This is a genomic window from Paraburkholderia sp. BR10872 (assembly GCF_040965835.1).
GTDB classification, from domain to species: Bacteria; Pseudomonadota; Gammaproteobacteria; order Burkholderiales; family Burkholderiaceae; genus Paraburkholderia; species Paraburkholderia nodosa_A.
Genome location: NZ_JBFRCN010000037.1, coordinates 1 through 55,089 on the forward strand (window position 1 = coordinate 1; position 55,089 = coordinate 55,089).

The following is a 55,089-nucleotide window of genomic DNA, read 5'->3' on the forward strand; positions in this document are numbered from 1 at the left end:
GCCCACGCACGGACCCAGGCGGGTGTCGGCGGGAACGAGCGGCAAGGCGGCGAGATCGTGTCCGGCGAGCTGGCGCAGCGCGGCCGCGCCGAGGCCGTTACCGGCGACGTCCGGCGTGATGCCGGAGAGATCGCGCACGCGCCCCTCGTTATCGATCACACCCGGCTTTTCAGCCCCCTTACTGCCCCAGCGGACCAGCTTCATGCGGCGTCTCCTGATATTGGAATGGATCGTTGACAGCCAATATAGGGGTGCCGCGATAGCCGAACAATCCGAAAGCCGCATGAGGCGATAGCGAAAGCGGATCGCGCCCCTTGTCGCGTTATGTGTCGTGGGTACGCAGAAAAACAGAAGCCCGCGAACGCCGTGGCGTACGCGGGCTTTGTGCACTGCAACGCGCCTGGCTCGCAGGCGCGGCATGAGTCACAGCATGGTCAGTGCATCGCGTGCAGGTAGTGATAGAGACCGGCCGCCGCGGCACCGCCGGCAAGCGGCCCGAACACCGGAATCCACGCATAGCGCCAGTCGCTGTCGCGCTTGCCCGGGATCGGCAGCAGCGCGTGCATGATGCGCGGCGAGAGATCGCGCGCCGGGCTCATCGCGTAGCCGGTCGGCCCGCCGAGCGAAATGCCGATGCCGAGCACGAGCAGGCCCACGGGCAGCGCGTCGAGCGCGCCGAGACCCACCTGCGGCGAGGCCAGATACAGCACGCCGAGGATCAGCACGAAGGTGCAGATCGCTTCCGTCAACACGTTGTGCCGCTTGCTGCGAATAGCGGGCGCCGTGCAGAACACCGCGAGCTTGATATCCGGATCGGCTTCGTTCGCGAAGTGCTGTCGATAGGCAAGCCATACGAGCAGCGCGCCCGCCATGCCGCCGAGCATCTGCGCCGCGATATAACCGCCGACCTTCGACCACGCGAACTTGCCCGCGAGCGCCAGGCTGATCGTGACGATCGGGTTGAGGTGCGCGCCGCTGAAGGAGGCAGTCACGTAGACCGCCACGAACACGGCCATGGCCCAGCCCATCACAATGACGATGAGGTCGGCGCCCTTGCCCTTCGTTTTTGCCAGCAGCACGTTTGCAACGGCGCCGTTACCGAGCAGCACGAGAATGGCCGTGCCGATGAATTCCGCAATATAGGGTGACATGATTGTCGTAGTCTCTCTCTGCCCGCGCGGTGCATGCGCACGAAGCGCATGCGATCCCGCTGCGGGTTATGTTAATTAGTTATGCTTGTATGTTGTAAAGCTGACTCGCGGCTCAGTGCGAGTCGTCCGCCCAGGCCTTGGCCGCGCGCACCGCACGCTGCCAGCCTGCGCGACAGGCGTCCACCTGTGCGCCCTGCATCGACGGCGAGAAACGACGGTCGAGCTTCCACTGGCTCTGCAGTTCGCCCACGTTTTGCCAGTAGCCGGTTGCGAGGCCTGCAAGGTAGGCCGCGCCGAGCGCCGTGGTTTCGGTGATCTTCGGGCGCACCGCATCCACGCCGAGCAGATCGGCCTGGAACTGCATGAGCAGGTTGTTCGCGCTCGCGCCGCCGTCCACGCGCAGTTCGCCCACGCTGATGCCCGAATCCGCTTCCATGGCCGCCAGCACGTCGAGCGACTGGTACGCGATCGAATCGAGCGCCGCGCGCGCGAGATGCGCCGAGGTCGTGCCGCGCGTCACGCCGAACAGCGTGCCGCGTGCGTGCGCGTTCCAGTGCGGCGCGCCGAGGCCCGCGAACGCCGGCACGAGGTACACGCCGTCCGTATGCGGCACGCTTGCGGCGAGCGCTTCGATTTCCGGCGCGCTCTTGATGATGCCCATACCGTCGCGCAGCCACTGCACCACCGCGCCCGCGATGAAGATGCTGCCTTCGAGCGCATAGTTGACTTCGTCGCCGATCTGCCACGCGATCGTCGTAACGAGGTTGTTCTTCGACTCGATGGGCTTCGTGCCCGTGTTCATCATCAGGAAGCAGCCCGTGCCGTAGGTGTTCTTCACCATGCCCGTGCTCGTGCACATCTGGCCGAACATCGCGGCCTGCTGGTCGCCCGCGATGCCGGCCAGCGGAATCTTCGAGGCGAACACCGTGGTCTTGGTCGGACCATATACTTCGGATGACGAACGGACTTCGGGCAGCATGCTGCGCGGAATTTCGAGCGCGTCGAGCAGCTCGTCGTCCCATTGGCGCGTGTGAATATTGAAGAGCATGGTGCGCGACGCATTCGTCACGTCGGTCACGTGCAGTTCGTGCTTCGTGAAGTTCCACACGAGCCAGCTGTCCACAGTGCCGAACGCGAGCTTGCCTTGACGCGCTTTTTCGCGTGCGCCGGGCACGTTGTCGAGAATCCAGCGAATCTTGGTTGCCGAAAAGTACGAATCGATCGGCAGACCCGTTTTCGCGCGCACTTTCTCTTCGAGGCCGCGCGCCTTCAGCGAGTCGCAGAAGTCGGCCGTGCGGCGGTCCTGCCAAACGATGGCGTTATAGACGGGATGGCCCGTCTCCCGATCCCAGACGATCGTCGTCTCGCGCTGGTTCGTAATGCCGATCGCGGCGATGTTGGTGCCGTTCATGCCGGCGCGCGTCACGGCCTCGGCGGCGACGCCAGCCTGGGTCGACCAGATTTCCTGCGGATCGTGCTCGACCCAGCCCGGTTGCGGATAAATCTGTTCGAACTCTTTCTGGGCAACCGAAACGATGTTGCCCTGGCGGTCGAAAAGCATGGCGCGCGAACTCGTGGTGCCCTGGTCGAGCGCAAGAATGTACTGTTCCTGCATGTCTCTCATCTCCGTCTGTACTAGTTGTGATGACGCACCGCGGGGACAGTGCGTGGGGGGTACGTGACCTACCTTGCGTGATGCCGGCGAACTTCAGTGCTGCGCGGTCGCCGTCGCGCTTGTTGCGGCAAACCAGTGATCGATTGCGGCGGCCACGCCGTTGAGCGTGCCCGGCGCGACATGCAGGCCCAGCTTCGAGCGGCGCCACAACACGTCTTCGGCGCGCGTGGCCCATTCGGCGTTGCGCAGGTAGCGCAATTCGGCCTCGAAGATGCCCGGCGCGACTTCGCAGCCGAGGCCCGCGAGCGATTGCGCGTTGTCGAGCAGCCGCTCGGCGCGCGTGCCGTATGCGCGTGCGTAGCGGCGCGCAAGCGGTGCAGGCAGCCACGCATGGCGTCTCGCGAAGTCCTGCGCAAAGGGCTCGAAACGTGCGTTCGCGATATCGCCGCCGGGCAGCGGCGCGCCGGCCGTCCACGAAGGCGCGGCGTGGCCGAGCACGCGGCACAGCATGTCGGAAGCTTCTTCCGCGAGCTTGCGGAAGGTCGTGATCTTGCCGCCGAACACCGAAAGCAGCGGCGCGCCGGCGGTTTCGTCGAGTTCGAGCTTGTAGTCGCGCGTGACGGCGGACGCATTCTCCGCGCCCTCTTCCTCGAGCAGCGGACGCACGCCCGAGTAGGTCCATCGCACGTCGGCCGGCGAGATCTTGCGCTTGAAATAACGGTTGATCGACTCGCACAGGTAGCGCGTTTCGTCGCCGTCGATCGAGACCTTCGCGGGGTCGTGGTGATACTCCACGTCGGTCGTGCCGATGAGCGTGAAGTCGTGCTCGTACGGAATCGCGAAGATGATGCGCTTGTCCGGGTTCTGGAAGATGTACGCGTGGTCGTGCTCGAACAGGCGCTTCGTGACGATATGACTGCCCTTCACGAGCCGCACGCTGTGCTGCGCGCCGCGCCCGAGCGCACCGTGGAGCACCTCGCCCACCCACGGCCCGGCCGCGTTGGCGATGGCGCGGGCGCGCACGTCGAAGGTGCTGCCGTCCGGGCGGCGCAGGAGCGCCTGCCATTCGCTTTGCGCGCCGTTCGTGGCGTTCGTGCGCACGGCGGATACGAGCTTCGTGCGCGTGAGGATTTGCGCGTCGCGCTCCTGCGCGTCGAGCGCGTTGAGCACGACGAGGCGCGCGTCGTCGACCCAGCCGTCCGAATACACGAAGCCGCGCTGGATCGAGTCGATGAGCGGCTCACCCGCCGCATGGCGGCGCATGTCGATGCCGCGCGAACCCGGCAGCAATTCGCGCTTCGCAAGATGGTCGTAGAGAAAGAGGCCCATGCGAATGAGCCAGGCGGGACGCAGATTCGGCATGTGCGGCATGACGAAACGCAGCGGCCACATGATGTGGGGCGCCGCGCGCAGCAGCGTTTCGCGCTCCTGCAGCGCCTTGCGCACGAGCCCGAATTCCCTGTACTCGAGATAGCGCAGCCCGCCGTGAATCAGCTTGGTGCTGCACGACGAGGTATGCGAGGCGAGATCGTCCTGCTCGCAAAGGAGCACCGACAACCCGCGGCCGGCCGCGTCGCGCGCGATGCCCGCGCCGTTGATCCCGCCGCCCACGACGAGCAGATCGTACCGGTTCTGTTGAGTCACCCTGCTGTGTCCCTGAAAGAAAAACGAACCTCTAAATGTTCGAATTCGAAATTTATCGAACATTAACGAAAAAGTAAAGGTTCGGTTTTCGGGCTTTTGACCGAAAGCAGTGCGTAAACGAACATACATCGGACATTATCGAACGTTCGTCGGGCGCGAATGAAAACGGGGCCTTGCGCGCCCGATGGGCAGCACCCCGCCCGCTCGCGAAGCGCGTTGGATGGCAGATCGGAAATGGAGAAGACGCACAGACGACGCGCCCGGAAAAAGCGCGTACGAAAACCCCGCGGCTTATGCGGCGACGTGAACCTGCGTGCCCGCGGCGAGCACCGCCTCGTTCATTTCCTCGGGCAGCGGCTGGTCGGTGAAGAGCGCGTGGATCTGGCTCAGGTGCCCCTGGCGCACGAGCGCCGGGCGGCCGACCTTCGAATGGTCGGCCACGAGGTAGACCGTGCGCGCATGTTCGATGATGGCCTGCGCCACGCGGACTTCGCGCGTGTCGAAGTCGCGCAGCGTGCCGTCGGTCTCGATGGCCGAGGTGCCGATGATCGCGTAATCCACCTTGAACTGGCGGATGAAGTCGATGGTGTGCTCGCCGACGATGCCTTTGTCCCAGGGTCGCACGACGCCGCCCGTGATCATCACTTCGCAGTCGGGGTAGCCGCTCATCACGCTCGCCACGTTGAGGTTGTTCGTGACGACGCGCAGTCCCTGATGATGATTGAGCGCGCGCGCGACTTCCTCGGTCGTGGTGCCGAGGTTGATGAAGAGCGAGGCCTGATCGGGAATGTGCTGGGCCGCCAGGGCCGCGATGCGGCGCTTCTCCTCGTGGAACATGTGCTGCCGTGCACTGTACGAGACGTTCTCCGCACTCGTGGGCAGGCTCGCGCCGCCGTGATAGCGGCGCAGCAGATTCATGTCGGCGAGCCAGTTCACGTCGCGGCGAATGGTTTGCGGCGTGACGTCGAAATGCGAGGCGAGATCGTCGACCGTGACGAAGCCGTCGCGTTGCACCCATTCGAGCATTGCCTGCTGGCGCGCGTTCAGGGTGAGGCGAGGATCTCGTGTCATTGGCTCGTTTGGCATGCAAGTGAGGACCGACCTATTGTAAGGGCTTGCCCACCCGAATCAGGAGAAAGCCGATGCATGCCGTACGCAAATGGATAGCAGGCGCCGCCGTGGCCGCCATGCTGGCCCCGCTGTGGGCCCCGCTGCTGAACCCGCTTCCCGCCGCCGCGCAAACGAACCCCGGCGCGACGCCTCCGGCTGCGCCCGCCGCCTCCGCCACGCCAGCCGGCGACGGCACCTTCCTCCTGACGATCTTCCTGAAGCACGACGAGTCGAAGCCGCTGCCGAAGATCAATCAGCAACTCGCGGAACAGGGCTTCTACAAGGCCTTCCCGCCGCCCGGCATCGAAGTGGTCTCGTGGTACGTGATGATGGGGATCGGCCAGGTCGTGACGCTGCGGGTGCCCGCCGACCGCCTGCGCGAGGTGAACCGCGCGATCGAGGAAACCGCATGGGGCGGCTACCACACGGAGTTTTATCCGACCTATGACTACAAGGCGCTCGCCGAGCAGGCGCGGGCGCGCAACGGCAAGTAGCGGGACGCGGGCGCGCCCTGAAGCAGGCGCGCCCAGGGTTGCCCCGAAGCTTCCGTTAAAATGCTGCGCTTTCTCTATTCCCCCGCCGCGCCCGATGCACTCCGCTCCATCGACCTCGCCCGCCGCTGCCCGCGAAGCGAACGACACCGAACTCACCCACGACCTCGTCTACGGCCCCAACGACCGCCCCGCGCCCACCATCACCTTCGTGGCCGCGCTCCAGCATCTGCTCGCGATCCTCGTGCCGATCGTGACGCCAGGGCTCCTGATCTGCCAGGCGCTGGGCGTCTCCAGCCGCGACACCACGCTGATCGTCTCGATGTCGCTGGTGATCTCCGGCATCGCCACGTTCCTGCAATGCAAGCGCGTCGGGCCGCTCGGCGCAGGCCTGCTCATCGTGCAGGGCACGAGCTTCAACTTCGTCGGACCGCTCATCGCGGGCGGCAGCCTGATGGTCAAGCAGGGCACGCCCGTCGAAACCGTGATGGCCGCCATCTTCGGCGTCGTCATTGCGGGCTCGTTCGTCGAAATGGCCGTGTCGCGCATCCTGCCCTTCATCAAGCGGCTCATCACCCCGCTCGTCACCGGCATCGTCGTGCTGCTGATCGGCCTCACGCTCATCAAGGTCGGCCTCATCAGCATGGGCGGCGGCTATGGCGCCATCGCCAAAGGCAACTTCGCGAGCGTCCAGAACCTCACGCTCTCGGGCCTCGTGCTCGGCACCATCATCGTGCTCAACCGCGTGCCCGTCGTTTGGGTGCGCAGCACGGCGCTCGTCATCGCACTCGCCATCGGCTATATCGTTGCGGGCGCAATGGGTCGGCTCGACTTCACCGGCGCGCGCGAAGCCGCGCTGTTCCAGATTCCGACCCCCCTGCATTTCGGCCTGGGCTTCTCGTGGTCGCTCTTCGTGCCGATGCTGATCATCTACCTCGTGACCTCGCTCGAAGCGATCGGCGACGTCACCGCCACCAGCAAGGTGTCGAAGGAGCCGGTGGAAGGCCCAGTGTGGATGCGGCGCATCAAGGGCGGCGTGCTCGTGAACGGCTTCAACTCGCTGCTCGCGGGCTTCTTCAACACGTTTCCCAGCTCCGTGTTCGCGCAGAACAACGGCGTCATCCAGCTCACCGGCATTGCCAGCCGCCACGTTGGCCTCTGGATCGCGGGCATGCTCGTCGTGCTGGGCCTCTTCCCGCCCGTGGCCGGCGTGCTGCAGGCCGTACCCGAACCCGTGCTGGGCGGCGCAGCCATGGTGATGTTCGGCGCGGTGGCCGCTTCGGGCATCAACATCCTCGCGGGCACGCGCCTCGACCGCCGCGCGCTGCTCATCATCGCCGTGTCGCTGGCACTGGGCCTGGGCGTCTCGCAGGTGCCGGAGATTCTGACCAGCCTCCCGCATGCGCTCAAGAACGTGCTGGAGTCGGGCGTCGCAACGGGCGGCATTTGCGCGCTCGTGATGAACTGGTTCCTGCCGGAAAAGGCTTAACGCTCGTCGAGCGTGTGGCCCTGATGCCGGGCCGCACGCTTTTTTATTGACCATAATTTCCAATTTACTGGATAATGACTCCATCATCTTGGAAACGAACCCCATGGATACCCCGACCGACCCCGGCATCAACGAGCGCATTGCCCGCTGCGTGCGCGAGCTGCGCGCCACGCGCGGCCTCACGCTCGACGCGCTGGCGACGCGCAGCGGCGTGAGCCGTTCAATGATCTCGATGATCGAGCGCGGCGCCGCCAGCCCCACGGCCGTAGTGCTCGAAAAGCTCGCGGCGGGGCTGTCGGTCTCGATGGCGAGCCTGTTCGGCGCCAGCGGCGAGAGCACGCCCGCCGAGCCGCTGGTACGCCGTGCGCAGCAGGAACAGTGGCGCGACCCGCAATCGGGCTATATGCGGCGGAGCGTGTCGCCGCCCAACTGGCCTTCGCCGATCCAGCTGGTCGAAGTGGATTTCCCGGCCGGCGCGCGCGTAGCCTACGAAACGGGCAGCCGCGAGACTGTGATCCACCAGCAGGTCTGGGTGATGGAAGGACGGATCGACGTGGAACTGGGCACCGAACGCCATGCGCTTCATGCGGGCGATTGCCTCGCCATGCGGCTCGATCAGCCGCTCATCTTCAGCAATCCCGGTTCGCAGGCCGCGCGCTACGTCGTCGCGATTTGCGACGCGAGCGGACTCTGAACCCGCGTCATTCGCCTCGATCTTCCACCCTATATATTTAAAGAGGATTCCCTATGAATTCGAACTCACGCAGCGCTGGCGTGCGCTTCATCGATTGCAACGAAACGGACCACGCGTCGGCGATTCTCGAGATCCTCAACGACGCGATCGTCAATTCGACCGCGCTCTACGACTACAAGCCGCGTCCGCCCGAGGCCATGGTCACGTGGTTCGGCACCAAGCGCGCGAACGGCTTTCCGGTAGTGGGCGCCGTAGACGAGGCCGGCACGCTGCTCGGCTTCGCGAGCTGGGGCACGTTTCGCGCGTTTCCCGCCAACAAGTACACTGTCGAGCACAGCGTGTACGTGCACCGCGACCAGCGCGGCCGTGGCCTCGGCGAACGCCTGCTGCTCGAGTTGATCCGCCGCGCCCGTGAGGAACAGATTCACGTGATCGTCGGCTGCATCGACGCCACCAATGCCGGCAGCATCGCGCTGCACGACAAGCTGGGCTTCACGCACTCGGGCACGATCAAGGAAGCAGGATTCAAGTTCGGACGCTGGCTCGACGCCGCGTTCTACCAGCTCAATCTGGAGATGCCCGCCCCGCCGGTGGACGGCTGACGCTCGCGCGCCCGGCGCCTCAACGTGCGCTCGAGCGGGCCGCAGCCGCCGTCATGGCGTTGCGGATATGGCGCGCCCGCAGCGGCGCATGGGCCACGCGCTTCGAGGCGCACGCCGCGCGCGTGGCACGCAGCTTCGCCTGACTGCGGCTGCGGGACTCGACCTCGCGCGTGGCGCGCCGCGCCTGCCGGCGCACGACGAGCAGCACGCCGCCTATGGCCGCGACCACGGCCACGCGAAACGGCGACGACTCGAAGGCGCGCTCCGGCACGTGCAGCAGAAGAATGGAAATGAACACGGCGACCTGAATGAGGATCGCCGAAAGCGAAGCGACGAACAGGTAGGCGTGCAGGCGATCGGTCGGCGGCTTCATGGGGCTGCACTCCAGAAAGTTGCGCGGACAACGATATCGAGTCTGGCTGGTTATACCCTACGCCTCGCGAATGTCAGGCGCATGGCAACGCGCGAAGCTGGGCAGCGTGAAGGGATCGTGCCTGCTCCAGGCTGATGAGAACCTTAAGGAAAGGCGCCTGCGATTACGCTTTTATCGTCGGACGATAATTATTTTTGCACCTTACCGACCAACGCCTTTCAGCGCCTTTCGTCTTGCCTCGATTGATGCGCAGCGCAGAAAGGTCTCTTCCAGTTCATTCAGTGCTTACCTAAGGTTGACTTAAGCTCGCGCGCCGTACCCTTGCAGGTTGTAATCCGCACGGCAATGCAGTCATGAATCGCACTTATGAATATCGCGGCTACGCAATCCGCGTTGGCGTCGAAGCAAATGGCACGCTCCCGCTCGAGCGCCTGGAAATCGAACGGCCTCGCTATGCAGCGGTGGTGAGCATCGCGGCAATCGACGAGCGCGCCGTCCCCTCGCCCCTGAGAATCGACAACGCCGCCGGGCTGCCCTTCCACTCCGATATCGACGCCTTGATGGGCGGCTACAGCGCGGCCTGCCGCCTGATCGACGAACAGCTCGCCGCAACGGCGCCCTGACCTGCCAAAGCAAAAAAACGCGCGACAGCTGGAAGCCATCGCGCGTTTTTCATCGGGACGCACTGTGTGCGTCCTGTGCCTGCGTTTAGTCGCGGTTCGCCTGCAACACGGTCAAAGCGGCCATGTTGATGATGCGTCGCACCGTCGAGCTCGACGTCAGCACGTTCACCGGCGCATTCACGCCCAGCAGGAACGGGCCGACCGCCACGTTGCTGCCCGCACCCGTCTTGAGCAGGTTGTAGGCGATGTTGCCCGAGTCCACGTTCGGGCACACGAGCAGGTTCGCCGCGCCCTTGAGCTTCGAATGCGGCAGGATGCGCAGGCGCAGGGCTTCGTCCAGCGCGCAGTCGCCGTGCATTTCCCCGTCGATTTCCAGGTCGGGATTTTTTTCCGTCACCAGCTTGAGCACTTCGCGCATCTTCGTGCCCGAAGCCGAGCTGCCCGAGCCGAAGTTCGAACGCGAGAGCAGCGCTACCTTCGGCTGCAGGTTCAGCCATTCCATCTGGCGTGCCGCGGCCAGCGTGAATTCGGCGATCTGCTCGGCGTTCGGGTTGTCGTTCACGTGCGTGTCGACGATCGCGACCGTGCGCTTGTCGAGCAGCAGGATGTTCATCGCCGCGTACGTATTCGCGTTGCGCTGCTTGCCGATCACCTCGTCGACGAAGCGCAGGTGGTCGTGATACGCGCCCACCGTGCCGCACACCATGCCGTCCGCGTCGCCCAGGCGCACCATCATCGCGCCGATCAGCGTGAGGCGGCGGCGCATTTCCACGCGCGCCATCTCCTTCGAAATGCCGTCGCGGCAACGCAGTTCCCAATAGGTCGTCCAGTACTGGTGGAAGCGCTCGTCGTACTCGGGGTTCGTGACTTCCACGTCTTCGCCGAGCTTCAGCCGCAGGCCGAACTTCTCGATGCGAGCGAGCAGCACTTCCGGACGGCCGATCAGGATCGGACGCGCAAGCTTCTCGTCGACGATCACCTGCACCGCGCGCAGCACGCGCTCCTCCTCGCCTTCGGCGAACACGATGCGCGACTTGCCGCCATCACGCACGAACTGCTTCGCGGTCGCGAAAATCGGCTTCATGAACGCGCCCGAGTGATACACGAACTGCTGAAGCTCGTTCGTGTAGGCGGCGAAGTCGTCGATCGGGCGCGTGGCCACGCCGTCTTCCATCGCCGCCTTCGCAACGGCCGGCGCAATACGCACGATCAGACGCGAGTCGAACGGCTTCGGAATCAGGTACTTCGGGCCGAAGCGCAGGTCATAGGCGCCGTATGCGGCCGCCACCGAATCGTTCAGCTCTTCTTCCGCGAGCTTGGCGATCGCGTGCACCGCCGCGATTTCCATGTTGCGCGTGATGGTCGTTGCACCGACATCGAGTGCGCCGCGGAAGATGTACGGGAAGCACAGCACGTTGTTGACCTGGTTCGGGAAGTCCGAACGGCCCGTGGCGATCACCGCGTCCGGGCGCGCTTCGAGCGCGACCTCGGGGAAGATTTCCGGCGTGGGGTTGGCAAGCGCGAGAATCAGCGGCTGGTCCGCCATCTTCTTGACCATTTCGGCCTTGAGCACGCCGCCGGCCGACAGGCCGAGGAACACGTCCGCGCCTTCGATCACGTCGGACAGCGAGCGCGCCGAGGTGTCCTGCGCGAAGCGTTCCTTGTCCGGGTCCATGAGCGTCGTGCGGCCCTGGTAGACCACGCCGTCGATGTCGGTCACCCAGATGTTCTTGAGCGGCAGGCCCAGATCCACCATGAGATCCAGACAGGCCAGCGCCGCCGCGCCCGCGCCCGAGGTCACGACCTTGACCTTCGAGATGTCCTTGCCGATCACTTTCAGGCCGTTCATGAACGCCGCCGAAACGGTGATGGCGGTGCCGTGCTGATCGTCGTGGAAGACCGGAATCTTCATGCGCTCGCGCAGCTTGCGCTCGACCGTGAAGCAGTCGGGGGCCTTGATGTCTTCCAGATTGATGCCGCCGAAGGTGGCTTCGAGGCTCGCGATGATGTCCACGAGCTTGTCCGGGTCGCTCTCCGTGATTTCGATGTCGAACACGTCGATGCCGGCGAACTTCTTGAAGAGCACCGCCTTGCCTTCCATAACCGGCTTCGAGGCCAGCGCGCCGATGTTGCCGAGGCCGAGGACGGCCGTGCCGTTCGTGATCACGCCCACCAGATTGCCGCGCGCCGTGTAGCGGAACGAGTTCTGCGGATTGTCGACGATCTCCTCGCAGGCCACGGCCACACCCGGCGTATAGGCGAGCGCGAGGTCGCGCTGGGTGACGAGCGGCTTGCTGGCCGTCACCGAAATCTTGCCCGGGGTGGGGAATTCGTGATATTCGAGGGCGGCCTGACGATCGGTCTTGTTCATGTTCCTCACTCTGATGGTGTGCCGCACGCACGGAAGGCGCGGCGGTCATGTTCGAATGAGGCGATTCTAGAGAGACCTCATAACCTGCTCATTTTGATTTAGTATGGGGCCATCATTTTTTGGTAATACCCTGGGGAATCGTGTCTTTCAGCATTGACGACGTGACGAGGCGGTTGAATACGCGCCTGAAAATGCGCCATCTGGTCCTGCTCCTGCAAATCCGCCAGCACGGCTCGCTCACGCGCGTGGCGGAACACATGGCGACGAGCCAGCCCGCCGTCACCAACGCGCTGGCTGAAATGGAGAGCATGTTCGGCGCGCCGCTCTTCGACCGCACGCCGCGCGGTATGACGCCTACAGCGCTCGGCAATGTGGTGCTCGCACGTGCCCAGGCCATGCTGCACGACCTGGACCACCTCGCGCGCGACATCGAAGCCGTGGTGGCCGGCCACGCCACGCGCGTGCACGTGGGCGTGATTCCGTTCATCTCGGGGCGCACGCTCGCCGCCGCCATTCGCCTCACGCAGTCGCGGCTGCCGCAACGCGTCACCATGACGATTCATGAAGGCACGAGCGACGCACTCCTTCCGCAACTGCGCGACCATACGCTCGATATCGTGATCGGGCGCGCGTCTTCGGCGGTCGACGTCTCGCAGTTGCGCTTCGAGGTGCTGCATCAGCAAAAGCCGCGGCTCATCGCCAGCCGCCGGCTCGCGGCGCGGCTCGCGCGCGGCAAGCTCGACTGGGAAAAGCTTGTCGAACTGGACTGGATCCTGGGCGCGCCGCACACGCCCATCCGCGAGCAGATTTCCGACCTCTTCCTGCACGCGGGCGTGGCGCCGCCCGTGCCGATCGTGGAGAGCTACACGTCGCGGCTGATCGGCGAGATGATCAGCACGAACGAGAACGCCGTGTCGATCGTGCCCGCCGATATCGCCGAGGAACTCGTGCACTTCGCGGGCGTGGCGATCGTGCCGTACACGCTCGACTGGACGCTGCCGCCGGTTGCGATGTTCACGCGCGCGGGCGTGCTGCGCGACGTCGACGCCACCTTCGGGCAGTCGCTGCGCGAGCTGTACCAGGAGGCTGAAAAGGCGCGGGGTTAAGCCGCTTCCTGCAGCTCGCTTTCCAGCTCTTCCAGCTCCAGCCCGTGAGTACGGTCATGGTCGAGCAGTTCACGCACGAGTTCTTCCAGCGTCATGCGCCGGACGCCGTCGCGCAGCCCGCAGCGCAAGCGCTGCTCGGGCGTGAGGCGTTTGAGCGAGGCGCAAAGACGGCGCCGCCCTTCGCTGAATTCACCCATTGCGGCGACGAGATCTTGCTTCAGGTATTCGCGTTCTTCCGCGAGCACCATGCCGTTCACCGATGCGATTTCCGGCAGTTGAGCCTTGCGCACGACACTGAATCGTTCGCCGAATACGGCGTCGAGATCGCGCAAATGGCACGCGTGCTCGAGCAACGAGAAGCCCGTGCCGCCTGGCCGGCGCGCCCATAGGTCCATAGGCACGCGCTCGACGAGCGCCGCGAAGCGCTCCGGCATGGTTGCGAGCGCTTCGATCACCGCTTCGAACGGCAGGACCACCGGCTGCGCGCTGAACACCGCACCATAGCTGAAAAGCGCCCCGCTCACGCGGCCCCGCGCCTGAGCGACTTCGTGGCCGTGGCGGCGCATCACCTCGGCAACCAGCGCGCCGCAGTATTGGCGCGCCGTGGTGTCTTCGCCGATTTCCGGAAACTTCTGCGCGATTTCCTCGGCCACGGCGGCAATCGCCGCCACGCCGACGCGTGAGAGTACTGCGTACTCCACATAGCGCCCAGGCGCGTCGATCAAGGCTTCCAGCTGGCTGGCGAGCGGTGTCGCCTTGAAACGGTCGAAGCGTGAATGCACGTTGCCTCCTAATAGCTCGAATCGTAACGTATCAAAACGATACGTTACAAAACGCGAAGCGGCAAGTGCTCGAATGCAAACGGGGCGCGGACTTGATCGACGCGCCGATTTAGGTGTTTACCCGTAATCGTATTGTCAGCTGGTTATCGGTATGTCGATAATGCTCTCATGGATGTGAAAACTGCAGTGCGCGTCTTCGACGTGATCAACCTCTTTGCCGAAGTCCGGCAGCCGATGATCTACAGCGAGATTGCGCGTCGAACCGAGATCCCGCTGTCGAGCTGCCACGCGCTGTTGCAGACGATGGTGGCCAAAGGCTATCTGTACGCGCCGGGCGTGAAGGCGGGCTACTACCCCACGCAGCGTCTTCTGCATGTGGCGCGCGACATCTGCAGCGAGGACCCGCTCACGCTGATGTTCCAGCCGCTGCTTTCCGCGTTGCGCGACGCAACCGGCGAAACCGCCGCGCTCGCCACGCTTGCGGGCAACCGCGTGGTCTATCTCGACGTGATGGAGTCGCGCCAGAAGATCCGCTACAGCGACGAGCCGGGCGGCTTCATGACCATTGCGAGCGCCGCGGGCAAGGCGCTGCTCGGCGCGCTCGCTCCGGCCGCGCGCCGCAAACTGCTCGACAGTTGCGAGCCGCAGCTGCACTCGGCCAACGGCGCGGTGATCGAGCGCGGCGCGTTCGAGCGCGATGTCGAGCAGGGCGTGACGGACGGCTGGCATCGCTCGACGGGCGAGAGCGTGGAGGACGTAGCCGGCCTCGCGCGCGGTTTCCTGATCCATGGCGAGGCGTTTGCGCTCGTCATCGGCGCGCCCAAGGCGCGTCTTCTCAAGAACGAGCAGCACGCCGTGAAGGCGTTGCTCGAGGTGTACGCGCAAATCCCGCCAACGCTGTTAGCCGCGTGAGGCGTCTCGGGCACTGACTGCAGCGATGCGCGAAGCGCGAAGCGCGAAATTCCTGAAGTGGAGGGTCAAGCATGCGTTGGAAGAACCGGCCGCAAGGCTCGAACTGGGGCGACTTCGGTCCCGACGATCAATTGGGGCGCCCCAATCTCATCGGCGCCGAGCAGGTGCTCAAGGGCGCGCAGGAAATTCGCGCGGGCCTCACGTTCACCCTTTCGCTGCCGCTCGACTTTCCGGGCGACAGCAAGCTCAACGTGCGCCGCCATCCGCCGGTGCTGCGCCCTACCTTCCGCGACGGCCTGCCCTACGTGAACTTCCCGTTCGCACGCAACGAAGCGGGCGCGACCGACGTGGTGAGCGACGACCAGGTGCTGCTCTCGCTTCAATACTCCACGCAGTGGGATTCGCTCGCGCACGTGGGCGCACGCTTCGACGCCAACGGCGACGGCGTGGCCGAAAGCGTCTACTACAACGGCTTTCGCGCGAACGTGGACGTGGTCGGCCCGATGGAATATCGCGCGGAAGACAACTTCGCGCCTCACGCGTGCGGGGGAGAGCATAGCCATGCCGATGTGCTCGGCATCGAGCATCTTGCCGTGAAGGGCATGCAAGGGCGCGGCGTGCTGATCGATTTCGCCGCGCATTTTGGCCGCGAGTTTCGCACCGTGGGCTACGACGACCTGATGCGCGTGATCGAGGCCGACGGCGTGGAAGTCGAGCGCGGCGACATGCTCGTGCTGCGCACCGGGTTTGCTGAGATGGTGCTCGAAATGAACCGCCAGCCCGACGAAGCCGTGTTGTCGAGCCACTGCAGCGCACTCGACGGGCGCGACGAGCGCCTGCTGCAATGGATCACCGATTCGGGCATCGCGGCGCTCGCTGCCGACAACTACGCAGTCGAACGCTACCCCGCGCGTGCGCCCGCCACACCGGGCGATCACCCGCTCATGCCGCTGCATCACCACTGTCTCTTCAAGCTCGGCCTGCCGCTGGGCGAGCTTTGGTATTTGCGCGATCTCGCCCTGTGGCTGCGCGAGCACCGGCGCTCGCGCTTCATGCTCACCGCGCCGCCGCTGCGGCTGCCTGGGGCCATGGGCTCGCCCGTCACGCCGGTCGCCACGGTTTGACGAACTGCTTCGCTATCCTCTGTTTTATCCGCATTCCCGAAAAACATGGCTAAAGAAAGAGTCCTGATTACCGGCGGCGCCGCCGGCATCGGCGCCGCGTGCGCCGCGCGCTGCGCGGCCGATGGCTACGAAGCCGTCGTGATCGACCGCGTGGGCGACGGCATCATCGCCGATCTCTCCGACACCGAGGCAACGGCAGCCGCACTCGCCCGCGCGCTGGAAGGCGGCCCGATCACGCGCCTCATCAACAACGTGGGCGTGGTCGTGCCCAATGACGCCGAGCACCAGTCGCTCGAAGAACTCGAACGCGCATGGGCCCTCAACGTGCGCTGCGCGCAGCAGTGCATGCAGGCGCTGTTGCCCGGCATGAAGGCGGCGCGCTTCGGGCGCATCGTCAACATGTCGTCGCGCGCCGCGCTCGGTAAAGAGCTGCGTACGGCCTATTCGGCCACCAAGGCCGCGTTGATCGGCATGACGCGCGTGTGGGCGCTCGAACTCGGCGCATTCGGCGTGACCGCGAACGCCATTGGGCCGGGCCCGATTCGCACCGAACTGTTCGACCGCGCCAACCCGCCCGGCGCGCCGCGCACCGAAGCGATCATCAACGCTGTGCCGGTCAAACGTGTAGGTACCCCCGACGATGTCGCGCACGCCGCCTCGTATCTGCTCGACGCGCGCAGCGGTTTCGTGACCGGCCAGGTGCTCTACGTGTGCGGCGGCATGACCGTTGGCGTCGCGGGAGTCTGACGATGGCGGCCCTCGAAACGCCTGCACAACCATGCGAACCGCGCCGCGCCGGCATCGTCGGCGCGGGCAGCATCGGCGTGGCGTTCGCGATCTGCTTTGCGCGGGCCGGCTGGCGCGTGCGCCTCTACGATCCCGACGCGGCACGCCGCGCCGCCGCGCCTGAAGAGATTGCGCTGCGCCTCGACGCTCTTACGCAATACGCGCTGCTCGACGAAAGCGCACAGCAAATCGCCACACGCGTCGCGATCGTCGACACGCTCGAAGCCGCGGTGGCGCACGCCGATCTCGTGCAGGAATGCGCACCGGAGCGCGCCGAACTAAAGCGCGAAATCTTCGCGCAGCTCGACCGCGCCGCGCCGCCCGAAGCGATTCTCGCGAGCGCTTCGTCGTTTCTCGCGGCTTCGATATTCGTCGACGCTACACTGCCGGGTCGCGCGCGCTGCCTCGTCGCCCATCCCGGCAACCCGCCCTACCTCGTACCCGTGATCGAGGTCGTGCCCGCACCGTTCACGTCCGAAGCGGCGACCACGCGCGCGATCGCGCTCTACGCCGAAGCGGGCATGAAGCCCGTGCGCGTAAAGCACGAAGTGGAAGGCTTCATCTTCAACCGCCTGCAAGGCGCCGTGCTGCGTGAAGCGTATTGCCTCGTGCGCGACGGCGTCGCGTCGGTGGAAGACATCGACACCGTGATGCGTGAAGGCCTCGGCCCGCGCTGGTCGGTGATCGGCCCGTTCGAGACCGTCGATCTGAACACGCGCGGCGGCATCGCCTCGCATGCGCAGAAGATGGGTCCCTCGTACGCGCGCATGGGCGCCGAGCGCGGCCAGCACGACCCGTGGACGCCCGAACTCGTCGCCGAGGTCGAGGCGGCGAGACGCGCGGCATTGCCGCTCGATCAATGGGACGAGCGCGTGGGCTGGCGCGACCGCCAGCTCATGCATCTCGCCCGCCATCGCAAGACCCAAAGCCACGACGACTCATAAGCGCATCGAACACGCGCCGAGAGCCGAAGAGACCCGACAACTATTACATTTCAGATAGAGACACTTCCATGCAGAAAGTCACCGCTTTCTTTACCGAGCTGATGCGCCGGTATTTGCCCGATCCGTTCGTCTTCGCGATCGGCCTCACCCTGCTGACGATGGCCCTTGCCGTGATCGTGCAAGGACAAGCCGTCACGGCGCTCACCACGAGCTGGGGCAAGGGCTTCTGGGCGCTGCTCGCGTTCACCACGCAAATGGCGGTGATTCTCGCGATGGGCTACGTGCTCGCGACCGCGCCGCTCACCGACCGCTTTCTGAACCGCCTGGTGGCGCGCGTGAACGATCCGCGCATGGCGATCATCGTCGCGACGCTGGTGGGCGGCATCGGCAGCTATCTGAACTGGGGCTTCGGCCTCGTGGTGGGTGGGATCGTCGCGCGCAAGCTCGCGCTGCGCGTGAAAGGCGTGCACTACCCGCTCATCATCGCTTCGGCCTATAGCGGCTTTACGCTCTACGGCCTCGGGCTTTCCGCCAGCATTCCCGTGCTGATCTCCACGAAGGGGCATCCGCTCGAGGCGCAGATGGGCGTCATTCCGCTCTCCGAAACGATTTTCTCGCCCACCATGCTCATCACGAGCCTCGTGACCCTCATCACGCTGCCGCTGCTGAACGCATGGCTGCACCCGAAGCCGGGTCAGCCGATCAAGGAAATCGACCGCGCCCAGGAAGAAAAGCAGCAGAAGGCCGCCGCGCTCGGCGTGGATCTCGACGAAGGCAACACGCTCGCCAACCGCCTGAACAACAGCCGTCTTCTGAGCTACGTGATCGGCCTGATCGGCATGGGCTATGTCGCGCTGCACTTCGTGCAGGGCGGCTCGATCGACCTGAACCTGATCAACTTCTTCATTCTGTTCCTCGGCATCCTGCTGCTCGGCACGCCGATCCGCTATGTGGAGAAGCTCAACGAAGGCATTCGCACGATCAGCGGCATCATTCTGCAGTACCCGTTCTACGCGGGCATCATGGCGATCATGGCGTCTTCGGGTCTGGTCAATACGTTTTCCGAAGCGTTCGTGAAGGTCGCGACGCCGGGCACGCTGCCGTTCTGGGGCTTGATCAGTTCGTTCGTGATCAACTTCTTCGCGCCTTCGGGCGGCGGCCACTGGGTCATCCAGGGACCGTTCATGATCGAAGCGGCGAAGACCATCGGCGCCTCCGTGGGCCATACCTCGACGGCCGTGATGCTCGGCAACGCATGGAACGACCTCGTGCAGCCGTTCTGGATCTTGCCCGCGCTTGCGCTTTCGAAGCTCAAGCTCAAGGACATCATGGGCTACACGGTCATCATGATGTTCTGGATCGGCATCGTGTATTCGGTTGCGATTCTCGCCTGGGGCTGATTGGCTCTCCCTTATAGGCGCCCCTTTCTGAACCCCATCCTCACCGGAGACTATTCATGCTGTTTCTTGTGCACATGCAGGTGCAGATTCCGCACGGCACCGACGCCGCCTTCGCCGACGCCCTGAAGGCCGAGGAAAAAGCGTTTTCGCAGAAGCTGCAACGAGAAGGCAAATGGCGCCACCTGTGGCGCGTGGCCGGCGAATATGCGAATTACAGCGTGTTCGATGTCGAATCGAACGACGAACTCCATACGCTGCTGACCGCGCTGCCGCTCTTCCCGTTCCTGAAGATCAGCGTGACGCCGCTCGCCCAGCATCCGTCGGCCATCGTGCCCAATTAAGAGGAACGCGCCATGCCTTTTCTCATCGAAACGTTCGACAAGCCCGGCCACGCCGAAGTGCGCGCACGCGAGCGCGATTCACATCTGGCGTTTCTCGCGCAAAACAAGGCGCTGTTGCTGGCCTGCGGCGCGAAGCTCAACGACGACGGGAGCAGCGCAGGCGGCGGCATCTATATCGTCGATCTCGAAACGCGCGAGGAAGCCGAGCGCTTCATCGCGCAGGATCCGTTCGCGCATGTCGGGCTGTTCGAGAGCGTGAAGATCGTTCGCTGGCGCAAGGCCTATATTGACGGAACCTCCTACCTGTAAGCGCAACGCACCTGCAGTCCCGCGAACGTTAAGTTCGTTTTTCGACCTCGACGGCGCCGTGCTCCCCTGTACAGCGCCGTTTTGGCCCGGCGTGTGCCCCCGCACGCCGGGCCGTTTTTCATTCCCGCCCGGTTAGGCGCCTGGCTGCGCGCCCCGGTGCTGGGCACATCGATTGCTGAGCAGGTGCGCTGTCAGTCCATCAAGCAGCGCGGCCCATGTGGCGGCGCCTTCACGCGAGGAGGAAACCGATCATGCTAAAAATGGCCCTGTTCTTTGCCGTGATCGCCGTGATCGCGGCCCTGTTTGGCTTCACGGGTATTGCGGCCGGCGCGGCCGCGATTGCGAAGATCCTGTTCTTTATCTTTGTGGTGCTGTGCGTGGTATTCCTCGTGATCGCACTCGTGGTTACGAAGAAGATCGTCGATTGACCGAAGCACGAACGACGTCCGGCGCGGGCGGCAGCTATACGATCGGGCCGGCAAAGGTGGGTCTCGTGTTCACGCGCACGATGGTTGCCGAGCCCACGCAGACCGCCCGGGGTGGCTCGCTCAATGCGTTCGACGCCGACTACCTGAGGTTCAATAACTTCCCGAGCAATACGCAAGCAGTCGTCGCGGCAGGCATGCGCCTGAAGTTCCACGCCCATGCTTAACGGCCAAGCGCGGGCCGCGCGATGCAAGCGCGGCCCGTCGTGCTGCGTAAAATAAGGGCAGTGTCATCGCCAGGTCATGCAAGCGCGCCATCGTTGCGCAGACACTCACCCTGCGATGCTTGCGCCCGCGCGCGTCAGTCATGCAAGTCCGCCAGCGCAGGCTTCGCCTTCTGCTCCCGAGGCGAGACGACATGACGAATAAAGACATCCCCGAGAATGCATCCACCGAAAGCGGCGCCAGTGTCTCGCGCCGCGGCTTCCTCAAGCTTGCCGGCGCTTCCGGCTTCGCGAGCGCGGCCAGCGCTTTCGCGGGCAGTGCGAAAGCCGACGCCGCCACAGCCGACGGCACGCCCGAGCAGATCCACCTCACCTGGGGCGAAGATCCGACACGCGAAGTCGTCGTTTCGTGGGCATCGCTCGCCTCCTCCACGAATCCGCGCGTGATCTACAGCGTCGATCGCGGCAAACACGAGACGGTGCACGCCATTCAACGCACCTATACCGACGGGCTCACCGGCGTCGTCGTCTTCACGTATCACGCGCGGCTGCGCGGGCTGGACCCGGCCACGACCTACCGCTACGAAGTCACCGCCGATAACGACAGCCACGCGAGCAGCCCGTTTTCGTCGAGCTTCACCACGGCGCCGCGCGGGCGCGTAAAGTTCCGCTTCACGAGCTACGGCGACCTCGCCACGCCGAACACGGGCTGGGTGCTGTCGTCGCCGCAAAGCCGCTTCGCCGTCGAGGCCGTGGAGCGCTTCCAGCCGCTCTTTCATCTGCTCAATGGCGACCTCTGCTATGCGAACCTGAATCCCGCGCACCAGACCGACGTGTGGCGCGACTTCGGCAACAACAATCAGACGTCGTCCGCGAATCGTCCTTGGATGCCGTGCCCCGGCAATCACGAGATCGAGTTCTACAACGGCCCGCAGGGTCTGAATTCGTATCTCACGCGCTATACACTGCCGCATAACGGCACGCAGTTTTCGGGCCGGTGGTACAGCTTCCGCGTGAGCAACGTGCTGTTCGTCTCGCTCGACGCCGACGACGTGGTCTACCAGGACGCCGCCGCGTTCGTGGCCGGCCCGTCGCCGCTCGTGCCCGCGGCGAGCACGGGCAACGCGCCGGTTCAGCCGGGCACGTCGTTCTACGTGCGCGGCTACAGCAACGGCGTGCAGACGCGCTGGCTCGAGCAAACCTTGAAGCAGGCAAGAGAGGACGACGATATCGACTGGATCGTGGTGCAGATGCACCAGGACGCGCTCAGCTCGTCGAAGACGGGCAACGGCTCGGACAAGGGCATACGCGAAGCGTGGCTGCCCCTCTTCGACCGCTATGGCGTGGATCTCGTGGTGTGCGGCCACGATCACGACTACGAGCGCAGCTACCCGGTGCGCGGCTGCAATCATCACGCGGGCGTCGATGCGAAGACCGGCGCGAGCGTCGACACGCTTCAGCCGCGCCCCGTCACGCACGCTCAGGGCACGGGCAACACCTTCGACACGAGCCACGGCACGATTCACCTGATCCTGGGCGGCGGCGGCACGAGCGCGCCGCTCGACGTGTATGGCGTGGACGCCGGCAACGGCAACCCGCAGGCGCAGGTGTTCACGAAGCCCAATCACCCGGTGGCGGGCACGACCGCGGGCACGTTCGCGCGCCCCACGGCGGATGCGCTCGAAGACGCGATCTGGTCGGCGCAGCGCGATACGGGCACGGGCTATGGCATTGCGGTGTTCGACGTCGATCCCGGCGCGCACGGCGGCAAGACGACGATCACGATGAACTACTATCACGCACCCGGTGCGGATCAAACGCCGACCGGCAATTATGAGTTGTTCGAAACGATTACGCTGGCGAAGTCACGCTAAGCGAGCCACGCGGGGCGCTTGCGCCCCGCTTCGAATTCAGACTGCGAGCGCAGCTTCTTCCACTTCCCGCACCGCGACCGCACCGGCCGCCAGCCGCCGGAAGCGCGACAGCGCCCACAGCGGGAAATAGGCCGTGTACCCGTGATACTTGAGGTAGTAAATGCGCGGGAACCCCGGCGCATTGTGCGAACGGTGCCACCAGAATCCATCTTCCTGCTGCACGGATAGCAGATAGGCCACGCCGCGCCGCACCGATTCGGATTCCCAGTCACCGAACGCCATTTGCGCGAGCAGCGCCCACGCGGTGAAGTTCGACGCGCTTTCGCCGCCGTTGGTGCCGGCAAGGCGCGGGTCGATATAGCTGTCGTTGGTCTCGCCCCAGCCGCCATCGGCATGCTGGCGGGCGCGCAGCCACGCCAGCGCGCGTGCAATGTACGGCTGCTTCGGGTCCTCGCCCGCGAGCGCGAGACCCGCCAGCACGCTCCACGTGCCGTAGATGTAGTTGGTGCCCCAGCGGCCCCACCAGCTGCCGTCGGCTTGCTGCGTGGCCTTCACGTACTCGATGGCGCGCGCAAGCGCCGCCTTGTCCTCCTCGCGGCCCGTCACGCCGAAGCACAGCAGCACGCGGCCCGATACGTCTTCGGTAGGCGGGTCGAGCAAGGCGCCGTGATCCGCGAAGGGGATCGCGTTCAGATAGAGGCGGTCGCAATCGGCGTCGAAGGCCCCGAAGCCGCCGTTGCGCGATTGCAGGCCGCGCATCCAGTCGAGCGCGCGCGACGCGTGCCGCATACGGGTCGGTGCCCGTTTTGCGCGCCTGCCCAAGGCCACGACGATGGAGCATCGCAGCGACCACGGCGGTATCGTCGATGTCGGGATAGTACGGGTTCTCGTACTGAAAGGCCCAGCCGCCAACCGGCGTGTCGGGCTGCGCGTTCTCGATCCAGTCGCCGCGCACGTCGTCCACCTGACGCTCGGCGAGCCAGTCGTACGCGCGCGCAATGCACCGCTGCAGTTCCTGGTCGCTGATCGCGGCCGACGCCGGATCGGCGGGCACGACTGTGCACGCCTGCTCGAGCGCCATCGTGCTCCAGGCCGTGTCCCACACCGGCGAGAGACATGGCTGGCAATACACGCTGCCGTCCGGGCGCTCGACGAGCAGCTTTTCCAGCGCGTTCTCGCAATCGCGGCGCAACGGATGATCCTCCGGATACCCAAGCACCTGCATCATCTGGTAGCTGTAGACGATCGGCGGAAAGATGCCGCCCATGCCGTCCTCGCCGTTCATGCGCTCGGCGCACCAGGCCTCGGCATATTTCATGGCGCGCTGGCGCAGCGCGCGCGGCAGCAGCGGCTCGATATGGCGCAGCGCCCGGTCAGCCGCGAGAAAGAACCGGCGGATGCCCTTGCCGCGCGCAAAGTATTCGCGCTCCTTCTCGGGCGGGGTGACGAACAGTTCGGCGATCGATACGTCATGCGGATTGGCCGCGCGCGCCTTCAGCGAACAGAGCGCGAGCAGCGGCACCATGGTCGTGCGCGCCCAGTAGGCGACCTTGTACATCGAAATGGGCACCCACTTCGGGAACAGCACGAATTCGATCGGCATGAACGGCGTGGCGCGCCACGGCACCTGACCGAAGGTGGCGAGCAGAATGCGCGTGAACACGTTGGACTTTGCCGCGCCGCCGAGCTTCAGAATGGTCTCCCGCGCGCGCACCATGTGCGGCGCGTTCGCCGAATCCCCTGCCGCCTTCAGCGCGAAGTACGCCTTCACGCTGCACGAGACATCGGGCGCGCCATCCACGTAGAGATCCCATGCGCCGTGCGTTTGCAAACGCTGGATCGCGCGTAGATAGCGCGCCATCTTCTCCTGACGCACCGTGTCGATCTTGCCCATGAAATGCATCATGAGGATGTATTCGGCGGTGATCGTGGCGTCCGATTCGAGCTCGAAGCACCAGCTTCCATCGGCGTCCTGCTCTCGCACGAGCGCGTCGCGGCCGCGAACGATCGAGGCGTCGAGCGCCGCCATGGCGGCTGCAGAGGCGGTAAAAGGCGGGTTGGAATTTTTCATCGGCGGATCATACCATCCGTACGGAATGTTTAGCAGCAGCGCCTGAATGGTATGATCGCCGCCATGAAAGACTCCTCCGTCAAGGCGCCCGCGCGCGCGACAAGGCGCAGCGCGAAGGCGGCTGACGCAGCGGCCCCCTCGGCTCCGCCGGCCTCCCCGGCCCCGAAACCCCGTTCCCCACGCAAGGACGCGGCGCCTGCCGCCGGCACGCGCCGCAAGAAAGCCCCGGCTCAGGTGCGCGCGCAGTTGCTGCAAGCGGCTTCCGATATCGCCACCGATCAAGGCGTGCCCGCCGTCACGCTCGACGCCGTGGCCGAACGCGCGGGCGTGACCAAAGGCGCGCTGCAGTATCACTTCGCCAACAAGCAGGGCTTGCTCGATGCCCTCTTCGAGCAGACGCTAACGCGCTTCGAGCAGCAGATGCACACGCGCATCGACGAAGGCGTGGCGCAAGGCACGCCGAAACACGGCGCCGCCGCGCGCGCCTACCTGCACACCACCATCGACGAAACGAGCCCTGCCGCCAGCACCAACGTGCTGCGCGTGCTGGTGGCCGCGATGATGACCGATCCCGCGATTCGCGAGCGCTACGCCGCGCCCATGCGCAAGTGGACGCGCCCCGACCCGCTGCCGCTCGAAGCCGCCGCCCGCCTCATGATCTGCCGGCTCGCGGCGGACGGCCTGTGGATCTCCGACCTGCTCGGCTACCAGAACATGCCGCCGCGCCTGCGCGCCGAAGTGGTGCGCCAGCTGGAGCAGCTGGCGCTCGTGAAAGCCTGACGAAAGCACGCGCAAGGGTTCCGCCTCACCGCCGCGCATTCACGCCCGGCGCACTATGCCGAAATCGTCACCGCGCATGGGTCGTTCGAGCAAGACGGCCAAAATGGCGCGACCTACGATTGTCGGCATGAAAGCCCTGACCGTTATCGACTCCCACACGGGCGGCGAGCCCACGCGCCTCGTGATCGACGGCGGCCCCGAGTTGGGCCGCGGCCCGCTCGCCGAACGCCTCGCCGTATTCCGTCGCGACTTCGACCGCGTGCGCGCAGGCGTCGTCAACGAGCCGCGTGGCTCGGACGTGATGGTCGGCGCGCTGCTTTGCGAGCCGCATGATCCGTCCTGCTCTGCCGGCGTGATCTTCTTCAACAACGTCGGTTTTCTCGGCATGTGCGGCCACGGCACCATCGGCCTCATCGCGTCGCTCGCGCATCTCGGGCGCATCGCGCCAGGCGTGCATCGCATCGAAACGCCGGTCGGCAACGTCGAAGCCGAACTGCACGCCGACGGCAGCGTCACCGTGCGCAACGTGCCCGCGTATCGCTACCGCCAGGCCGTGCCGCTCGACGTGCCCGGCTACGGCCGCGTGCACGGCGACATCGCGTGGGGCGGCAACTGGTTCTTCCTCGTCGCCGATCACAACCTGTCGCTCGAAGCGCGCAACGTCGAAGCGCTCACCGAAGCCACGTGGGCCATGCGCCAGGCGCTCGAAGCGAACGGCGTGACCGGCACGGACGGCGCGCTGATCGACCATATCGAACTGTTCGCGCACTCGGACGTCGAGGGCATCGACAGCCGCAATTTCGTGCTGTGTCCCGGCAAGGCCTACGACCGTTCGCCGTGCGGCACCGGTACGAGCGCGAAAGTCGCGTGCCTCGCCGCGGACGGCACGCTCGCTCCCGGCGCGCGGTGGCGCCAGGAAAGCATCATCGGCAGCGTGTTCGAAGCCTGCTATGAAACCACGCCCGATCTCCCCGCGGGCCATGTGCGCCCGAGCATTCGCGGCAGCGCGCATATTAGCGCGGAGTCCAAATTGATTTTCTCCGACGACGATCCGTTCGCGTGGGGCATTCCCGCGTGATGCAAGGTTCGAGCCGTCGAGACGATGTCGTCGTGATCGGCGCGGGCATCGTGGGCGCGGCTTGCGCGCATGAACTTGCGGCGCAGGGCCTGAACGTGCTCGTCATCGAGCGCGCCGGCATAGGCGGCGGCGTGACGGCCGCGGGCATGGGCCACCTCGTCGTGATGGACGACACCCCCGCCGAATTCGCGCTGAGCGCGTGGTCGCTGGCGCTGTGGCACGCGCTGGCGCCGCGTCTCGACGTGCGCCACGCGTTCCTGCGCTGCGGCACGCTCTGGGTCGCCGCCGACGAAGAAGAGCTGGCGCTCGCGCAGACGCGTCAGCAGGCGTTGCAACACCAGGGCGTGGCGTGTTCGATGCTCGACGCGCGCCAGTTGCGCAAAGCGGAACCGGGGCTGCGCAAGGGCCTCGTGGGCGGCATGATCGTCGACAACGACGCCGTGGTTTACGCGCCTGCCGTAGCCGCATGGCTGCTCGAGCAGCCCGTTAGCGGCCGCTTGACCTGCCGCACGCAGACGCAGGTCGTGCGTATCGACCGCGTGGGCGTACACCTCTCCGATGGCGAGGTCGTCGGCGCGGGCGCGGTATTGATCGCGAACGGCCTGGCGGCGCTCGAGTTGCTACCGCGCCTGCCGCTCCAGGCGAAGAAGGGACACCTCCTCATTACCGATCGCTATCCCGGCGCGATTCGTCATCAGATTCTCGAACTCGGCTACATCAAGAGCGCGCACAACGCGAGCGGCACCTCGGTGGCGTTCAACGTGCAGCCGCGGCCGACCGGTCAATTGCTGATCGGCTCGTCGCGCCAGTTCGACAGCACGGACCCCGCCGTCGAGCCGGCGATTCTCGCGCGCATGCTGCGCCGCGCCGCCGACTATCTGCCGCAACTGCCCGCGCTCAACGCGATCCGCGCATGGACGGGCTTTCGCCCGGCATCGAGCGACGGCATGCCGCTGATCGGCCCCGCGGCGGCGTTCGCCGATGACGACAGCCATCCGTCGACGTGGCTCGCCACCGGACACGAGGGCCTCGGCGTCACCACGGCGCTCGGCACCGCGAAGCTGATTGCCGCGCAGATGCTCGGACGCGCCGCCGAGATCGACGCGACGCCCTATCTCCCCGCGCGCTTCGCTGACCAGGGGGCCGTGCATGCCTGAAGCCAATACGACCTTGACGATCGATGGGCGCAATGTGGGCGTCGCGCCGGGCAGCTCGGTCGCAGCCGCCATCGCCATTGCCGCGCATGCGGAACACGCAGCGCCCGTCACGCGGTGCTCGGTGAGCGGCGCGCTGCGCGGGCCGTTGTGCGGAATGGGCATCTGCCAGGAATGCCGCGTCACCATCGACGGCGTGCCGCATCGCCTTGCCTGCCAGACAGTTTGCATCGCGGGCATGAAGGTCGTCACCGGGAATGCAGCGCCATGAAGTTCGACATCCTGATCATCGGCGCCGGACCGGCCGGATTGAACGCCGCGCGCATCGCCGCACAGGCGCGCGCAAGCGTCGGCATCGTCGACGACAATGCGCTGCCCGGCGGCCAGATCTGGCGTCAGGGTCCCGGTCATCGCGCCGCTGGTCCCGCACGCGCCGTGCTCGACGCCCTCACGGCGCGCACCAACGTCGCGCTGCTGAGCGCCACCCGCATCGTGCAGCCGCTCCCCGGGCGGCAGTTGCTCGCGGAGAGCCCCGACCGTGCGCTGTCGCTCGCTTACGGCAAGCTCATCGTCGCCTCGGGCGCGCGCGAACGCTTCCTGCCTTATCCCGGCTGGACCTTGCCGGGCATCACAGGCGCGGGCGGCTTGCAGGCGCTCATCAAGGGCGGGATGCCCGTGCGCGGCGAACGCATCGTCATCGCGGGGAGCGGGCCGTTGCTCTGGGCCGCCGCGGTCACCGCGCGCCAGCATGGCGCAACGATCGCCGCCGTCGTCGAGCAGGCGCCGCCCCAGGCGGTGCGCCGATTTGCGGCAGGCCTCGTCCATACGCCCGCGAAACTCGCCCAGGCGCTGCGCATGCGCTTCGATCTGCGCGCGACGCCCTATCGGTGCGATGCGTACGTTGCCGAAGCCATCGGCACGACGCGCGTGACGCAGGCGCGCGTGCGGCGCGGCAACGACGACGTGCTGGTCGATTGCGACCGGATCGCATGCGCCTATGGCCTCGTGCCGAATACGGGCATCGGCGCAGCGCTGGGTTGCCGCCTCGAAACCCATGCGGGTTCTCCCGCCATCGCCGTGAACGAATGGCAGCAGACCTCAGCCGAAGCCGTTTACGCGGCCGGCGAATGCACAGGCGTGGGCGGCATGGAACTCGCGGCGGTGGAAGGACGCATCGCCGCGTATGCTGCGCTCGGCGACCACGCGAACGCCCGGCACCTGTTCGCCGAACGCGAGCGTTACCGCCGTTTCGCCACGCGCCTGCACGCGGCGTTCGAACTCGCCCCCGCGTTGCGGGCGCTGCCGCAGCCCGACACTGTGTTTTGCCGTTGCGAAGACGTCGCGTATGGCGACGTCGCGCGCCATACGTCGTGGCGCGACGCCAAGCTGCAGACGCGCTGCGGTATGGGTCCCTGTCAGGGCAAGATTTGCGGCGAGGCGGCGGCGTTCTGTTTCGGCTGGCCGCAAAATGGCCAGCGCCCTCCGTTCTCGCCCGCGCGCATCGACACCTTGCTGCAGGTAGAAGCGGCGCAATAGCGCCACACCCGCTTTTTGTTGCAGATGCGCGCGCGTGCGCAAATCGGCACAATGGTATTTTCCGCCGATACCGCCCCAAGCGCCTCGCGATGCCCGAACCGGTCCTGCCCGCCGCCCTCGAAAACGCCACGTTTGCGCAGATGATCGCGCATTTCACCATGCTCGAACCGCTGTTCGACGCCATGCCCGACGTGGTGTTCTTCGTGAAGGATCACGAGGCGCGCTACGTGATCGCCAACACCACGCTCGCCGCGCGCTGCGGTTTCAAGGAGAAACGCGCGCTGCTCGGCAAGACCGCCGAGCAGGTCTTTCCCTCGCGCTTCGGCCACAGCTATACCGCGCAGGACCAGGCCGTGGTGCGGCTCGACAGCAGTCTCATCGACCAGCTCGAGCTGCATCTGTATCCGGGCCGGCAGCCGGGCTGGTGTCTTACCTCGAAAGTCCCGCTGCACGACGCGCGCGGCCGCGTGCTGGGCGTGGCGGGCATTTCGCGCGACCTGCAGGCCGCCGAAGGCACGCATCCCGCTTACCAGCGGCTTGCGGTCGCCGCGAAGTACATCCAGGACAACTATGCGCAACCGCTCAAGCTCGCGCACCTGGCGAAGCTCATCAACATGTCGGTGGCGCAGATCGAGCGTTACTTCCACAAGATCTTTCACCTCACGCCCCGCCAGATGCTGCTGAAAACCCGTCTGGATGCGGCCTCGGTGCTGCTCGGGAGCGACCTGAGCATCACCGACATCGCCACGCAGTGCGGTTATAACGATCACAGCGCGTTCACGCGGCAATTCAAGGCCACGGTGGGCGTCACGCCCAGCCAGTACCGCGCGCTGCTGCAAACGCCCGAAAGCGCGCAGGCGTCCGGCGCCTGAGCCTCGCGCCAGCTTGCCCAGGGTTGTCCCTGGGCCGCTGAAGCAAGCGGCGGACTATGCAGATTTCGTCTTTTTGAGGCGCGAAAGGCCTCAAGCGTCAAACGATCTGGACAGCGATACTTCACTCATATTCAACAGGTACCGGCGCGAGCCGCTACGCATTCAAGGAGTGAGTCAAAGTGAGCGCTATCCAGTGGAGCGGGGTGTTTCCCGCCGTCAGCACGCAGTTCAAGGCGGACTTCTCGGTCGATATCGACGCCACGCACCGGGTGGTGAGCAATCTCGTCAAGGACGGCGTGTCGGGCCTCGTGGTGTGCGGCACCGTCGGCGAGAACACCTCGCTCGCGACGAACGAAAAGATCGCGGTGATCGAGGCCGCGCGCGACGCGGCAGGCGGCAAGGTGCCGGTGATCGCGGGCATTGCCGAATTCACCACCGAGTTCGCGCGTCAGACCGTGAAAGAAGCGGCGCGCGTGGGTGTGGACGGCGTGATGGTCATGCCGGCGCTCGTGTATTCCTCGAAGCCGCACGAAACGGCCGCGCATTTCCGCGCCGTGGCGTCCAGCACCGACGTGCCGGTGATGGTCTACAACAATCCGCCGATCTACAAGAACGACGTCACACCCGACATCCTGATCGCTCTTCAGGATTGCGAAAATATCGTTTGCTTCAAGGATTCGTCGGGCGATACGCGCCGCTTCATCGATCTGCGCAACGCCGTGGGCGATCGCTTCGTGCTGTTCGCGGGCCTCGACGACGTAGTGGTCGAAAGCGTGGCCGTGGGCGCGCAAGGCTGGGTCTCGGGCATGTCGAACGTGTTCCCGAAGGAAGGCGAAACGCTGTTCCGCCTCGCGAAGCAAAAGCGCTTTGACGAAGCGCTCGCGCTCTACCACTGGTTCATGCCGCTGCTGCATCTCGACGCGCGCCCCGACCTCGTGCAATGCATCAAGCTGTGCGAGGAACTGGTGGGCCGCGGCAGCGCCGTCACGCGCCCGCCGCGCCTGCCGCTCGAAGGCGAAGCGCTCGCGCATGTGAAGGCCGTGGTCGAGAAGGCGCTCGCCACGCGCCCCGCCCTGCCGGACGTCGGTCTGTAAGCGCTACGCATTCAACGCGCCTCTCTCCCAATCTTCATTCGAATCGCCGAAACCGGGCCACGTTGGCCCGGTTTGTTTTTTCACACGGGATGCCATGTCCGCCACCATCGTCCTCACGCTCGACGAAGTCTTCACGCTCTCGCGCAACGTGCTGCCGCAAGGCATATCCGATGCGTGCGCCGAGCCCACGCTGCGCGATATCGCGCCCGGCGTGCTGGCCGTGGGAGCGTGCCGCTTAAGCACCGGTTAAGCCGGGATGAGCGACAATGTAAGGCTGGAAATTGGGGGAGCGAGCGATGCGCCTGTTGCTGGTGGAAGACGACGAAATGATTGCGGAAACGGTGCTCGACTCGATGCGCCGCGAGGGTCATGCCGTCGACTGGGCGCGCGACGGGCGGGAAGCGGAGCTTTCGCTCGACAACGACGTGTACGACCTCGTGCTGCTCGACCTCGGGCTGCCGAAGAAGGACGGGATCGAAGTGCTGAACGGCTACCGCCGTAAGGGCGGCGAAGCGGCCGTGCTGATCCTGACCGCGCGCGACTCGGTGACGGACCGCATCGCCGGGCTCGACGCCGGCGCCGACGACTACCTCATCAAGCCCTTCGATCTCGACGAACTGGCCGCCCGTACGCGCGCCATGCTCCGCCGCCGCACGGGCCAGAAACAGCCCGTCTACACGCACAGCGGCCTCGCGCTCGACCCCGCCGCGCACGAGGTGACGAAAGACGGCGAAAGCGTCGCGCTCGTGCCGCGCGAATTTGCGCTGCTGCGCGTGCTCATCGAGCAGCCCGCGCGCGTCTTCACGAAGGCCGAACTCGAAGAGCGCATGTACGGCTGGGGCGAGGAAGTCGGCAGCAACGCGATCGAGGTGCACGTGCACAGCTTGCGCCGCAAGATCGGCACCGACCAGATCGTGACTGTGCGCGGCGTAGGTTACCGGCTCAAGAGATCGGAATGAACTCCATCCGCCGCCGCCTGCTGGGCTGGCTCATCTGCGGATTCGCGGCCGCCTCCATCGTGGCCGGCTTCGGCATTTTTCACAGCGCGCGTGAAGAAGCGGGCGAGCTCTTTGATTACGAGCTGCATGCCGTGGCGCAATCCATGCCCGCGAACGCCGCGATGGCGCGCGAGGTCGAGCAGTCCGGTCCCGGCTTCGACGAGATCGCCGACGACCGTATTCTCATCCAGATCTGGGACCACGACGGCAAGCTGGTTTACCGCTCGCAGGAAACGCCCGTGCTGCCGCGCCAGGCCACGGGCTTTCGCACGATCGAGCACGACGAGGTGCATTGGCGCGTGTACGGCATCGCGCAACCGGATCGCTTCGTTCAGGTGGCGCAGCCCATTTCCGTGCGCGACGGGCTGGCGCTGCATCTCGCGCTGCATACGTTGTGGCCGCTCGCACTGCTCGTGCCGGTGGCCATCGTGCTGCTGCTGTTCGTGGTGACGCGCGGGCTCGCGCCGGTGGGCGCGTTGTCGGCGCTGCTCGCTTCGCGCTCGGCGCATGAGCTGGAGCCGTTGCGCCTCGACGGCTCGGTGCCCGTCGAACTGCGCCCGCTCGTCGTCGCGCTCAACGATCTGCTGGACCGCCTGAATACGGCTTCGCAGGCGCAGCGCACCTTCATCGCCGACGCGGCGCACGAGCTGCGCTCGCCGCTCGCCGCGCTCAAGCTGCAATGGCAGGCGGCGCTGCACGACGGCACGCTCAACGGCGAGCCGCGTACGCTCGAGCGCATGCAAACGCGCCTGAACCGCACGATCCGCCTCGTGCAGCAATTGCTCACGCTTGCGCGCGAAGATGCGCAAGCGAGCACGCCCGCCACTGTCGTGAGCCTGCGGCGGCTGGGAGAGCAGGCCATCGGCGACTTCTCGCTGCTCGCGGAAGAGAAAGGCATCGACCTCGGCCTCGAGTCGCGGCCGCCCATCACGCCCAATTGCATCTGCAACGTGAACGCCGACGCGCACGGCCTGAACACCCTGCTGAACAACCTGCTCGACAACGCGATCCGCTACACGCCCTCAGGCGGCAAGATCGATCTCGTGCTCACGCGTTCGCAGGACACGCTCGGCTTCGAAGTCATCGATAACGGGCCCGGGATTCCCGAAGCCGATCTCGAGCGCGTGGTCGACCGCTTCTTTCGCGGCGATCATGCTCAGGGCACAGGCAGCGGGCTCGGACTTTCGATCGTGGCGCGCATCGCGCAGCGTCATGGCCTGACGTTCACGCTGCGCAACAACCCGGGCGGGCGCGGTCTCACGGCGGCGGTGAGCGGGCTGCCTGTGCACGACAGCCCGGCGGCTAACACGAATGCGCCCGCCAGCCGAACCGCGCGGGCGACGAGCGATTCGGCCTAAGGTGCCGGCACGCCCTGCACCCGTTCCAGCACGCGATAGGCGAACCGCACGCGCGACTCGGTGGGGTGATTGCGGTTGGCGAGAATGACGATGGCCGTCTTGCGCGAAGGCTCGAACGCCAGATAGCCGCCAAAACCATTGGTCGCGCCCGTCTTGTCGAGCAACACGTCGGGCTGCGGCGGCAGCGGCGGAATCAACGCCGTGGCCGGGTTGTCCTCCAGCACCATCACGTTCGCGTTGCCTTTCACGAGATCGTTCAGGCCCACCGGCTGCGCGTACTGCTCCCATACGAGGTCCTGAACGAACGGCCCCGTGCGGAAATAGCCCACATGCGTGGCCTCCAGCGCGCGCTGCATCTCCGGTTCCACTTCGACCTGGCCCAGGTTCGCTTCGAGAAAGCGCAGCATGTCTCGCGTATCCGATTTCACGCCGTAGGCTTCGTCGGCTAGCACGCCGGGATGCAGACGCACCGGCGCGTTCTTGCTGTTGTAGCCCTGCGCATAGGCCGCGCGCTCCGCGGCCGGCACGCGGATGAACGTGTGCGTGAGCCCGAGCTTCGGAAAGAGCAGTGTCTCCACCGCATCCGGGTAGCTCATGCCGAGCTGCTGCGCCGCGATGCGCGCGAACATGCCGATGCTCGGGTTCGCGTAGGTGCGCTGCGTGCCAGCCGGATAACGCGGCCGCCATGCCTTGAGCCAAGCTGTCAGCTGCGCGTCGTTCGTGACTTCATCGGGCACCTGCAGCGGGAAGCCGCCGCCCGTGTGCGTACCGAGATTGACGAGCGTGAGCCCGCCGAATGGCGTGCCGCGCATCTCGGGTACATAGGTGCTCACCGGCGCATCGAGCGAGAGCTTGCCGTTCACCTGCGCCCACCCGGCCAGGGTGGCGGCGAACGTCTTGCTCATCGAGCCGAGTTCGAACAGCGTTTCGTTCGTGACCGGCTCGCCCGTTTCCTTCGATGCGACGCCGAAGTTGTAGAAGCGCTCCGTGCCGTTCACGGCGACCCCGATCGCGAGACCGGGGATACCGTTCTCGCGCATGAAGGCGAGCGCGGCTTCGCGTATTTGAGCGTCGCTGCCGGTGGCAGGTTCGGCGGCAAAGCCGGGACCGCTTATGGCGATGGCGAAGAGCAGGGCACCGGCACCGCCCCTTACGAGTGAACGAAGCAAGATCGCCTCCTTACGCGCTGCGCAAAGCCGTGATCTTACCCGCTCTCTGCGCAACGGCTCCCGGCGAAGCGACCTGGTGCTTGCCGACTTACTCGGCGTACTCCGGGCTGCGTTGCAGTTCACGCACCGCGCCAGCGGTTTGCCCGCGCGCGCCGCCGCGCACGAAGCGGCGCCCTTCCCGGCCGTACACGGCATCCGGCTCGGGGAAGATCGTCAGCAGTACGACGTAGATCATGCCGCCCACCGCCAGCGAAACCGGCACGCTCAGATCGAGTCCACCCGCCAGCGAGCCAAGCGGACCGACGAATTGCCCCGGCAGATTCACGAACGAAAGACCGAAGAACGCCGCCGGCAGCCAGGCACCCATCGCGCGCAGATTCCAGCCGTGCGTGAACCAGTAGTGGCCGCCACGGCCGCCGCGATTGAAGACCTGGAGGTCATCGTTGAGATAGTGGCCGCGGCGCGTAATGAACCCGATCACCATGATCGCCATCCACGGGCAGCTGAACGTGCAGATGAGCGTGGAGAACGTCGAGACGCTTTCCACGAGATTGAACGCGAAGCGGCCGACGAAGATGAAGCCGATGGCCAGCGTGCCGATCAGCATGGTCGCACGCACGCGATTCAGGAGTCTCGGAAACATGCTCGACATGTCGAGGCCGGTGCCATAGAGCGCGGTCGTGCCCGTGGACATGCCGCCGATGATCGCAATGAGGCACGTAGGCAGCAGGAACCAGCGCGGCGACACGGCCAGCAGTCCGCCGACATAGTCGTTCGAGGCAATAAAGCTCGGCGCCTTCGTAGCGATGAGCGTAGCCGTGACGAGGCCGAAGAAGAATGGCACGAAAGTGGCGATCTGCGCGGCGAATACGGCGCCCATCACGCGGTGGCGCGGTGTGTGCTGCGGAATGTAGCGCGCCCAGTCGCCGAGCGTCGAGGCGAACGACACCGGGTTGCTCAATGCGACGAGCACGGCGCTCACGAAGGCCACCCAGAAGCCCGCGCCGCCCTCATGCAGCGTGCCGGCGTAGTTGGGATCGAATGCGCCCGCGAACGCGAAGGCGCCCACCACGAACATGAGGCTCGCCGCCCATACGGCGAACTTGTTCACCCACAGCATGAAGCGAAAGCCGTAGATGCACACCACCACCACGAGCACGGCGAACACCATGTAAGCCGAGCTGAGTGTCCAGGCGTTGACCGGCACGCCGACCATGTCGTGCGCGCCGCCCACGAGTGCATCGCCCGAACTCCACACGGCGAGCGCGAAGAACGCGATCGATGTGAGCAGCGCGAGGAACGAGCCCACGATCCGCCCATGGATGCCGAAGTGCGCCCCCGACGAAACGGGATCGCTCGTGCCGTTGCGCGGACCGAACAGGCTCATGGGCGCGAGAATGCAGGTGCCGGCGAGCACGCCGAGCACGAGGGACCACACGCCCGCCTTGAACGAGAGGCCGACCAGCACCGGAAAGCTGCCCAGCACCGAGGTGGAGAAGGTATTGCAGCCGCCGAACAGCAGCCGGAAAAGATCGATGGGCCGCGCGTAGCGCGATGCATCGGGAATGCGTTCGAAACCGAAGGTTTCGATCTGGGTAATGCTGTTATTGCTCATTGTCTCACTCCTTGCCGCGCTGATCTGGCTGCTTTTGCAACAACCGGCCAACGCACTATCAACGTCTCTCGCCCACTTTAATCGATCGCAGCGGGCTAATTATTCTGCATTCCATACGTTTACATCTTGCGCAGCCAATGTATGGCGCGCAGCGCTTCTTTCATTCAACCAGCGCTTCGGGCGCGGCGGCATGCTGCCCGTAGACGCCCAGCAGATCGTCGCAGAACGCGCGCACGATGGGCTTTTCCGCCGCGCTGCGCTTGACGGCCAGATGCATCGGCACGTCGAAGCCGAACGTGGTGCGTCCGAGCGCCCGGATGAGGCCGCGCTGCTCGAACGGCTCGGCGTGATGCGCAGGCAGATAGCCGATATGGCTGCCCGAGAGGATCAGGACCGTGGCGGCGTCGATGCTGTCGGCAATCGCCGTCACCTGCCGGTCGCCGATACCGGCAAGCTCCTCCGGGATCGGATAGCTGCGCCAGACCCAGTCGTGCTCGCGCAGATCATCGACACTGACGTGCGGCGCATGATGGAACAGCGCGTGCCCGCGCCCGCAGCACAGCACCTGGCGCTCGCTGAACAGCTCGGTGTAGTCGAGGCCCGCCACGCGATGCCAGAAGTAGCCGATCGCAATGTCGAGGTGGTTGTTGACGAGGCTTTCTTCGAGTTCCTGCGGCGCCGCGACCTTCATCGTGAAGCGCACGGCCTGATCGCGTTTGCGGAATGCGCCTATCGCTTCCGCGAGCCGCGCGTTCTCGACGTGCGAAGCCTGGCCAATCAGGCCGATGCCGAGCGTGCCGACGAGTTTTCGGTCGATATCGCGCACCCGCGCGACGAACTCGGTGGTGGCCGCAACGAGCGCGCGCGCCGAGGGCACGAAACGTTCGCCCTTCGACGTGAGACGAAAGCCGCCGCGTCCGCGCTCGCAGAGCTTGAAGCCCACGCGCGCCTCGAGCGCCGAGAGCTGCGTGCTGATGGTGGACTGCCGCACGCCTAGCGTCGCTTCGGCTGCCGTGATACCGCGCGCGTCCACCACGGCGAGAAACACGCGGATGAGCCGCAGGTCGAGATCGGAGGTATTGGAGAACATGCCGCTAGTCCCTCACATCGGAAAGCCCATCGCCTTGATACCCTTGATCCATGCGCGCTTCCAGCCGCCTTCGGCGTCGGCGCCGTCGAACGCATGGAACGTGACCTTGGCGGCCAGCCAGCGCACCGGCTCCGGCGGGATATAGGTCGGGCTCTGGTTGGCGATATCGAGCGCGCGCTCGGGGCTGTTACGGTCGAACAGGATATTCAGGCCCATGAAGGCGCCGAAGCGGCTCGCCGCCACGCCAAAGCCCGTGTAACCCGCCACGAAAACAGCTTTGTCGTTCAGATAGCGCTTCGCGAATACGGAGCCGCGCGAGCAGTAGTCGATCGGGCCGCCCCATGCATGCGAGAAGCGCACGTCGGCAAGCTGCGGGAAGGTGCGGTAGAACGCCTGCGCGAGCCGATAGTAGGTCTCGGCCTTCTGGTCCTGCGCGGGATTCGGATCGCCGTCGAAGTGATAGCTCACGAGCCCGCCGAAGATGATGTTGTTGTTCTTCGTGAGGCGGAAGTAATTGAGCTGCGTGCGCGTGTCGTAAATGCCCTGGCGATGCTTCCAGCCGATACGCGCGAGCTGTTCTTCGGTGAGCGGTTCGGTGGCGAGCACGTGGTCGCGCACCTGCAGCACGCGCCGGTTGATATCGGGAATGCCGACCTTCGCCGTACCGCTGCCGAACACCACGCGCGGCGCGCGCACGCTGCCTTCGGGCGTCTTCACGTAAACAGTTTGGCCTTCGTCGATGACATCGATGAGCGGCGTGTGCTCGTAGAGCTTCACGCCGAGCGAAAGCGCCGCGCGTTTGAGGCCCCACGCGAGCTTGGCCGGATGCACGATGCCGCTGCGATTGCGCGACCACAGCGCGCCGGCGAACAACGGCGAATCGAGTTGCTCGCGCGTCGCTTTGCTGTCGAGCAGAACGACATCGTGCCCGTAGCGCTTGTGCAGTTCGTAGTCGCCGCGCAAGTGCTCGATATGCTCCGGATCGACCGCCACCGTCATTTCGCCGTTCCATTCGATGTCGGCGTCGATGTTGTAGCGCTTGAGCGTCTGCTCGAAGCCATCGAGGTTGTGATGACCGAATTCTTCGAGCTGCGCAATATCGTTGGGGAATACCCGTACGGCATTGGGCAGTCCATGCATCACCGAAGTCGAGATGATGCCGCCCGCGCGGCCCGACGCGCCGTGCGCGACCTTACCCGCCTCGATCAGCACGACGTTCAGATGCGGCATCTGCTCCCTGGCCTGCACGGCGGCCCATAGCCCCGTGAAACCGCCGCCGACGATCAGCAGGTCGGCCTCGACGTTGGCGGTGAGCCTGGGCTCGGTCGGCGGCTCGGCGGGGTTGTCGAGCCAGTACGGAAAGAACCGTGTGCGCGAAAGTGCCTCTTGCACGCTGAGCGTGGCGCCCGGGCGCGATTCGACTTCAACTTCTGCAGGGGTACTCATGATTCGCTTCACTGCGCGGAACGAGAGAAACAGAACCGCCTCCCGTTGAAGGCGGCTCGCCATGGTCCTTAGGCCTGTTCGAGCACGACGTAGAACTTCTTCGCGTCTTCGAGGGTTTCCCAGCGGCCTGCAAAGCCGGCGGGCAGCAGATAGCCCTGGCCGGCCGCAAATTCCTTGCGGGAGCCGTTCGCGTCGGTCAGGGCGATCTTGCCTTCCACGAGCCATACCGCTTCGTCGGCGGTCGTGGCCGGGAAGTCCACCGCGCCGACCTTGCCTTCCCACCAGCCGATCACGTAGTGATTGTTCTTGCCGACCGTGGCGCGCCAGTCGCTTTCGTCCATGCCGTATTCCAGTTTGGTGAATTCGCCGATGCCAGCGCCCAGCGGCACGATGTCCTGAATCAGTTTGCTCATTTGCGTCGCTTCCAGTTGATTGAGTGACGCCAAAGTTACCGACTCGCGCGGTTGCGGTATGCCCCCCCTCAGGGGGGGCAAGCGGTGTTTTGCTGCGTGATTGGGCATTTGGGCGGCCAATAGCGTTCGGCTATAATCAATCAGCCATTATGAATGGGCGTGCCGTGCTGCTCAACGTCCCCCCGCTGAACCGCGATCAACCGAACTTTCCGCTCTCGTTCAAGACCCTCGGCAACGTGATCGAGGCCGTCGGCACGCCCGATTTCGTGCCGCGTCTCACGCTGCTGCTCAACGAGGTCGTGCCGGTCAATGTCGTGCATATCGAACGTTCGCGCGCGGACAACACGATGCCCACGGGCTATCGCTGCGAATGGATCGGCAGTGGCGGGGTCGGAATGGATTCGGGCGCGATCTCGGACGTGATGACGCTCTACTACGACCGCTTCTACGAAAGCGATCCGCTCTTCGCGGGCATTCGCGGCAAGCTCGGCACGATGCTGGTGGTGCGCGACATCGGCGCGATGCCGCCGGGCGAATTCCGCCAGCGGCTCTTCGACGAGGCGCGCATTGCCCACGAATGCGTGCTCGCTCGCGGCACCCGCCACGCGCAGGACTCCATCGCGCTCGAACGCGGGCTGCGCGAACCGCCGTTTACGCTCATGGAAATGAACCGTTTTCGCAGCGTGAGCGAGTTTCTGTTTCCACTGCTCGAGTTGCACGCCTCCACGAGCGCGGCCCGGCGCATCGCCCATGCGGCTCCGTTCATGCATCCGCTCGCGCAGTTCGACGCACGCCTTGCGGCCGACAACGTGCGCCTGTCCAAGCGCGAATACGAAACCTGTGCGCACCTCATCACCGGCAAGACCGTGCCCGAAGCCGCGCAGATCCTGGGCGTGCAGGTGGCCACCGCCGAGTCGTACGTGAAGCGCGCCTTCGCGAAACTGGGCGTGCGCACCAAGCGCGAACTGATCGCCTGGGGCCACGCCGCGGTTTAGTCAGGCTGGTCGGCCTGTTAAGGACCCGCATACATCGATTTCCATCGATGTAAACATCTCAACTTCAATATTTGGCCGCGCGGGATCTCCCCTACCATCGCCCGATCGATTTGACTCTAACGATCGGAGACACACCAGATGGAACGCCAGTTCAACCAGCCGCAGGGCGGCAACGAGATGCCGCGATTCGGCGGCATCGCCACGATGATGCGCCTGCCGCAGGCCGAGACCACCGAGGGCCTCGACGTCTGCTTCGTGGGCGTGCCGCTCGATATCGGCACCTCGAATCGCTCCGGCACGCGCTTCGGGCCGCGCCAGATCCGCTCGGAATCGGTGTTGCTGCGCCCGTACAACATGGCCACGCGCGCGGCGCCGTTCGATTCGCTGCAGGTGGCCGATATCGGTGACGTCGCAACGAATCCGTATGACCTGAAGGATTCGATTCGTCTGATCGAAGCGGCCTACGACCGCATCGTCGAGACGGGCTGCCGCCCGATCACGCTTGGCGGCGACCACACGATCGCGTGGCCGATCCTGCGCGCGCTGCACAAGAAATACGGCAAGGTCGCCGTCGTCCACATCGACGCTCACGCCGACGTGAACGACACCATGTTCGGTGAAAAGATCGCGCACGGCACGCCGTTTCGCCGCGCCGTCGAAGATGGCCTCCTGCAATGCGACAAGGTCACGCAAATCGGCCTGCGCGGCACCGGCTATCACGCAGAAGACTTCGACTGGTGCCGCAAGCAGGGTTTCACCGTCGTGCAAGCCGAAGCCTGCTGGAACCGCTCGCTCGCACCGCTCATGGAAGAGGTGCGCGAGCGTGTGGGCGACACGCCCGTGTACCTGAGCTTCGATATCGACGGGCTCGATCCCGCCTTCGCACCCGGCACCGGCACGCCCGAAATCGGCGGCCTCACCGTGCACCAGGGCCTCGAAATCGTGCGCGGCATGAAGGGGCTCAACGTAGTGGGCGCCGATCTCGTCGAAGTCTCGCCGCCGTACGACCAGGCCGGCACGACCGCGCTCGTGGGCGCGAATCTCGCCTTCGAAATGCTTTGCATCATGCCCGGCGTGGCTTACCGCTAGGGCGCGAGGAGACACCTCATGGCTACGAATACCGAACGTCGGATCGACGGCAAAGCCTTCGTGCTGCCCGCCGCAGTGATTGCGGGCGAAACCTTTTGCGCCGCGGACAGCGAAGTGTGCTCGCGCATCTGCAATGCGGCCACGGGCGAAACGATCGGCTGGCAGGAGCACGCGACGGCCGCGATGGTCGATCGGGCCGTGCACGCCGCACACGATGCGCTCATCGCGTGGCGGCACACCACACCGGCCGCGCGCGGCAAGCTGCTGCGCAAGATCGCCGAACTGGTGGAAGCCGACCGCGCACGCCTCGCTGCCATGCAGATGCAGGTGAGCGGCAAGCCGCCGTTCGAAGCAGACCTCGACGTGAGCGACGCCGTCGCGACGTTCAACTACTACGCCAGCCTCTGCGATGACGCCTCGGCGTTCGCCGCCGAACCGGTCGCGGTGCCGGACGATGCGCTGCTGGCCGAACGCGTGCACGAACCGGTCGGCGTCGCGGCGCTGATCGTGCCGTGGAATTTCCCGATGGTCACGACGGCGTGGAAACTCGCACCCGCGCTGGCCGCGGGCTGCACGGTCGTCATCAAGCCTTCGGAACTCACCTCGCCCACCGAGCACATGCTCGCCGCAATCGTGAGCGAAGCGGGCGTGCCCGATGGTGTCGTGAACGTGGTCAACGGCGGCGGCGACGTCGGCGCGTGGCTGACGACGCATCCGCTCGTCGACAAGATCTCGTTCACCGGCAGCACGGCTTCGGGCCGCAAGGTCATGCAGGCCGCCGCGCAGGACATGAAGCGCCTCACGCTCGAACTGGGCGGCAAATCCGCGCTGATCGTGCGCGAAGACGCCGACGTGGCGCAGGCCGTCTCGCTCGCGGTAGGCGGCGCGTTAACCAACGCCGGACAGATGTGCTCGGCCACCGCGCGTATCCTCGTGCACGACAACGTGTATCGCAAGTTCATGGCCGCGTTCGAGACCGCGGTGCGAGCCGTCGTGGTCGCGCCGCCTCAAGGTGCGGACGCGGCAATGGGACCGCTCATCAGCGCGGCCCAACACGCGCGCGTGGCCGCCCTCGTGGCGCAAGGCGTCGAAGCGGGCGCACAGATTGCGCTCGCGGGGAAACTCGATCCCGCCTGCGCCGATGGCTTCTTCATGGCGCCCGTCGTCATCGCGGAACCCGCGGCGGACAACGTGCTGTGGACCGACGAAATTTTCGGACCGGTCGCGTGCGTGAAGTCTTTCCGTTCGGATGACGAAGCAATCGCCCTCGCCAACGATACACGTTACGGACTGGTCGCCACGGTCGTGACGCGCGACGAAAAGGCCGCGCGACGCTACAAGGCGCAGTTGCGCGCCGGGCTCGTCTGGGTGAACACCCCGCAACTGATCTTCCCGCAAGTGTGCTGGGGCGGCTTCGGCCTGAGCGGGATCGGTCGCGAACTGGGCGTCGCGGGCTTGCGCAGCTACCAGGAATTGCGTCACACAGTCGGCCTGCGCGGCTGATCGCTTCAAGGCACTTTCGTGCCGGCTTCACGCGGGCTCGATCGCGGCCGCGACGCCTTGACGGGCGGCGCTGCCGTAAGCCGCGCGGCGGGGATGGCGGCTCGCGTGGCATAATCGCCGCACTATTTCCGCCACTTCACGCCGTGCGCCGATTCCATCTCAGGCTGGGCAGTCTACTGGGGACGCTTGCGCTCCTCATGGCGACGCTCGCGCCCGTGGTTTCGCATCTGCTTGCCGCCCAGGCCATGCAGATGGCGCCCGGCACGGTGGAACGCGCGCCCTGCGGCATGCCTTCGATGGAGCATCACGTTCACGGCGCGAGCGGCACAGCGGGCACGCACGCAACGTCGGGCGACATGCAGGACTGCGGCTATTGCAGCTTCTTCGCGCACCTGCCCGTCGTGTCCGGCGTACCTGTGGCGCTATTCGTCGTCGGCCGGCTCGTGCAAGCGCGCATCGCGGCGCAGTTCGAAAGCGTTCGCCTCGTCGCGCCCGCGGGCCGCATCCACGCACGCGCCCCACCCCTGTCCTGACTGGCTCGACCATGCCAATCCCGGCCGACGCGCCCAGCGTGTCGCCGGGTCTGCCCGCGCGCCGCCGAAGCTCGCGCGCGTGCCTCGCTCCTCGACAGGACAACTCATGTCTGACCAATCGCCTTCCAGCCGCATGGCGCCGGGCGTTCTTTCCGACCTTCGCACACTCGGTCGACTCGTCGGCTGCGCGCTGCTGCTCGGACCGTGCGTGGCCCATGCACACGCCATCGCGGGCGACCGCGTTTTCCCCTCCACGCTCTCCGTCGACGACCCGGGCGTAGGCGACGAAGCCAACCTCGAATTCGGGCACCAGCGCGTGCCGGCTGACGCCGGCGACCAGAGCATCAACACCTTCCGCTTCGAGTACGACAAGCTCATCACGCCGCGGCTCGCGTTCTCGGTGGACGGCGGCTACGTCATGCAGAACAACCCCACGGCGCGCGGCTTCGACAACTTCGGCGTGGGGCTCAAGTACCTGCTCTACGTGAACGATGCGCATGAATTCATGACCTCGGTCGGCGTGAACGCCGAACTCGGCGGCACCGGCAGCCGGGCGATCGCCAACAACTTCTCGACGATCTCGCCCACGGTCTTCGCCGGCAAGGGCATGGGCGATCTGCCCGACTCGCTCGCCTGGCTGCGGCCCATCGCCATCACCGGAGAAGCGGGACCGTCGTTCACGACCGGAGGCGGGCAACCGAACTCGTTCGACTATGGCTTCACGTTCCAGTACAGCCTGCCCTACCTGCAGCAGCACGTGCACGACCTCGGCTTGCCGCAGCCGTTTTCCAACCTCATCCCGCTGGTCGAAGTGCCCCTCTCGCGCAGCCAGGGACAAACGACCGGGACCGTCAACCCCGGCTTCATCTGGATGAACCGTTACGGCCAGCTCGGCATCGAAGCGCAGATCCCGATCAACCGGGCGAGCGGCTCGCACGTCGGCATCCTCGCGCAGGTGCACATTTTCTTCGACGATGTCGCGCCGCGCACGATCGGCAAGCCGCTGTTCCAGTAAGCCAGCACATTCACACAGGAATATCCCCATGAAACTCGCTACTTTGCGCACGGCTGTTGCCTCGATCGCGCTGCTCGCCGCCCACCTCGCATGGGCGCACGCCTATCCGAAGCATCAGGAACCGCCCGCGGGATCGACCGCGCCGGCCACGCTCAACGCGGTCGTGATCGACTTCGACGATGGGCTCGAGCCCGCGTTCAGCTCCATCGACGTGACCGACGCGCAGGGCAAATCCGTCATTCGCGAGAAGGCCAAGGTCGATGCGGGCAACAGCAAGCGCATGTCGGTTGCGCTGAACGCGCTGACGCCCGGCAAGTATTCGGTGGTGTGGGTCGCGGTTGCCGCCGATGGGCATCGCACGACCGGACATTACTCGTTCGATGTGAAGTGAACGGGTAACGACGAGATGAGGCCATGCTGCGATTTCTTGCGCTTTCGCAGCGTGGCTCTTCGTGGTTATCCGGCGGGGTGCCGGCTCAATGCGGCGTGGTTGTGGTAAAGGCTTCGGGCGAGCCGTTCAAGGCGTCGTACAGATCCCCAACGGGCAAGTCGCCGATTTCGTTGTTGATATAGGCGTTAAACGCGCGGTCGTAGAGCGCACGCCCGGCGTCGGTTTCCATCGTCATGTCGAAGCCGTTGAGAACCAGGCCGGCGATCTCGTCGGCTTCGAGCAGGATGTGTTCAGCTTTCTTTCGTTCCATGGTAGTGCTCCGGTACTGCAGGATCAGGCAATTTTAAAGGGAACGGCCCAAAAATGCTGGAGAAAAAAACGGGGGCGATTCGGTTTCGTTCCCGCGATGCGGTATTCGCCGTCGCGCCACAATACTTAGTTATCCGATTAATTTTCGAAACCTGAGTCTTTCATAAAATCTCCATGGGCGGCGCTCAGACCGTGCAGAGCGCCGCGTGCAGGCTACGACGTCAGAAGCTGTGACGAATGGCGGCACGCACCACGACCTGGCGGGAAGTGGACGAGAGATCCTGTGCACCGGGCACATAAGCCTTGTCGAGCGACGAGCCGGTCTTGTCGCCCGCCACGAGCTGGAATGCGCCCTGCAGATACACGTCCGTGCGTTTCGAGAGGTTGTAGTCGGCCATCACGCCCACGGAGTGGATCGATGGCTTCACGCTGCCTGTCGTCGCGTCGTAGTGTACGAGCGTGTAGACATAGTCCGCTCCGACGTAGAAAGCCGGCGTAAGCTGATACTTGCCGTTCACCTCGAAGTTCTGATACCTGAGCGACGTCACCCGGCCGCCGGCGAGCGGCCCCGTCACCGGCTGGATCGTCTCGTCACCGGTGAGATACCCGACGTTCGCCACAGGCTGGCCGATGTACGTATTGGTGTACGCGAAGCCGACCGTTGCCGAGCCAGCTGTGTAGCTCACGCCAGCGCCGAAAATCTGCAGACGCGACGAAGCGAAATTGCCGTCCGCGCCGTTCGTACTGCTCGCGCCCGCAATCGCGCCGCCCGAGGTCAGCGCAGGGTTGCTGGCGTTCAGGTAGGCCGCGGCGATGACCCAGTCGCCCACCGTGTATTGCGCCCCCACGCTCACCGCGCGGTTGTTCGCGAAGTTCGTGTCGTTGCTGAAGCTATACGTGCCGCCGAACGAGAAGCCGCCGAACGTCGGACTCGCGTATTTGATGGTGTTGTTCAGGCGAAAGGTATTGTCGGTATTGTCGTTGTCGTAGGGGTGCGAAAACAGGTAGCCGCCCCAGTTGCCGTTCGCCGTCGTCTGCGCGAGATAGTCCACCACGGCGTCGTACTGACGCCCGAACGTGAGCGTGCCGTAGCGTTCATTGGCGAGACCAACGTACGCCTGGCGTCCGAAGGCTCGGCCGCCTTGTGCCAGCGTCCCGTTGCTCGCATTGAAGCCGCTTTCGATCTGAAAGACCGCGCTGTTGCCGCCGCCCAGGTCTTCAGTGCCCTTCAGACCCCAGCGGCTGCCTTGGGCGTAGCCGCTCGTCATTTCGTAGACGGCGTGACCGCCGACGTTGTTCGTATAGTCAATGCCCTCATCGATCAAACCGTACAGGGTCACGCTGCTTTGCGCAAAGGCTGGCGCCACCGCACCGCACAGCGCCATGACACAAACGATCTTCCTCTTGCTCATATGTCTTCCGTTTTTATAAGTCATACTTACTATCAGGCGAATACGTAGCCCGCTTATCCTCACCAGGCGGATCGCATGCCTTGCGCCCGCCCTGGTCAATTGCACGACCTGTCCAGAGTTATTTCGCGCCGTAAATATCGAAGTCGAAGTACTTCTTGTTGATACGCGCGTAAGTGCCGTTTGCGAGAATGTCGGCGAGCGCGCCGTTGAAGGCTTCGCGCAGTTCGGTGTCCTGCTTGCGCAGGCCGAGACCGTCGCCCTGACCAAAGAATTTCGGGTCGTCGATGGCCTGGCCCGCGAACGTGAAGTCCTTGCCTTCAGGGCGCTTCAGAAAGCCGTCGCTTGCGGCGATCGACGCCTGAAACGCGGCATCCAGGCGGCCCGACGTCAAATCGGTATAGACCTGGTCCTGGTTTTGATAGGGGACGATCTCCACGCCCGCGGGCTGCCACTTCGCGCGCGCGTAGTCTTCCTGACTCGTGCCCTGCTCCACGCCCACGCGCTTGCCCTTGAGCGAAGCTGCATCGGGCAGGAGCGGCGAGCCGCGGCGCACGACGAGCCGCGCGGGCGCATTCGAGATCTTGTTCGTGAAGGCGATCTGCTCCGCGCGCTTGGGCGTGATCGTCATCGACGAAGAGATGACATCGAACTTGCGCGCGATGAGGCCTGGAATCATGCCGTCGAAGCTCGTTTCCACCCATACGCAATGCGCGTTCAGTTGCGCGCACAACGCATTGGCAATGTCCACGCCGAAGCCCGTCAGCTTGCCGTCCGGCGTTTTGTATTCGAGCGGCGGGTAAGTGGGATCGACCGCGAGCCGGATCTCCCGGCCCTTCAGGTCCACCGCGTGCGCCTGTCCCGCCGTTGCCGCCGCAGCGAGCGCCAGTGAAAGCGCCATCGTCCATTGCTTCATTTGCCCGTCTCCTTCGTGTCGTTTCGGTTGTTTCAGTTGCTTCGGTGGTTTCTGCAATTTCTGTGGTGCTATTGCAGAATGTGTTCTGCGAGCTTGACCCAGTAGCTCGCGCCAATGGCAAGGCTCGCGTCGTTGAAGTCGTAGCCGGGGTTGTGAAGCGAGCAGTGCTGCTCGCCGTCACCATTGCCGATCGAGAGGTAGCTGCCGGGGCAGCGCTCCAGCATGTACGCGAAGTCCTCGCTCGCCATGAGCGGGCGCAGGCCGTCGAGCAGCATCTCCGGGCCGCCCCATTCGAGCGCGACGCGGCGCGCCACCTCGGTCTCGTCGCTATGGTTGACGAGCACCGGGTAGTCATGGCGGTAGTCGATCTCCACGCGGGCGCCGTAACTCGCGGCCTGCCCGTGCGCCACTTCACGGATGCGGCGCTCGAGCAGTTCGCGCACCGGCGCCGAAAGCGCACGCACGCTCAGGTGCAGATCGGCGTGCGATGCAATGACGTTCGAGGCGCTCCCAGCGTGCAGCGCGCCGACGCTGACGACGGCCTGATCGTGCGGCGCCACGTTGCGCGCCACCACGCTTTGCAGCGCCATGACGATCGAGGCGCCGACCACGACGGGGTCGATCGTCTGCTGCGGCGCGGCCGCATGACCGCCGCGGCCGATCACGCGGATCGTCACCTCGTCCGCACTGGCCATGAATGCGCCGCTCTGAAAGCCGATTCGTCCTGCCGGGAAGCCAGGCACGTTATGCATCGCGAACACGGCGTCGCAGGGAAAGCGCTCGAAGAGGCCGTCCTCGATCATCTTGCGCGCGCCGCCCAGGCCTTCTTCGGCCGGCTGAAAAATCAGGTGCAACGTGCCGCGCCACTGTGCGGTTTGCGCGAGGCATCGAGCGGCTGCCAGCAGTATCGCCGTGTGGCCGTCATGGCCGCAGGCATGCATCACGCCTTCGTTGCCGCTGGCGTAGGGAAGGCCCGTCGCCTCGCGTATGGGCAGCGCATCCATGTCGGCGCGCAGCCCAAGCCTGAACCCCCTGCCGCGCTCGAACGTGCCGACCACGCCCGTGCCGCCCACGCCCCGCGTCACGCGATAGCCCCATGCTTCGAGCTTTTCGGCGACAAGCGCGCTCGTCACATGTTCTTCGAAGCCCAGTTCGGGCTGCGCATGCAACCGGCGGCGCAGCGCAATCATGTCGGCTTCGATAGCCGCCACCTCGGGCAAAACCCACTGTCTGCTCAATTCGCCTCCTCAGTCCATTCGTGCATCGTGGAGCGAATCGTATGCAGCGCAAATTCCGGGGAACAGCCAGCGTTTTGTTATGATGACAACCCACCGTTGTCACCCCACCTCTCTCGCCGCGCACGCTGACATGAAACTGCACCAACTGGAAGCGCTGGTCGCCAGCGCGGACGCCGGCAGTATTCGCGGCGCGGCCCGTTCGCTCGGGCTCTCGCAGGCGGCAGTCACGCGCGCGCTGCGCGAACTGGAGGCAAACGAGCGCCTGCCGCTCCTGATCCGCGCGCCCGAAGGCATTACCTTCACCGAGCACGGCAAGGTGCTGCTCACGCACGCGCGCATCGTGCTCAATCAACTCGAACACGCACACAACGACCTCGAGCGACTGAGAGGCCGTGTGGAAGGCAGTCTCACGGTGGGCGTCACGCCGTGGATTACGCTGACCTTTCTGGCCGAGGCCGTACGGCTGTTTCGCGAGCGCATGCCCGACATCCGTCTGGAACTGGTCGAAGGATTGATGGCCGTTGCCCAGCCGCTGCTGCGCGACGGCAGCATGGACTTCGCCGTCGGCCAGTTGCAGCCCGGCGCGAGTGAGCAGGAGTTCGCATCCGAGGCTGTGCTCACTTACGAATCGTCGGTGATGGTGCGGGAAGGACACCGGAAAGTGCGGGCGCGCTCGATCCGCGAACTGCTCGATGAAGACTGGGTGCTGAATTTCGCGCCGGACGGCAAACGCGATCTGGTCGACTATCTGTTCACGCGCCACGGCGCGCAGATCGACGAACGCCGCATTGTGCGCGCGCAGTCGGTAGCGACGCTGCAAACCATGGTGGAGCAGGCAGACATGTGCACGTGGAGCCCGACGATCCTGAGCCACGTGCCGCCGTTCGGAGGCCGCCTGCGCTCGCTCGCGTTGCGCGAAGCGTTCGAACCCCGACAACTGGGCATCGTCACGCGCCGCAACAGCACACTGAGCCGCGCGGCCGTTGCTTTCATCGACTGTTTGCTGCAGGTGATACGCCGGCACGCGCGCTCGGCGAAGAAAGAAGACCTCGCCTTGTTCAAAACCCTGGAGCTATTGATTTAGCGCCCGAGCATGCGCTCAGGTACGACGAAAATCTGGATTCGCCTTTACCCGGCAATGCGCTTGAAGCTGACATAGTAGTCGTCGGTGTAATAGCAGTCGCTGGTCTGCTTGCGCGGTCCACCACATACGACCCGGCGCTGCCCACGATCCGTCATGCCCGGGGTGCGCACCGTGTATGTGTGGTAGTAGCCGCGTGGATGCTGCGGCAGTAATTGCGCCGTGTTACGGAACAGGACGCCGTCGTCCGCAAAAGGAAAGGGGCCGCCCGCTTTGATCAGCCGCAGTGTCTCGGTCGCTTCCCCCGGCAACTGCTTCATGGTGACGGTACCCAGCGCGCCCGCAACCTGCGCGCCTGATGCGGCAGGTGTGCCGCTTGCGCCCTGCGCGGGCTGACCCGGCGCCTGGCTCGCGGATGCCCCCGACGCCTCGGTGACGTTTCGCGAACTCTCCTTGCCGCAACCGCCAAGGATCGCGCCCAAGGCGACGACGCAAGGGAAAACCCACGCTCTCTTCACGAAACGATTCTCCCCTCGTTGACCAGCACTCGACGAACAGGACAAACGTAAAGGTAGCGCGAATGGCGGAGCGAATCAATGCTCGACCGGGAACACGCACTCGTACACGTGACCCAGGCAGACGAACGGCGGCCGCTCACACCCGTTCCGATGTAAGCGGCCTGGACTTGCAATCACATACTGCCTGGATGAAGCGGTACTTCAACTGCGTGATTCAACTGCGCGATGCTCTGCTCTTCAACTGCACGGTACTCTGCACTTCAACAACGAGTTGCCCTGCACTCCTCATTGATTCAACAGCGTGGTGCTTCGACATTGACACTCAACTCTGCCACATACGACTACGACTGCCGGACTGCTGTTCTGCAACGGGTACACGGTATGGTCCAACTCGACCGCAGGAGGGGAATCCTGGGATGGAGCCAACGTCTCGCTCCATGAAAGACAGTGTAGGCGTAGACGCGCTGAACCAATTGCCCGAAACGAGCCCAATATCGCGCTGAATTCGCGCAATTGGGCGGCCGCCCTGCTCAGGCTACTGCCTGCGTCCCGGACTGATAGAACGGGTAGTCCGTATAACCGACGTGTGTGCCGCCAAAGAACGTGGGGCGGTCGTACCGGTTGAGCGACAGCTTGCGACGCAGCCGCTCCGGAAGATCGGGATTCGCAATGAAGTGACGACCGAATGCAACCAGATCGGCATCGCCGGCCTGCAGCATCGCGGCCGGCGGCTTCGACGGCGAAAAGGCCGAAGCGATATATGCACACGTCGATGAATTTATCCCGATTCCTTCCAATACTGTTCGCGTATTTCGCAAACAATCCTTCAGCCGGGAAGCCGGTTTGAAAACATCCGTCCTCCTCCAGGCGACATGGCTATTTCAACCAGAAATAACCCGCTAAACATTATTGAAAACTGCTCGCATGTCGCTAGCATTCCTTCATCGACTGCCAGATCGAATACCGGCAGCGTTCATCAGATGTTGGCGGCCGCCTGGCTGGGGAGACGACGGATATGCGAGTTCTGGTATTGGGCAGCGGGGTCGTCGGCGTGACGAGCGCGTACTATCTGGCGCGCGCCGGCCATGAAGTCACTGTCATCGACCGCGAGCACGGTCCTGCGCTCGAGACGAGCTTCGCGAACGCCGGGCAAATTTCTCCGGGATACGCGGCGCCGTGGGCGGCCCCTGGTGTTCCGCTCAAAGCCGTTAAGTGGATGTTCCAGAAGCATGCCCCGCTCGCCATCCGCCCGGATGACGCGGACAAGCAGTTCCAGCTGCAGTGGATGTGGCAGATGCTGCAGAACTGCACGGCGGAGCGCTACGCCATCAACAAGAACCGCATGGTGCGGCTCGCGCAATACAGCCGCGATTGCCTGATGGCGCTCCGCGCGGAAACGGGCATCCAGTACGAAGGACGAACCGGCGGGACGCTGCAGGTTTTCCGGACACAGCAGCAGTTCGACGGCGCGGCAAAGGACATCGCCGTCCTCAAAGAGGCGAACGTTCCCTACGAGTTGCTCAGTGCAGGCGAACTCTCGCGGGTCGAGCCGGCCCTCGCCGCAACCTCGCAAAAATTGACCGGCGGTCTTCGCTTGCCTGGCGACGAGACAGGCGACTGCCAGCTGTTCACGACCAGGCTCGCCGCTCTTGCCGAGGAGGCCGGCGTGACGTTCCGCTACAACACGACCGTCGAGACGCTCGTCGTCGAAGACTGCAAGGTCGTTGGCGTCCGTCACGGAACGAGGCTCATCCATGCCGACGCGTTCGTTGTCGCGTTTGGTTCCTATTCGACGAGTTTCCTGTCTGGCCTCGTCAAGATTCCGGTCTACCCGCTCAAGGGGTATTCCATCACGGCGCCGATCCTGGACGAGGCACGCGCCCCTGTCTCGACTGTCCTCGACGAGACCTACAAGATCGCCATCACGCGCTTCGATAAACGAATTCGCGTGGGCGGCATGGCCGAGATCGTGGGGTTCGACAAGCGCCTGCGCGAGGCTCGGCGCGAGACACTCGAAATGTGCGTGAACGATCTGTTCCCGGGTGGCGGCGACACATCGAAGGCGACGTTCTGGACCGGGCTGCGGCCGATGACGCCGGACGGCACGCCCGTTGTCGGCCGCACTGCCGTGCCCAACCTCTTCCTGAACACGGGCCATGGCACGCTTGGGTGGACCATGTCGTGCGGTTCGGCGCAGCTTCTCGCCGACCTGATTTCAGGCAGGAAGCCCGCTATCGAGCACGATGATTTGAACGTGTTCCGCTACGCCAGGGAGCCGGAGGCCCCGGCGGATTTCGCGCTGGATTAGTCTTTCGCGCTGGATTAGTCTTTCGCGCTGGATTAGTCAGCACTGCTGGTGGAGTCGCGAGCGTCGGCCGACGCTCATCTTATGATCAGTGCGAAGACGGAGCGAACGCTTCGAAGTACATCCGCTCGAGTGTGAGCATGATGCCGAACTGCGAAGTTTGCCGCAGCCCATTGGCGCCGCAGAACTGCAGCTCTCCGCGCTGGCCGACAACGATGACCTCCTGGGCGCCGCCCTCGAGGTACGCCCTGACCCGCGCGCCGATGTCATGCGCATACTTGCGGTCGAGGAGCACCTCGACGCACAGATCCGGCACAAACGGAACAGGATCGTCCCGGTCAAACCCTTCCCACTTTTCAGGCGGCATCCAGACGACGTCGGGTACGCGGATGCCAAATGACGGTGTCGCCACGGCAACCGACATCGCTGCCACGTGACCGATCTGCTCGGCGATCTGGCAGTACACGTCGGTGAGGACAATCTGGCGCCGTGCCGAGGGCTGAGGATGCGGCACCACTTCACCGCGGCCATCGAGTTCACAGCATTCCCACGCCCCGGAATCGGCGCTGGGGTGCATCCGACGCCAGGTCGCTACCAGCCCGTCCTGCTCGAGAAGAGTCGACACAACCACAAGCCTCCGATAAGGGAATTTTCTAAGGGTATTCCCTTTGTTGGCCGCTGAAAAGCCATTGTTTCTGTGCATTGCACAATAAACTACGCAATGTGCATGGATTCGAATTTGCGCCCGTTATCGGGCCATATCGGGCGGTCTTACATTCAGGTCGATGCAAACGTTGCGGCCAAATCGGACGGACATTCGATTTTCATTGTGCAACGCATCAACATCGCCCCAAAGGGTAGTATCAGCGTTGGGTATTCAGCTTCTGCCGAAGTCGCATTCTGCGGGTGCGTCGTTGAAGTGCTACCGTAAGAGTTTGTCGAGTGCGCCCCGGCGCTTGAACACGAGAAGTGCAATGGAAATCGATGCGGAGACTTTCCGGCAACTGCGCCGTCTCGCCCCCGTCGTTGACGACATACTCAACGCCGGGGAAGTCGAACATGCGGGCCAGGCAGTGAATCTCGCGGCACTCGCGCAACTATGCTCGACCCTCTTCGACGCTTACTGCTCGATGCATCCCGAGGAGACCGCGCAAGCCAACCTGGACATGCTCGAGTCGCAAAAGTAGCGACCGGCGGCGCCAGGGTCACTGCGGGTCCGGATGCGCCAGGCCCGCTTCCTCGATGATCTGCTCGTATTTTTCCGCGCCGACGAGGTCACGGTACTCCTGTTTCAGCCGGATGAGCGCCTGCGCCGTTCTGGAAATCACTCCGGAGACTTCCAGCTGCTCAGCGTGCACGAGGGCCTGCCCCAAAGTCATGGCCACGTCAGTATTCCTTATTGCAGTTGAACAGCCATCAAGTCGTTGACGAACGTGGGCTGGGCCGAAGCAAACTCCATCAGGTTGGGGAAGCCCTCGCTGAGCGCAAACGCTTCCAGCGCATCCTTGCCGCTGTCAGCCTTGATGCGGCCGTAGCTTTCGACCATCTTCAGGTCGGTAATCAGGTACACCATTTCAACCTCTTTGCGTCTAGGGATGCCTCGAGTCGTTGTCCGCTCAAGGATTCTTTCGAAGAGTACGTAGCGTCACTTAAATCGAGCTTAAACAATGCCGACAGGACGAAAGCCTTGCCGGGCCGCGATCAGGAAGCGCAGGCTGCCGCTTCGGCGCCTGACGGCATGCCCTCGTCGAGGAGAGAAGTTAAGATGAGAACGAGATAAGCAACGGCTCCCGCCTTCAGGCACCAGAAAGATGGAACGAGAGACTTACAAGGGCTACGATTTGTGGGGTCATGCCATCGCGCAACAGGCAGAGCTGCTGACGCCAGAGCGCTACGCGGGGGGCGGGACCATCATCCAGGGGAACAAGCTCATCTGCACTTCCGGAGTCCTCGACCTGTTCGATTCGGAGGAGGAAGCGCAGGACGCGGGAATCGCCTGGGCAAAGGCGTGGGTCGACACACACGGTTAGCACGCAGGCGCAACGCAAGTTCCGTGGAAACTTCGCTTCAGTCGGCGCCTAAGTGCGCGCAGATACACGGGTGGCACATCGCACTTCGAGGCAACCTTCCATCCGAAAGCCCACCGCGCCCCGGTCTCGCGGTTCAATGTGCCAGCATGTCAACGCGAAAGCTCATCGCCGTATCAGCGACCACAGCAGCAGCGCCAGCAATAGAATCGAGATCCCCTGCCAGAACAGCACTGGTTCGCTCTCGAGCAAGGGCTTGCGTCGAACCGGAGCCATCGCACCCTGGCCGCTCGAAAGGCGCTCGAGATCGGCGCAGACCGCGAGTACGTCCTGATACCTGCGTGCGGGATCGGACTGCAGCGCTTTCTCCAGCACGAGGTCAAGCCAATGCGGCGCGTCGAGCCGGTACTCGTAGAGCGGCACGCGACCATTGAAGCCGTACGGCAGTTTGCCGCCGCTGAATAGCCGGTACAGCGTCACGCCATACGCAAATACCTCCGAGCGCGCATCGCCTTGCGCACCCCTCATCAACTCAGGCGCCATGTACGCGGGCGAGCCAGGCGCGCAGGCTGAGCCCGGCAGCTCCATACCGGGCATATAACCAAAGCCCAGGTCGAGCAGGCACGTCCTGTCGTCCTGCATCACCAGCACGTTCTCGGGCTTGATATCGCGATGGAAGATATTGCGTCGATTCAG

The 55,089-nt window shown here is 64.9% G+C and carries 57 protein-coding genes and 3 pseudogenes (1 of these 60 only partly in view); 36 read left to right on the plus strand and 24 right to left on the minus strand.

Annotation, left to right across the window (positions count from 1 at the left end; all coding sequences use genetic code 11):
• From AB4Y43_RS25730 to AB4Y43_RS25750, 5 genes and pseudogenes are all read right to left on the minus strand, one after another.
• Positions 1–204: pseudogene (locus AB4Y43_RS25730) on the minus strand (hypothetical protein); the annotation flags it as partial.
• Between the two features lie 230 nt (positions 205–434).
• Positions 435–1,151: an MIP/aquaporin family protein gene (locus tag AB4Y43_RS25735; RefSeq protein WP_028203061.1), complete on the minus strand. Its 717-nt coding sequence runs from the start codon at positions 1,149–1,151 to the stop codon at positions 435–437.
• 112 nt (positions 1,152–1,263) lie between these two features.
• Positions 1,264–2,766 carry a glycerol kinase GlpK gene (gene glpK, locus AB4Y43_RS25740; protein WP_368729069.1) on the minus strand — a complete coding sequence of 501 codons (1,503 nt, stop codon included), beginning with the start codon at positions 2,764–2,766 and terminating at the stop codon, positions 1,264–1,266.
• A gap of 93 nt (positions 2,767–2,859) precedes the next feature.
• Positions 2,860–4,410 carry a glycerol-3-phosphate dehydrogenase gene (gene glpD, locus AB4Y43_RS25745; protein ID WP_368729070.1) on the minus strand — a complete coding sequence of 517 codons (1,551 nt, stop codon included), beginning with the start codon at positions 4,408–4,410 and terminating at the stop codon, positions 2,860–2,862.
• Positions 4,411–4,701: 291 nt separating this feature from the next.
• Entirely contained in the window at positions 4,702–5,481 is a 780-nt protein-coding gene (locus AB4Y43_RS25750) for a DeoR/GlpR family DNA-binding transcription regulator (protein ID WP_069266111.1), read from the minus strand.
• Between the two features lie 71 nt (positions 5,482–5,552).
• Here AB4Y43_RS25750 and AB4Y43_RS25755 point away from each other — a divergent pair, with 71 nt between their 5' ends.
• From AB4Y43_RS25755 to AB4Y43_RS25770, 4 genes are all read left to right on the plus strand, one after another.
• Positions 5,553–6,014, plus strand: coding sequence for a hypothetical protein (locus AB4Y43_RS25755; protein WP_342947110.1), 462 nt, complete (start codon positions 5,553–5,555; stop codon positions 6,012–6,014).
• 94 nt (positions 6,015–6,108) lie between these two features.
• The gene (locus tag AB4Y43_RS25760; protein WP_368729071.1) at positions 6,109–7,500 is read left to right on the plus strand and encodes a uracil-xanthine permease family protein; all 1,392 of its coding nucleotides are present in this window, start codon (positions 6,109–6,111) and stop codon (positions 7,498–7,500) included.
• Positions 7,501–7,603: 103 nt separating this feature from the next.
• Positions 7,604–8,194 (plus strand): helix-turn-helix domain-containing protein, encoded by a 591-nt coding sequence (locus AB4Y43_RS25765; RefSeq protein WP_368729072.1) that lies wholly within the window; start codon positions 7,604–7,606, stop codon positions 8,192–8,194.
• Between the two features lie 53 nt (positions 8,195–8,247).
• A complete protein-coding gene (locus AB4Y43_RS25770; RefSeq protein ID WP_368729073.1) occupies positions 8,248–8,796 on the plus strand; it encodes an N-acetyltransferase family protein in 549 nt (182 codons plus the stop codon).
• Positions 8,797–8,815: 19 nt separating this feature from the next.
• Here AB4Y43_RS25770 and AB4Y43_RS25775 read toward each other — a convergent pair whose 3' ends face one another.
• Complete coding sequence (locus AB4Y43_RS25775; RefSeq protein ID WP_368729074.1) at positions 8,816–9,169, minus strand: hypothetical protein; 354 nt, start codon at positions 9,167–9,169, stop codon at positions 8,816–8,818.
• Between the two features lie 353 nt (positions 9,170–9,522).
• On the opposite strand from AB4Y43_RS25775, the gene AB4Y43_RS25780 reads away from it, so the two are divergent.
• Positions 9,523–9,792 (plus strand): hypothetical protein, encoded by a 270-nt coding sequence (locus AB4Y43_RS25780; RefSeq protein ID WP_069266117.1) that lies wholly within the window; start codon positions 9,523–9,525, stop codon positions 9,790–9,792.
• 85 nt (positions 9,793–9,877) lie between these two features.
• Here AB4Y43_RS25780 and AB4Y43_RS25785 read toward each other — a convergent pair whose 3' ends face one another.
• A complete protein-coding gene (locus AB4Y43_RS25785) occupies positions 9,878–12,163 on the minus strand; it encodes an NADP-dependent malic enzyme (RefSeq protein WP_368729075.1) in 2,286 nt (761 codons plus the stop codon).
• A 140-nt stretch (positions 12,164–12,303) separates the two neighbouring features.
• Between AB4Y43_RS25785 and AB4Y43_RS25790 the strand changes: the two genes are divergently transcribed.
• Positions 12,304–13,269: a LysR family transcriptional regulator gene (locus AB4Y43_RS25790; RefSeq protein WP_069266119.1), complete on the plus strand. Its 966-nt coding sequence runs from the start codon at positions 12,304–12,306 to the stop codon at positions 13,267–13,269.
• Here AB4Y43_RS25790 and AB4Y43_RS25795 read toward each other — a convergent pair.
• The gene (locus AB4Y43_RS25795) at positions 13,266–14,051 is read right to left on the minus strand and encodes a DinB family protein (RefSeq protein WP_368729076.1); all 786 of its coding nucleotides are present in this window, start codon (positions 14,049–14,051) and stop codon (positions 13,266–13,268) included. The genes AB4Y43_RS25790 and AB4Y43_RS25795 overlap by 4 nt on opposite strands.
• A 168-nt stretch (positions 14,052–14,219) precedes the next feature.
• On the opposite strand from AB4Y43_RS25795, the gene AB4Y43_RS25800 reads away from it, so the two are divergent.
• The 10 genes from AB4Y43_RS25800 to AB4Y43_RS25845 all read left to right on the plus strand — a co-directional run bounded on the left by AB4Y43_RS25800 (position 14,220) and on the right by AB4Y43_RS25845 (position 22,390).
• On the plus strand, positions 14,220–14,963 hold the full coding sequence (locus AB4Y43_RS25800; protein ID WP_368616335.1) for an IclR family transcriptional regulator: 744 nt from the start codon (positions 14,220–14,222) through the stop codon (positions 14,961–14,963).
• Positions 14,964–15,034: 71 nt separating this feature from the next.
• A complete protein-coding gene (locus AB4Y43_RS25805) occupies positions 15,035–16,087 on the plus strand; it encodes a cyclase family protein (protein ID WP_368616336.1) in 1,053 nt (350 codons plus the stop codon).
• Between the two features lie 45 nt (positions 16,088–16,132).
• The gene (locus tag AB4Y43_RS25810; RefSeq protein WP_069266123.1) at positions 16,133–16,834 is read left to right on the plus strand and encodes an SDR family oxidoreductase; all 702 of its coding nucleotides are present in this window, start codon (positions 16,133–16,135) and stop codon (positions 16,832–16,834) included.
• Positions 16,835–16,836: 2 nt separating this feature from the next.
• Positions 16,837–17,817, plus strand: coding sequence for a 3-hydroxyacyl-CoA dehydrogenase (locus AB4Y43_RS25815; RefSeq protein ID WP_368616337.1), 981 nt, complete (start codon positions 16,837–16,839; stop codon positions 17,815–17,817).
• Between the two features lie 68 nt (positions 17,818–17,885).
• A complete protein-coding gene (locus tag AB4Y43_RS25820; protein ID WP_342947103.1) occupies positions 17,886–19,217 on the plus strand; it encodes a TIGR00366 family protein in 1,332 nt (443 codons plus the stop codon).
• Between the two features lie 56 nt (positions 19,218–19,273).
• Positions 19,274–19,558 carry a muconolactone Delta-isomerase gene (gene catC, locus AB4Y43_RS25825; protein ID WP_069266126.1) on the plus strand — a complete coding sequence of 95 codons (285 nt, stop codon included), beginning with the start codon at positions 19,274–19,276 and terminating at the stop codon, positions 19,556–19,558.
• A 12-nt stretch (positions 19,559–19,570) separates the two neighbouring features.
• Positions 19,571–19,867 carry a YciI family protein gene (locus AB4Y43_RS25830; protein WP_368616339.1) on the plus strand — a complete coding sequence of 99 codons (297 nt, stop codon included), beginning with the start codon at positions 19,571–19,573 and terminating at the stop codon, positions 19,865–19,867.
• Between the two features lie 251 nt (positions 19,868–20,118).
• Positions 20,119–20,295 carry a DUF1328 family protein gene (locus AB4Y43_RS25835; RefSeq protein WP_028203043.1) on the plus strand — a complete coding sequence of 59 codons (177 nt, stop codon included), beginning with the start codon at positions 20,119–20,121 and terminating at the stop codon, positions 20,293–20,295.
• Positions 20,292–20,519, plus strand: coding sequence for a hypothetical protein (locus AB4Y43_RS25840; RefSeq protein ID WP_368729077.1), 228 nt, complete (start codon positions 20,292–20,294; stop codon positions 20,517–20,519). Before AB4Y43_RS25835 ends, AB4Y43_RS25840 begins: the two co-directional genes overlap by 4 nt.
• A 191-nt stretch (positions 20,520–20,710) precedes the next feature.
• Positions 20,711–22,390, plus strand: a complete 1,680-nt coding sequence (locus tag AB4Y43_RS25845; RefSeq protein WP_368729078.1) for a purple acid phosphatase family protein — start codon at positions 20,711–20,713, stop codon at positions 22,388–22,390.
• Between the two features lie 36 nt (positions 22,391–22,426).
• Here AB4Y43_RS25845 and shc read toward each other — a convergent pair.
• Positions 22,427–24,419 (minus strand): annotated as a pseudogene (gene shc / locus AB4Y43_RS25850) (squalene--hopene cyclase).
• Between the two features lie 105 nt (positions 24,420–24,524).
• Between shc and AB4Y43_RS25855 the strand changes: the two are divergent.
• From AB4Y43_RS25855 to AB4Y43_RS25900, 10 genes are all read left to right on the plus strand, one after another.
• Positions 24,525–25,241 (plus strand): TetR/AcrR family transcriptional regulator, encoded by a 717-nt coding sequence (locus tag AB4Y43_RS25855; protein WP_069266187.1) that lies wholly within the window; start codon positions 24,525–24,527, stop codon positions 25,239–25,241.
• Between the two features lie 118 nt (positions 25,242–25,359).
• Entirely contained in the window at positions 25,360–26,319 is a 960-nt protein-coding gene (locus AB4Y43_RS25860; protein ID WP_368729110.1) for a 4-hydroxyproline epimerase, read from the plus strand.
• A complete protein-coding gene (locus tag AB4Y43_RS25865; RefSeq protein WP_368729111.1) occupies positions 26,319–27,476 on the plus strand; it encodes an NAD(P)/FAD-dependent oxidoreductase in 1,158 nt (385 codons plus the stop codon). Before AB4Y43_RS25860 ends, AB4Y43_RS25865 begins: the two co-directional genes overlap by 1 nt.
• Positions 27,469–27,744, plus strand: coding sequence for a 2Fe-2S iron-sulfur cluster-binding protein (locus tag AB4Y43_RS25870; RefSeq protein ID WP_069266132.1), 276 nt, complete (start codon positions 27,469–27,471; stop codon positions 27,742–27,744). The genes AB4Y43_RS25865 and AB4Y43_RS25870 overlap by 8 nt, the downstream gene beginning before the upstream one ends.
• Positions 27,741–29,009 (plus strand): FAD-dependent oxidoreductase, encoded by a 1,269-nt coding sequence (locus AB4Y43_RS25875; RefSeq protein ID WP_368729079.1) that lies wholly within the window; start codon positions 27,741–27,743, stop codon positions 29,007–29,009. Before AB4Y43_RS25870 ends, AB4Y43_RS25875 begins: the two co-directional genes overlap by 4 nt.
• Before the next feature lie 89 nt (positions 29,010–29,098).
• A complete protein-coding gene (locus tag AB4Y43_RS25880) occupies positions 29,099–29,881 on the plus strand; it encodes a helix-turn-helix domain-containing protein (RefSeq protein ID WP_368729080.1) in 783 nt (260 codons plus the stop codon).
• Between the two features lie 179 nt (positions 29,882–30,060).
• On the plus strand, positions 30,061–30,975 hold the full coding sequence (locus tag AB4Y43_RS25885) for a dihydrodipicolinate synthase family protein (protein ID WP_368729081.1): 915 nt from the start codon (positions 30,061–30,063) through the stop codon (positions 30,973–30,975).
• Between the two features lie 94 nt (positions 30,976–31,069).
• Positions 31,070–31,225: a hypothetical protein gene (locus AB4Y43_RS25890; RefSeq protein ID WP_342947094.1), complete on the plus strand. Its 156-nt coding sequence runs from the start codon at positions 31,070–31,072 to the stop codon at positions 31,223–31,225.
• 46 nt (positions 31,226–31,271) lie between these two features.
• Positions 31,272–31,934, plus strand: a complete 663-nt coding sequence (locus tag AB4Y43_RS25895; RefSeq protein ID WP_028203032.1) for a response regulator — start codon at positions 31,272–31,274, stop codon at positions 31,932–31,934.
• Complete coding sequence (locus AB4Y43_RS25900) at positions 31,931–33,331, plus strand: ATP-binding protein (RefSeq protein ID WP_069266136.1); 1,401 nt, start codon at positions 31,931–31,933, stop codon at positions 33,329–33,331. Before AB4Y43_RS25895 ends, AB4Y43_RS25900 begins: the two co-directional genes overlap by 4 nt.
• On the opposite strand, the gene ampC is transcribed toward AB4Y43_RS25900, so the two are convergent.
• The 5 genes from ampC to AB4Y43_RS25925 all read right to left on the minus strand — a co-directional run bounded on the left by ampC (position 33,328) and on the right by AB4Y43_RS25925 (position 39,064).
• Entirely contained in the window at positions 33,328–34,500 is a 1,173-nt protein-coding gene (gene ampC / locus AB4Y43_RS25905; protein ID WP_368729082.1) for a class C beta-lactamase, read from the minus strand. The genes AB4Y43_RS25900 and ampC overlap by 4 nt on opposite strands.
• Before the next feature lie 88 nt (positions 34,501–34,588).
• Positions 34,589–36,115, minus strand: a complete 1,527-nt coding sequence (locus AB4Y43_RS25910; protein ID WP_368729083.1) for a cytosine permease — start codon at positions 36,113–36,115, stop codon at positions 34,589–34,591.
• A 160-nt stretch (positions 36,116–36,275) separates the two neighbouring features.
• A complete protein-coding gene (locus tag AB4Y43_RS25915) occupies positions 36,276–37,205 on the minus strand; it encodes a LysR family transcriptional regulator (protein ID WP_368729084.1) in 930 nt (309 codons plus the stop codon).
• Positions 37,206–37,217: 12 nt separating this feature from the next.
• Complete coding sequence (locus AB4Y43_RS25920; RefSeq protein ID WP_368729085.1) at positions 37,218–38,651, minus strand: NAD(P)/FAD-dependent oxidoreductase; 1,434 nt, start codon at positions 38,649–38,651, stop codon at positions 37,218–37,220.
• Between the two features lie 68 nt (positions 38,652–38,719).
• Complete coding sequence (locus AB4Y43_RS25925; RefSeq protein ID WP_368684930.1) at positions 38,720–39,064, minus strand: cupin domain-containing protein; 345 nt, start codon at positions 39,062–39,064, stop codon at positions 38,720–38,722.
• Between the two features lie 164 nt (positions 39,065–39,228).
• Here AB4Y43_RS25925 and AB4Y43_RS25930 point away from each other — a divergent pair, with 164 nt between their 5' ends.
• The 6 genes from AB4Y43_RS25930 to AB4Y43_RS25955 all read left to right on the plus strand — a co-directional run bounded on the left by AB4Y43_RS25930 (position 39,229) and on the right by AB4Y43_RS25955 (position 44,590).
• Positions 39,229–40,059 carry a helix-turn-helix transcriptional regulator gene (locus AB4Y43_RS25930; protein WP_342947087.1) on the plus strand — a complete coding sequence of 277 codons (831 nt, stop codon included), beginning with the start codon at positions 39,229–39,231 and terminating at the stop codon, positions 40,057–40,059.
• Between the two features lie 138 nt (positions 40,060–40,197).
• Positions 40,198–41,148: an agmatinase gene (gene speB, locus AB4Y43_RS25935; RefSeq protein ID WP_069266141.1), complete on the plus strand. Its 951-nt coding sequence runs from the start codon at positions 40,198–40,200 to the stop codon at positions 41,146–41,148.
• An 18-nt stretch (positions 41,149–41,166) separates the two neighbouring features.
• Positions 41,167–42,651 (plus strand): aldehyde dehydrogenase family protein, encoded by a 1,485-nt coding sequence (locus AB4Y43_RS25940; protein ID WP_368729086.1) that lies wholly within the window; start codon positions 41,167–41,169, stop codon positions 42,649–42,651.
• A 143-nt stretch (positions 42,652–42,794) separates the two neighbouring features.
• The gene (locus AB4Y43_RS25945; protein ID WP_256094826.1) at positions 42,795–43,184 is read left to right on the plus strand and encodes a DUF2946 domain-containing protein; all 390 of its coding nucleotides are present in this window, start codon (positions 42,795–42,797) and stop codon (positions 43,182–43,184) included.
• A 133-nt stretch (positions 43,185–43,317) separates the two neighbouring features.
• A complete protein-coding gene (locus tag AB4Y43_RS25950) occupies positions 43,318–44,199 on the plus strand; it encodes a hypothetical protein (protein ID WP_368729112.1) in 882 nt (293 codons plus the stop codon).
• Positions 44,200–44,227: 28 nt separating this feature from the next.
• Entirely contained in the window at positions 44,228–44,590 is a 363-nt protein-coding gene (locus AB4Y43_RS25955; RefSeq protein ID WP_069266144.1) for a copper resistance protein CopC, read from the plus strand.
• An 85-nt stretch (positions 44,591–44,675) separates the two neighbouring features.
• Here the strand turns inward: AB4Y43_RS25955 and AB4Y43_RS25960 are convergent, their stop codons facing one another.
• The 4 genes from AB4Y43_RS25960 to AB4Y43_RS25975 all read right to left on the minus strand — a co-directional run bounded on the left by AB4Y43_RS25960 (position 44,676) and on the right by AB4Y43_RS25975 (position 48,462).
• A complete protein-coding gene (locus AB4Y43_RS25960) occupies positions 44,676–44,900 on the minus strand; it encodes a hypothetical protein (protein ID WP_368729087.1) in 225 nt (74 codons plus the stop codon).
• Between the two features lie 220 nt (positions 44,901–45,120).
• On the minus strand, positions 45,121–46,311 hold the full coding sequence (locus tag AB4Y43_RS25965) for a porin (RefSeq protein WP_368729088.1): 1,191 nt from the start codon (positions 46,309–46,311) through the stop codon (positions 45,121–45,123).
• 118 nt (positions 46,312–46,429) lie between these two features.
• Positions 46,430–47,224 (minus strand): ABC transporter substrate-binding protein, encoded by a 795-nt coding sequence (locus AB4Y43_RS25970; protein ID WP_368603390.1) that lies wholly within the window; start codon positions 47,222–47,224, stop codon positions 46,430–46,432.
• A gap of 68 nt (positions 47,225–47,292) precedes the next feature.
• Positions 47,293–48,462, minus strand: coding sequence for a M20 aminoacylase family protein (locus AB4Y43_RS25975; protein WP_368729089.1), 1,170 nt, complete (start codon positions 48,460–48,462; stop codon positions 47,293–47,295).
• Positions 48,463–48,592: 130 nt separating this feature from the next.
• On the opposite strand from AB4Y43_RS25975, the gene AB4Y43_RS25980 reads away from it, so the two are divergent.
• Positions 48,593–49,546, plus strand: a complete 954-nt coding sequence (locus tag AB4Y43_RS25980) for a LysR substrate-binding domain-containing protein (RefSeq protein ID WP_368684924.1) — start codon at positions 48,593–48,595, stop codon at positions 49,544–49,546.
• Positions 49,547–49,590: 44 nt separating this feature from the next.
• Here the strand turns inward: AB4Y43_RS25980 and AB4Y43_RS25985 are convergent, their stop codons facing one another.
• Positions 49,591–50,061 (minus strand): ribonuclease, encoded by a 471-nt coding sequence (locus tag AB4Y43_RS25985; protein WP_069266150.1) that lies wholly within the window; start codon positions 50,059–50,061, stop codon positions 49,591–49,593.
• Positions 50,062–50,591: 530 nt separating this feature from the next.
• Positions 50,592–50,783, minus strand: a pseudogene (locus tag AB4Y43_RS25990) (alkene reductase); the annotation flags it as partial.
• 293 nt (positions 50,784–51,076) lie between these two features.
• Between AB4Y43_RS25990 and AB4Y43_RS25995 the strand changes: the two are divergent.
• Positions 51,077–52,369, plus strand: a complete 1,293-nt coding sequence (locus AB4Y43_RS25995) for a D-amino acid dehydrogenase (protein ID WP_368729090.1) — start codon at positions 51,077–51,079, stop codon at positions 52,367–52,369.
• A gap of 85 nt (positions 52,370–52,454) precedes the next feature.
• Here the strand turns inward: AB4Y43_RS25995 and AB4Y43_RS26000 are convergent, their stop codons facing one another.
• Positions 52,455–52,991, minus strand: a complete 537-nt coding sequence (locus AB4Y43_RS26000; protein WP_368603385.1) for a Uma2 family endonuclease — start codon at positions 52,989–52,991, stop codon at positions 52,455–52,457.
• Between the two features lie 349 nt (positions 52,992–53,340).
• Between AB4Y43_RS26000 and AB4Y43_RS26005 the strand changes: the two genes are divergently transcribed.
• The gene (locus AB4Y43_RS26005; protein WP_342947076.1) at positions 53,341–53,553 is read left to right on the plus strand and encodes a hypothetical protein; all 213 of its coding nucleotides are present in this window, start codon (positions 53,341–53,343) and stop codon (positions 53,551–53,553) included.
• 18 nt (positions 53,554–53,571) lie between these two features.
• On the opposite strand, the gene AB4Y43_RS26010 is transcribed toward AB4Y43_RS26005, so the two are convergent.
• Positions 53,572–53,751, minus strand: a complete 180-nt coding sequence (locus tag AB4Y43_RS26010; RefSeq protein WP_368603507.1) for a hypothetical protein — start codon at positions 53,749–53,751, stop codon at positions 53,572–53,574.
• Positions 53,752–53,762: 11 nt separating this feature from the next.
• Positions 53,763–53,939, minus strand: a complete 177-nt coding sequence (locus AB4Y43_RS26015) for a hypothetical protein (RefSeq protein WP_342918611.1) — start codon at positions 53,937–53,939, stop codon at positions 53,763–53,765.
• 238 nt (positions 53,940–54,177) lie between these two features.
• Here AB4Y43_RS26015 and AB4Y43_RS26020 point away from each other — a divergent pair, with 238 nt between their 5' ends.
• Complete coding sequence (locus AB4Y43_RS26020) at positions 54,178–54,396, plus strand: hypothetical protein (RefSeq protein WP_069266156.1); 219 nt, start codon at positions 54,178–54,180, stop codon at positions 54,394–54,396.
• A 162-nt stretch (positions 54,397–54,558) separates the two neighbouring features.
• Here AB4Y43_RS26020 and AB4Y43_RS26025 read toward each other — a convergent pair whose 3' ends face one another.
• Positions 54,559–55,089 carry the end of a bifunctional protein-serine/threonine kinase/phosphatase gene (locus tag AB4Y43_RS26025; RefSeq protein ID WP_368729091.1) on the minus strand. The gene runs 1,287 nt beyond the window's last position, so the window shows 531 of its 1,818 coding nt (coding positions 1,288–1,818); its start codon lies off the right edge, out of view; its stop codon occupies positions 54,559–54,561.

What these genes read in the sequence shown, in the direction of transcription:
- AB4Y43_RS25735 (WP_028203061.1), bottom strand. Translation starts at nt 1,151, where the DNA reads ATGTCACCCTATATTGCGGAATTCATCGGCACGGCCATTCTCGTGCTG.
- glpK (WP_368729069.1), bottom strand. Translation starts at nt 2,766, where the DNA reads ATGCAGGAACAGTACATTCTTGCGCTCGACCAGGGCACCACGAGTTCG.
- AB4Y43_RS25750 (WP_069266111.1), bottom strand. Translation starts at nt 5,481, where the DNA reads ATGACACGAGATCCTCGCCTCACCCTGAACGCGCGCCAGCAGGCAATG.
- AB4Y43_RS25755 (WP_342947110.1), top strand. Translation starts at nt 5,553, where the DNA reads ATGCATGCCGTACGCAAATGGATAGCAGGCGCCGCCGTGGCCGCCATG.
- AB4Y43_RS25760 (WP_368729071.1), top strand. Translation starts at nt 6,109, where the DNA reads ATGCACTCCGCTCCATCGACCTCGCCCGCCGCTGCCCGCGAAGCGAAC.
- AB4Y43_RS25765 (WP_368729072.1), top strand. Translation starts at nt 7,604, where the DNA reads ATGGATACCCCGACCGACCCCGGCATCAACGAGCGCATTGCCCGCTGC.
- AB4Y43_RS25770 (WP_368729073.1), top strand. Translation starts at nt 8,248, where the DNA reads ATGAATTCGAACTCACGCAGCGCTGGCGTGCGCTTCATCGATTGCAAC.
- AB4Y43_RS25775 (WP_368729074.1), bottom strand. Translation starts at nt 9,169, where the DNA reads ATGAAGCCGCCGACCGATCGCCTGCACGCCTACCTGTTCGTCGCTTCG.
- AB4Y43_RS25780 (WP_069266117.1), top strand. Translation starts at nt 9,523, where the DNA reads ATGAATCGCACTTATGAATATCGCGGCTACGCAATCCGCGTTGGCGTC.
- AB4Y43_RS25785 (WP_368729075.1), bottom strand. Translation starts at nt 12,163, where the DNA reads ATGAACAAGACCGATCGTCAGGCCGCCCTCGAATATCACGAATTCCCC.
- AB4Y43_RS25800 (WP_368616335.1), top strand. Translation starts at nt 14,220, where the DNA reads ATGGATGTGAAAACTGCAGTGCGCGTCTTCGACGTGATCAACCTCTTT.
- AB4Y43_RS25805 (WP_368616336.1), top strand. Translation starts at nt 15,035, where the DNA reads ATGCGTTGGAAGAACCGGCCGCAAGGCTCGAACTGGGGCGACTTCGGT.
- AB4Y43_RS25810 (WP_069266123.1), top strand. Translation starts at nt 16,133, where the DNA reads ATGGCTAAAGAAAGAGTCCTGATTACCGGCGGCGCCGCCGGCATCGGC.
- AB4Y43_RS25815 (WP_368616337.1), top strand. Translation starts at nt 16,837, where the DNA reads ATGGCGGCCCTCGAAACGCCTGCACAACCATGCGAACCGCGCCGCGCC.
- AB4Y43_RS25820 (WP_342947103.1), top strand. Translation starts at nt 17,886, where the DNA reads ATGCAGAAAGTCACCGCTTTCTTTACCGAGCTGATGCGCCGGTATTTG.
- catC (WP_069266126.1), top strand. Translation starts at nt 19,274, where the DNA reads ATGCTGTTTCTTGTGCACATGCAGGTGCAGATTCCGCACGGCACCGAC.
- AB4Y43_RS25830 (WP_368616339.1), top strand. Translation starts at nt 19,571, where the DNA reads ATGCCTTTTCTCATCGAAACGTTCGACAAGCCCGGCCACGCCGAAGTG.
- AB4Y43_RS25835 (WP_028203043.1), top strand. Translation starts at nt 20,119, where the DNA reads ATGCTAAAAATGGCCCTGTTCTTTGCCGTGATCGCCGTGATCGCGGCC.
- AB4Y43_RS25845 (WP_368729078.1), top strand. Translation starts at nt 20,711, where the DNA reads ATGACGAATAAAGACATCCCCGAGAATGCATCCACCGAAAGCGGCGCC.
- AB4Y43_RS25855 (WP_069266187.1), top strand. Translation starts at nt 24,525, where the DNA reads ATGAAAGACTCCTCCGTCAAGGCGCCCGCGCGCGCGACAAGGCGCAGC.
- AB4Y43_RS25865 (WP_368729111.1), top strand. Translation starts at nt 26,319, where the DNA reads ATGCAAGGTTCGAGCCGTCGAGACGATGTCGTCGTGATCGGCGCGGGC.
- AB4Y43_RS25870 (WP_069266132.1), top strand. Translation starts at nt 27,469, where the DNA reads ATGCCTGAAGCCAATACGACCTTGACGATCGATGGGCGCAATGTGGGC.
- AB4Y43_RS25875 (WP_368729079.1), top strand. Translation starts at nt 27,741, where the DNA reads ATGAAGTTCGACATCCTGATCATCGGCGCCGGACCGGCCGGATTGAAC.
- AB4Y43_RS25880 (WP_368729080.1), top strand. Translation starts at nt 29,099, where the DNA reads ATGCCCGAACCGGTCCTGCCCGCCGCCCTCGAAAACGCCACGTTTGCG.
- AB4Y43_RS25890 (WP_342947094.1), top strand. Translation starts at nt 31,070, where the DNA reads ATGTCCGCCACCATCGTCCTCACGCTCGACGAAGTCTTCACGCTCTCG.
- AB4Y43_RS25895 (WP_028203032.1), top strand. Translation starts at nt 31,272, where the DNA reads ATGCGCCTGTTGCTGGTGGAAGACGACGAAATGATTGCGGAAACGGTG.
- AB4Y43_RS25900 (WP_069266136.1), top strand. Translation starts at nt 31,931, where the DNA reads ATGAACTCCATCCGCCGCCGCCTGCTGGGCTGGCTCATCTGCGGATTC.
- AB4Y43_RS25910 (WP_368729083.1), bottom strand. Translation starts at nt 36,115, where the DNA reads ATGAGCAATAACAGCATTACCCAGATCGAAACCTTCGGTTTCGAACGC.
- AB4Y43_RS25915 (WP_368729084.1), bottom strand. Translation starts at nt 37,205, where the DNA reads ATGTTCTCCAATACCTCCGATCTCGACCTGCGGCTCATCCGCGTGTTT.
- AB4Y43_RS25920 (WP_368729085.1), bottom strand. Translation starts at nt 38,651, where the DNA reads ATGAGTACCCCTGCAGAAGTTGAAGTCGAATCGCGCCCGGGCGCCACG.
- AB4Y43_RS25925 (WP_368684930.1), bottom strand. Translation starts at nt 39,064, where the DNA reads ATGAGCAAACTGATTCAGGACATCGTGCCGCTGGGCGCTGGCATCGGC.
- speB (WP_069266141.1), top strand. Translation starts at nt 40,198, where the DNA reads ATGGAACGCCAGTTCAACCAGCCGCAGGGCGGCAACGAGATGCCGCGA.
- AB4Y43_RS25940 (WP_368729086.1), top strand. Translation starts at nt 41,167, where the DNA reads ATGGCTACGAATACCGAACGTCGGATCGACGGCAAAGCCTTCGTGCTG.
- AB4Y43_RS25950 (WP_368729112.1), top strand. Translation starts at nt 43,318, where the DNA reads ATGGCGCCGGGCGTTCTTTCCGACCTTCGCACACTCGGTCGACTCGTC.
- AB4Y43_RS25955 (WP_069266144.1), top strand. Translation starts at nt 44,228, where the DNA reads ATGAAACTCGCTACTTTGCGCACGGCTGTTGCCTCGATCGCGCTGCTC.
- AB4Y43_RS25960 (WP_368729087.1), bottom strand. Translation starts at nt 44,900, where the DNA reads ATGGAACGAAAGAAAGCTGAACACATCCTGCTCGAAGCCGACGAGATC.
- AB4Y43_RS25965 (WP_368729088.1), bottom strand. Translation starts at nt 46,311, where the DNA reads ATGAGCAAGAGGAAGATCGTTTGTGTCATGGCGCTGTGCGGTGCGGTG.
- AB4Y43_RS25970 (WP_368603390.1), bottom strand. Translation starts at nt 47,224, where the DNA reads ATGAAGCAATGGACGATGGCGCTTTCACTGGCGCTCGCTGCGGCGGCA.
- AB4Y43_RS25980 (WP_368684924.1), top strand. Translation starts at nt 48,593, where the DNA reads ATGAAACTGCACCAACTGGAAGCGCTGGTCGCCAGCGCGGACGCCGGC.
- AB4Y43_RS25995 (WP_368729090.1), top strand. Translation starts at nt 51,077, where the DNA reads ATGCGAGTTCTGGTATTGGGCAGCGGGGTCGTCGGCGTGACGAGCGCG.
- AB4Y43_RS26005 (WP_342947076.1), top strand. Translation starts at nt 53,341, where the DNA reads ATGGAAATCGATGCGGAGACTTTCCGGCAACTGCGCCGTCTCGCCCCC.
- AB4Y43_RS26015 (WP_342918611.1), bottom strand. Translation starts at nt 53,939, where the DNA reads ATGGTGTACCTGATTACCGACCTGAAGATGGTCGAAAGCTACGGCCGC.
- AB4Y43_RS26020 (WP_069266156.1), top strand. Translation starts at nt 54,178, where the DNA reads ATGGAACGAGAGACTTACAAGGGCTACGATTTGTGGGGTCATGCCATC.